53 protein-coding genes and 1 tRNA gene (1 of these 54 only partly in view) are annotated in these 56,919 nt (G+C 66.3%); 25 read left to right on the forward strand and 29 right to left on the reverse strand.

Going from position 1 to position 56,919, the window contains the following annotated elements; genetic code table 11:
• Positions 1-61: 61 nt before the first annotated feature.
• The 3 genes from FPV16_RS03095 to FPV16_RS03105 all read right to left on the reverse strand — a co-directional run bounded on the left by FPV16_RS03095 (position 62) and on the right by FPV16_RS03105 (position 1,775).
• A complete protein-coding gene (locus FPV16_RS03095; protein ID WP_056255675.1) occupies positions 62-340 on the reverse strand; it encodes a YiaA/YiaB family inner membrane protein in 279 nt (92 codons plus the stop codon).
• 198 nt (positions 341-538) lie between these two features.
• Complete coding sequence (locus FPV16_RS03100; protein ID WP_227436017.1) at positions 539-1,219, reverse strand: PspA/IM30 family protein; 681 nt, start codon at positions 1,217-1,219, stop codon at positions 539-541.
• A gap of 97 nt (positions 1,220-1,316) precedes the next feature.
• The gene (locus tag FPV16_RS03105) at positions 1,317-1,775 is read right to left on the reverse strand and encodes a tRNA (cytidine(34)-2'-O)-methyltransferase (RefSeq protein WP_227436223.1); all 459 of its coding nucleotides are present in this window, start codon (positions 1,773-1,775) and stop codon (positions 1,317-1,319) included.
• Between the two features lie 98 nt (positions 1,776-1,873).
• Here FPV16_RS03105 and FPV16_RS03110 point away from each other — a divergent pair, with 98 nt between their 5' ends.
• The 10 genes from FPV16_RS03110 to hisA all read left to right on the forward strand — a co-directional run bounded on the left by FPV16_RS03110 (position 1,874) and on the right by hisA (position 11,985).
• On the forward strand, positions 1,874-3,742 hold the full coding sequence (locus FPV16_RS03110; protein ID WP_227436018.1) for an ABC transporter ATP-binding protein: 1,869 nt from the start codon (positions 1,874-1,876) through the stop codon (positions 3,740-3,742).
• Positions 3,739-5,151 carry an MATE family efflux transporter gene (locus FPV16_RS03115; RefSeq protein WP_227436020.1) on the forward strand — a complete coding sequence of 471 codons (1,413 nt, stop codon included), beginning with the start codon at positions 3,739-3,741 and terminating at the stop codon, positions 5,149-5,151. The genes FPV16_RS03110 and FPV16_RS03115 overlap by 4 nt, the downstream gene beginning before the upstream one ends.
• A gap of 241 nt (positions 5,152-5,392) precedes the next feature.
• The gene (gene petA / locus FPV16_RS03120; protein WP_227436023.1) at positions 5,393-5,953 is read left to right on the forward strand and encodes a ubiquinol-cytochrome c reductase iron-sulfur subunit; all 561 of its coding nucleotides are present in this window, start codon (positions 5,393-5,395) and stop codon (positions 5,951-5,953) included.
• A 97-nt stretch (positions 5,954-6,050) separates the two neighbouring features.
• Positions 6,051-7,334: a cytochrome b gene (locus FPV16_RS03125; protein WP_018042314.1), complete on the forward strand. Its 1,284-nt coding sequence runs from the start codon at positions 6,051-6,053 to the stop codon at positions 7,332-7,334.
• Between the two features lie 19 nt (positions 7,335-7,353).
• A complete protein-coding gene (locus FPV16_RS03130; protein ID WP_227436025.1) occupies positions 7,354-8,253 on the forward strand; it encodes a cytochrome c1 in 900 nt (299 codons plus the stop codon).
• 110 nt (positions 8,254-8,363) lie between these two features.
• Positions 8,364-9,239 (forward strand): S-methyl-5'-thioadenosine phosphorylase, encoded by an 876-nt coding sequence (locus FPV16_RS03135; RefSeq protein ID WP_227436027.1) that lies wholly within the window; start codon positions 8,364-8,366, stop codon positions 9,237-9,239.
• Positions 9,240-9,436: 197 nt separating this feature from the next.
• Positions 9,437-10,024, forward strand: coding sequence for an imidazoleglycerol-phosphate dehydratase HisB (gene hisB, locus FPV16_RS03140; protein WP_227436029.1), 588 nt, complete (start codon positions 9,437-9,439; stop codon positions 10,022-10,024).
• Between the two features lie 33 nt (positions 10,025-10,057).
• On the forward strand, positions 10,058-10,546 hold the full coding sequence (locus FPV16_RS03145) for a DUF2628 domain-containing protein (RefSeq protein ID WP_227436031.1): 489 nt from the start codon (positions 10,058-10,060) through the stop codon (positions 10,544-10,546).
• A complete protein-coding gene (gene hisH / locus FPV16_RS03150; RefSeq protein ID WP_227436032.1) occupies positions 10,546-11,205 on the forward strand; it encodes an imidazole glycerol phosphate synthase subunit HisH in 660 nt (219 codons plus the stop codon). The genes FPV16_RS03145 and hisH overlap by 1 nt, the downstream gene beginning before the upstream one ends.
• 42 nt (positions 11,206-11,247) lie before the next feature.
• Positions 11,248-11,985 carry a 1-(5-phosphoribosyl)-5-[(5-phosphoribosylamino)methylideneamino]imidazole-4-carboxamide isomerase gene (hisA, locus tag FPV16_RS03155; RefSeq protein WP_227436033.1) on the forward strand — a complete coding sequence of 246 codons (738 nt, stop codon included), beginning with the start codon at positions 11,248-11,250 and terminating at the stop codon, positions 11,983-11,985.
• 106 nt (positions 11,986-12,091) lie between these two features.
• Here the strand turns inward: hisA and FPV16_RS03160 are convergent, their stop codons facing one another.
• The gene (locus FPV16_RS03160) at positions 12,092-12,589 is read right to left on the reverse strand and encodes an outer membrane protein assembly factor BamE (protein WP_227436034.1); all 498 of its coding nucleotides are present in this window, start codon (positions 12,587-12,589) and stop codon (positions 12,092-12,094) included.
• A 172-nt stretch (positions 12,590-12,761) separates the two neighbouring features.
• On the opposite strand from FPV16_RS03160, the gene FPV16_RS03165 reads away from it, so the two are divergent.
• From FPV16_RS03165 to FPV16_RS03215, 11 genes are all read left to right on the forward strand, one after another.
• A complete protein-coding gene (locus FPV16_RS03165) occupies positions 12,762-13,316 on the forward strand; it encodes a ubiquinol-cytochrome C chaperone family protein (protein ID WP_227436035.1) in 555 nt (184 codons plus the stop codon).
• Between the two features lies 1 nt (position 13,317).
• Positions 13,318-13,824 carry a YceD family protein gene (locus FPV16_RS03170; RefSeq protein ID WP_227436036.1) on the forward strand — a complete coding sequence of 169 codons (507 nt, stop codon included), beginning with the start codon at positions 13,318-13,320 and terminating at the stop codon, positions 13,822-13,824.
• A gap of 251 nt (positions 13,825-14,075) precedes the next feature.
• Complete coding sequence (plsX, locus tag FPV16_RS03175; RefSeq protein ID WP_227436037.1) at positions 14,076-15,110, forward strand: phosphate acyltransferase PlsX; 1,035 nt, start codon at positions 14,076-14,078, stop codon at positions 15,108-15,110.
• Positions 15,111-15,137: 27 nt separating this feature from the next.
• Positions 15,138-16,115, forward strand: a complete 978-nt coding sequence (locus FPV16_RS03180) for a beta-ketoacyl-ACP synthase III (protein WP_227436038.1) — start codon at positions 15,138-15,140, stop codon at positions 16,113-16,115.
• 128 nt (positions 16,116-16,243) lie between these two features.
• Complete coding sequence (locus FPV16_RS03185; protein WP_018042326.1) at positions 16,244-16,564, forward strand: integration host factor subunit alpha; 321 nt, start codon at positions 16,244-16,246, stop codon at positions 16,562-16,564.
• Between the two features lie 74 nt (positions 16,565-16,638).
• Positions 16,639-17,145 (forward strand): MerR family transcriptional regulator, encoded by a 507-nt coding sequence (locus FPV16_RS03190; protein ID WP_227436039.1) that lies wholly within the window; start codon positions 16,639-16,641, stop codon positions 17,143-17,145.
• Between the two features lie 159 nt (positions 17,146-17,304).
• Positions 17,305-17,754: a 4-aminobutyrate aminotransferase gene (locus FPV16_RS03195; protein ID WP_227436040.1), complete on the forward strand. Its 450-nt coding sequence runs from the start codon at positions 17,305-17,307 to the stop codon at positions 17,752-17,754.
• A gap of 182 nt (positions 17,755-17,936) precedes the next feature.
• The gene (locus FPV16_RS03200; protein ID WP_027172568.1) at positions 17,937-19,889 is read left to right on the forward strand and encodes a PrkA family serine protein kinase; all 1,953 of its coding nucleotides are present in this window, start codon (positions 17,937-17,939) and stop codon (positions 19,887-19,889) included.
• A gap of 122 nt (positions 19,890-20,011) precedes the next feature.
• Positions 20,012-21,313: a YeaH/YhbH family protein gene (locus FPV16_RS03205; RefSeq protein WP_227436042.1), complete on the forward strand. Its 1,302-nt coding sequence runs from the start codon at positions 20,012-20,014 to the stop codon at positions 21,311-21,313.
• Between the two features lie 111 nt (positions 21,314-21,424).
• Complete coding sequence (locus FPV16_RS03210) at positions 21,425-22,999, forward strand: SpoVR family protein (protein WP_227436044.1); 1,575 nt, start codon at positions 21,425-21,427, stop codon at positions 22,997-22,999.
• A 113-nt stretch (positions 23,000-23,112) separates the two neighbouring features.
• Complete coding sequence (locus tag FPV16_RS03215) at positions 23,113-23,367, forward strand: PilZ domain-containing protein (RefSeq protein WP_227436047.1); 255 nt, start codon at positions 23,113-23,115, stop codon at positions 23,365-23,367.
• Positions 23,368-23,489: 122 nt separating this feature from the next.
• Here FPV16_RS03215 and FPV16_RS03220 read toward each other — a convergent pair.
• The 11 genes from FPV16_RS03220 to FPV16_RS03270 form a co-directional block, all read right to left on the reverse strand.
• Positions 23,490-23,566 (reverse strand) — tRNA-Pro (locus FPV16_RS03220).
• 195 nt (positions 23,567-23,761) lie between these two features.
• Positions 23,762-26,971: an efflux RND transporter permease subunit gene (locus tag FPV16_RS03225; protein ID WP_227436049.1), complete on the reverse strand. Its 3,210-nt coding sequence runs from the start codon at positions 26,969-26,971 to the stop codon at positions 23,762-23,764.
• A 142-nt stretch (positions 26,972-27,113) separates the two neighbouring features.
• Positions 27,114-28,262 (reverse strand): efflux RND transporter periplasmic adaptor subunit, encoded by a 1,149-nt coding sequence (locus tag FPV16_RS03230; RefSeq protein WP_227436051.1) that lies wholly within the window; start codon positions 28,260-28,262, stop codon positions 27,114-27,116.
• Positions 28,263-28,404: 142 nt separating this feature from the next.
• Positions 28,405-28,728, reverse strand: coding sequence for a rhodanese-like domain-containing protein (locus tag FPV16_RS03235; RefSeq protein ID WP_227436053.1), 324 nt, complete (start codon positions 28,726-28,728; stop codon positions 28,405-28,407).
• Positions 28,729-29,038: 310 nt separating this feature from the next.
• Positions 29,039-30,115: a class I SAM-dependent methyltransferase gene (locus FPV16_RS03240; RefSeq protein ID WP_227436054.1), complete on the reverse strand. Its 1,077-nt coding sequence runs from the start codon at positions 30,113-30,115 to the stop codon at positions 29,039-29,041.
• On the reverse strand, positions 30,112-30,996 hold the full coding sequence (lgt, locus tag FPV16_RS03245; RefSeq protein ID WP_227436056.1) for a prolipoprotein diacylglyceryl transferase: 885 nt from the start codon (positions 30,994-30,996) through the stop codon (positions 30,112-30,114). The genes FPV16_RS03240 and lgt overlap by 4 nt, the downstream gene beginning before the upstream one ends.
• An 86-nt stretch (positions 30,997-31,082) precedes the next feature.
• The gene (locus FPV16_RS03250; RefSeq protein WP_227436058.1) at positions 31,083-33,233 is read right to left on the reverse strand and encodes a methyl-accepting chemotaxis protein; all 2,151 of its coding nucleotides are present in this window, start codon (positions 33,231-33,233) and stop codon (positions 31,083-31,085) included.
• A 241-nt stretch (positions 33,234-33,474) separates the two neighbouring features.
• Positions 33,475-35,040, reverse strand: coding sequence for a threonine ammonia-lyase, biosynthetic (gene ilvA, locus FPV16_RS03255; protein ID WP_227436060.1), 1,566 nt, complete (start codon positions 35,038-35,040; stop codon positions 33,475-33,477).
• Between the two features lie 145 nt (positions 35,041-35,185).
• Positions 35,186-35,533, reverse strand: coding sequence for a diacylglycerol kinase (locus FPV16_RS03260; RefSeq protein WP_227436063.1), 348 nt, complete (start codon positions 35,531-35,533; stop codon positions 35,186-35,188).
• A gap of 4 nt (positions 35,534-35,537) precedes the next feature.
• The gene (locus FPV16_RS03265; RefSeq protein ID WP_227436065.1) at positions 35,538-36,587 is read right to left on the reverse strand and encodes an AbrB family transcriptional regulator; all 1,050 of its coding nucleotides are present in this window, start codon (positions 36,585-36,587) and stop codon (positions 35,538-35,540) included.
• A gap of 30 nt (positions 36,588-36,617) precedes the next feature.
• Complete coding sequence (locus FPV16_RS03270) at positions 36,618-37,577, reverse strand: LysR substrate-binding domain-containing protein (protein WP_227436067.1); 960 nt, start codon at positions 37,575-37,577, stop codon at positions 36,618-36,620.
• 148 nt (positions 37,578-37,725) lie between these two features.
• On the opposite strand from FPV16_RS03270, the gene FPV16_RS03275 reads away from it, so the two are divergent.
• Positions 37,726-39,315, forward strand: coding sequence for a catalase (locus FPV16_RS03275; RefSeq protein WP_227436069.1), 1,590 nt, complete (start codon positions 37,726-37,728; stop codon positions 39,313-39,315).
• A gap of 69 nt (positions 39,316-39,384) precedes the next feature.
• Here the strand turns inward: FPV16_RS03275 and FPV16_RS03280 are convergent, their stop codons facing one another.
• The 10 genes from FPV16_RS03280 to FPV16_RS03325 all read right to left on the reverse strand — a co-directional run bounded on the left by FPV16_RS03280 (position 39,385) and on the right by FPV16_RS03325 (position 49,546).
• Positions 39,385-40,572, reverse strand: coding sequence for an MFS transporter (locus tag FPV16_RS03280; protein ID WP_227436071.1), 1,188 nt, complete (start codon positions 40,570-40,572; stop codon positions 39,385-39,387).
• A 32-nt stretch (positions 40,573-40,604) separates the two neighbouring features.
• Positions 40,605-42,296, reverse strand: coding sequence for an apolipoprotein N-acyltransferase (gene lnt / locus FPV16_RS03285; RefSeq protein ID WP_227436073.1), 1,692 nt, complete (start codon positions 42,294-42,296; stop codon positions 40,605-40,607).
• A 117-nt stretch (positions 42,297-42,413) separates the two neighbouring features.
• Complete coding sequence (locus FPV16_RS03290) at positions 42,414-43,538, reverse strand: hemolysin family protein (protein WP_227436074.1); 1,125 nt, start codon at positions 43,536-43,538, stop codon at positions 42,414-42,416.
• Between the two features lie 36 nt (positions 43,539-43,574).
• Positions 43,575-44,066, reverse strand: a complete 492-nt coding sequence (ybeY, locus tag FPV16_RS03295) for an rRNA maturation RNase YbeY (RefSeq protein WP_227436075.1) — start codon at positions 44,064-44,066, stop codon at positions 43,575-43,577.
• Positions 44,067-44,071: 5 nt separating this feature from the next.
• Positions 44,072-45,115 (reverse strand): PhoH family protein, encoded by a 1,044-nt coding sequence (locus FPV16_RS03300; protein ID WP_227436224.1) that lies wholly within the window; start codon positions 45,113-45,115, stop codon positions 44,072-44,074.
• Positions 45,116-45,292: 177 nt separating this feature from the next.
• Positions 45,293-46,633: a tRNA (N6-isopentenyl adenosine(37)-C2)-methylthiotransferase MiaB gene (gene miaB / locus FPV16_RS03305; protein WP_227436076.1), complete on the reverse strand. Its 1,341-nt coding sequence runs from the start codon at positions 46,631-46,633 to the stop codon at positions 45,293-45,295.
• 124 nt (positions 46,634-46,757) lie between these two features.
• Positions 46,758-47,630, reverse strand: coding sequence for a lysophospholipid acyltransferase family protein (locus FPV16_RS03310; protein ID WP_227436077.1), 873 nt, complete (start codon positions 47,628-47,630; stop codon positions 46,758-46,760).
• Positions 47,631-47,657: 27 nt separating this feature from the next.
• The gene (locus tag FPV16_RS03315; protein ID WP_227436078.1) at positions 47,658-48,179 is read right to left on the reverse strand and encodes a GNAT family N-acetyltransferase; all 522 of its coding nucleotides are present in this window, start codon (positions 48,177-48,179) and stop codon (positions 47,658-47,660) included.
• A complete protein-coding gene (tsaB, locus tag FPV16_RS03320; protein ID WP_227436079.1) occupies positions 48,176-48,856 on the reverse strand; it encodes a tRNA (adenosine(37)-N6)-threonylcarbamoyltransferase complex dimerization subunit type 1 TsaB in 681 nt (226 codons plus the stop codon). The genes FPV16_RS03315 and tsaB overlap by 4 nt, the downstream gene beginning before the upstream one ends.
• A gap of 123 nt (positions 48,857-48,979) precedes the next feature.
• The gene (locus tag FPV16_RS03325; protein ID WP_227436080.1) at positions 48,980-49,546 is read right to left on the reverse strand and encodes a NifU family protein; all 567 of its coding nucleotides are present in this window, start codon (positions 49,544-49,546) and stop codon (positions 48,980-48,982) included.
• 278 nt (positions 49,547-49,824) lie between these two features.
• Here FPV16_RS03325 and rplS point away from each other — a divergent pair, with 278 nt between their 5' ends.
• The gene (rplS, locus tag FPV16_RS03330; protein ID WP_018042354.1) at positions 49,825-50,280 is read left to right on the forward strand and encodes a 50S ribosomal protein L19; all 456 of its coding nucleotides are present in this window, start codon (positions 49,825-49,827) and stop codon (positions 50,278-50,280) included.
• 179 nt (positions 50,281-50,459) lie between these two features.
• On the opposite strand, the gene FPV16_RS03335 is transcribed toward rplS, so the two are convergent.
• The 3 genes from FPV16_RS03335 to leuD all read right to left on the reverse strand — a co-directional run bounded on the left by FPV16_RS03335 (position 50,460) and on the right by leuD (position 53,088).
• Positions 50,460-50,714 carry a hypothetical protein gene (locus FPV16_RS03335; protein ID WP_227436082.1) on the reverse strand — a complete coding sequence of 85 codons (255 nt, stop codon included), beginning with the start codon at positions 50,712-50,714 and terminating at the stop codon, positions 50,460-50,462.
• A gap of 500 nt (positions 50,715-51,214) precedes the next feature.
• Entirely contained in the window at positions 51,215-52,405 is a 1,191-nt protein-coding gene (locus FPV16_RS03340; protein WP_227436084.1) for a lytic murein transglycosylase, read from the reverse strand.
• A gap of 80 nt (positions 52,406-52,485) precedes the next feature.
• On the reverse strand, positions 52,486-53,088 hold the full coding sequence (gene leuD / locus FPV16_RS03345) for a 3-isopropylmalate dehydratase small subunit (protein ID WP_227436085.1): 603 nt from the start codon (positions 53,086-53,088) through the stop codon (positions 52,486-52,488).
• Between the two features lie 192 nt (positions 53,089-53,280).
• Here leuD and FPV16_RS03350 point away from each other — a divergent pair, with 192 nt between their 5' ends.
• On the forward strand, positions 53,281-53,451 hold the full coding sequence (locus FPV16_RS03350; RefSeq protein ID WP_187273293.1) for a hypothetical protein: 171 nt from the start codon (positions 53,281-53,283) through the stop codon (positions 53,449-53,451).
• Positions 53,452-53,466: 15 nt separating this feature from the next.
• On the opposite strand, the gene ccrA is transcribed toward FPV16_RS03350, so the two are convergent.
• Positions 53,467-54,750 (reverse strand): crotonyl-CoA carboxylase/reductase, encoded by a 1,284-nt coding sequence (gene ccrA / locus FPV16_RS03355; RefSeq protein ID WP_227436088.1) that lies wholly within the window; start codon positions 54,748-54,750, stop codon positions 53,467-53,469.
• A 394-nt stretch (positions 54,751-55,144) separates the two neighbouring features.
• Here ccrA and FPV16_RS03360 point away from each other — a divergent pair, with 394 nt between their 5' ends.
• Positions 55,145-56,919, forward strand: partial view of a protein meaA gene (locus FPV16_RS03360; RefSeq protein ID WP_413629164.1) — the 5' portion only. It continues 289 nt past the right edge of the window; only the first 1,775 of its 2,064 coding nucleotides appear in the window; it begins with the start codon at positions 55,145-55,147; the stop codon falls past the right edge of the window.

Below are 56,919 nucleotides of genomic sequence, written 5' to 3' on the forward strand. Positions count from 1 at the left end.
CGGACATCGTCATGGGGGAGGGATGTCCCATCCCTCCCGTCCATCGTCAATCGAGGCGCGCTCAATCTTTGCCCACCGACATGAGCAGGCGCTCGGTCTTGGCATCCTCGATCCGGTTGACCATGCGGCGGCCCTCATGGACGTCGCGGATGGTCTTGGTGGCGGTGATGCAGGACTGGACCAGCATGATCGTGCCCATAGCAAGGTAGCCCTTGATCCAGATGTCCATGGGCATGAACAGGATGCCGAGCCCGACCATCGCCGCCGAGCCGATGAAGGAGGCGTAGGTGAAGGTGACCCAGGCACCGGAATGCTGAGTGGTCTCGTTGTTGATGGTCATGATCGTGATCCTCGATGTGAGAGAGTTGAGCTGAATGGATTTTCTTCGAGTCATTGAAGATCGGCATGAATGTCGATCGAAGTGACGTCGGTGATTCTAGCGATCGATCCCCACCCCGCCTCATGCTGAGGTGGCGGGTGGGAGAATGATGCTCGCGGCGACTTGGCCTGATGTCGTAGGGCCGCGTCACATGGGCTTTCACGCAGCGCGCGCCTCGACCTTGCGCCGCAGACAGTCGAGTACGGCACCGCCGCTCGGGCGGGTGCTCGAGCCGAAGCCTTCGCGCTCGAGCCGTTCGGCGATGGAGAGACCGGGCTCGGTCTCGGCGAGCGCCGCCTCCGTGTCGGCGGCCTCGGTCTGGAGGGCACGCAATCGGCTCAATGTCGCCTCAGCCTCCTTCAACGTCGCCCGCTCGCTCGGGTTGGCCTGAACGCCGAGTCGTCGGGCCGCCTCCGCGGCGGCGGCGATGCGGCGTCCGCGCTCCAGCTCGCTCTGCCGGCGCGTGGCGTCGGCGACGACGGAGCGGATGCGGGCGACTTCGCGGGCGAATCTCGAGCGCGCCTCGCCGATGGCATCGCGTTCGGCTTCGAGCTCCGCAATGGCCTCCGCCGCCTCGGTGGCCAGCTCTTCGCGTCCCGCCGCCAACGCCGCCAGGGCACGCTCTTCGAGATCCGCCGCGCGGGCCTCCACCTCGGCGAAACGCCGCTCTTCCGCCTTGTCACCGGCGACAGCGGCAGCAAGGGCCTGCCGGCTGCGCTCCAGCGAGACCCGCGTCTCACGGATCTGCTGATCGAGGATGAGCAGGGCGTGGCGATCGATGACCTCTTCCTCGGCCCGGGCGGCCGCGCCGCGGGCGAGGAGCCGAAACAGTTTAAGCATGGTGTGCCTCCGGCGTTTGAACGCTGTTCACACTCATGCTGTCGCCGATATATGCACGCCGTTCAAGTGCTGAACTGCACACCGTTCAAAGCGTGGGTTACGGGATCGAGCCGATCTGCCTGAGTCCCTCGCCGAGGATCATCGCCGCCGCCACGGCGATGTTGAGCGAGCGCATACTCTCACGGATGGGAATGACGATCCTGGCATCGGCCGCCTCGTGGACGGAAGCGGGGACGCCCGCCGATTCCCGGCCCAGCAGGATGCAATCGCCGGGGAGGAAGGCGAAGGCGGTGTAGGGCAGGGCGCCGGCGGTGGTGGCGAGGACGAGCCTTGTCGCGGTCTCGGCCCGCCACTGCGAGAAGGCGGCCCAGGAGCGATGCCTCGTGATCGCCACATGGTCGAGATAATCGAGGCCCGATCGGCGCAGGTGACGGTCCGAAACGTCGAACCCCGCCGGCTCGATGATGTCGACGGCGACGTCGAGGCACGCCGCCATCCGCAGGATCGTCCCCGTATTCTGGGGAATGTCGGGCTGGTAGAGGGCGAGACGGAGCATCGGACCGGGCAGCTGCATTGCGTCTGCGGCATCGCCTCACGGTTGGCGGTCCGTCAAGGCCGACTACCTGAGACAGACCTCCAACACCGGACCAGACCATGTTTCTCGATTGGCTCGAGCGCCGCATCGATCCGTTCGCGTCCTTCGAAGACGGGCGGATGCCGCCGAAGACGGTGACGGGCTTTGCCGCCTTCTACCTAAAGCCGATGCGTGTCGCCCTGGTGCTGCTCTTCCTCGTGGCCATCGCGGCCGGAACGGTGGAAGCGTCGCTCTACCTGCTCATGGGCTGGTTCATCGATCTTCTGAACACGGCCGACCGTGCGACGGTGCTGCAGGAGCACGGCTTCAAGATCGGTCTCGCGGCGATCCTGCTTCTCGTGGTGCGCCCCTTCACGGTCTGGCTGCACGAGGTGATGTCGAACCAGCTTCTCGTGCCGCAGGCGACCAACCAGGTCCGCTGGCGCACGCATCTCTACACCCTCGGCCACTCGCTCTCGTATTTCCAGGCGGATTTCGCCGGCCGGCTCGCCAACCGGGTCGTTCAGGTCGGCCCGGCCGTGCGCGAACTGGCCGTCGTCTTCATCGATACGCTGCTCTACGTGGCGATCTACGCCGTCACGGCGGTGGGCCTGTTCGGCTCCATCTCCCTCTGGATGGCCCTGCCCGTGGTGGTCTGGGTCGCCGCCTATTCAGCGCTGACCTGGTGGTTCGTGCCCCGCGCCCGCGCCCGCTCCCTCGTCACGGCCGATACGCGCTCCCTCCTGATCGGTCGTATCGTCGACAGCTACACCAACATCCTCACCGTGAAGCTCTTTGCCCGCGACCGCGAGGAGCGTGCCGCCGTCCGCGATGCCATCGACGTGCATACGGTCGCCCATCTCCACCAGTTCCGGCTCGTCACGACGACCACGACGCTGCTCGGCCTCCTCAACAGCGCGCTCATCGTCGCCACTGCCACGGCCTGCTTCGTCCTGTGGCGGCGGGGCGGCATGACCACCGGCGAGGCGGCGGCGGGCTTGGCCCTCATCCTCCGCCTAATGGCGATGTCCGGTTGGGTGATGCAGACGGTGCGCGGCATCTTCGAGAATGTCGGTGTGATCCAAGAGAGCATGCAGACGATCTCGCGCCCGCACGGGATCGTCGACCGGCCCGACGCCCGCACCCTCGCCGTCGGCGGCGGCGACATCCGCTTCGACCGGGTCGGGTTCCGCTACGGCGACGGCACGCCTGCCGTGATCGAGGATTTCGACCTGCATATCCGCCCAGGCGAGAAGGTCGGGCTGGTGGGCGTCAGCGGCGCTGGCAAGACGACCCTGACGGCTCTCCTGCTACGCCTGCACGACATCCAGAGCGGGCGAATCCTCATCGACGGTCAGGACATCGCCGGGGTCACGCAGGAATCCCTGCGCGGGGCCATCGCCATGGTCACCCAGGACACCTCGCTCCTGCATCGCTCAATCCGGGACAACATCGCCTACGGCCGGCCGGACGCGTCCATGGAGGAGATCCGGCGGGCGGCGCAGCTGGCCGAAGCCGATGCGTTCATCGCCGGCCTCGTCGACCACAAGGGCCGCACCGGCTACAACGCCCAGGTGGGCGAACGTGGCGTCAAGCTCTCCGGCGGCCAGCGTCAGCGCGTCGCCATCGCCCGCGTCATCCTGAAGAACGCGCCGATCCTGATCCTCGACGAGGCCACCTCGGCCCTGGACAGTCAGGTCGAGGCGGCAATCCAGGACAGTCTCGACACGCTCATGCAGGGCAAGACCGTGCTCGCCATCGCCCATCGGCTCTCCACCATCGCCGCCCTCGACAGGCTGATCGTGATCGATGCCGGCCGCATCGTGGAGGAGGGGACGCATGCGGACCTGATCCGCAGCGGCGGCCTCTATGCGCGCCTCTGGGAGCGTCAGTCGGGCGGCTTCCTCGGCGACGTCTCCCCGACCCGCTACGAGGATGCGGCGGAATGATCGCCCTCGATCTCACGGCCGGGGCAGCTGAGCGGCGGCGGCCCTCGCGCGGTCCGTGGCTCACTGAGCTGCGGGCGACGCTGGTGCTCGCCGCTCCGCTGATCCTCACCAACCTCGCGCAGCACGGCCTCGTCACCGCCGACGTGGTTCTGCTCGGGCAGCTCGGCGCGGAGCCGCTTGCGGCCGGCGCCCTGGCGACGAGCCTCTACTTCATCTTGTTCATTTGCGGGATCGGCCTCGCCTCGGCGGTCTCTCCCCTGATCGCGGGCGCGGTGGGCCGCGGCGATTCCGCCGATCACGACGTGCGCCGCATCGTGGGGGCCGGCCTCTGGGCCGTCACCATCGCGGTCCTCCCGGTGATGCTGGCGCTCTGGCACACCGAGCCCCTTCTGCTGGCCATGGGGCAGCAACAGAAGCTCGCCGAGGATGCCGGGCTCTACATGCGGGCCTTGCAATGGTCGATGTGGCCGGCCCTCGCCTTCATGGCCCTGCGCGCCAGCCTCTCCGCCCTGGAGCGGCCCGGCTGGCCACTGGCCATCAGCCTCGCGGCGCTGCCGGTGAATGTCGGGCTGGCGATCTGGCTCGCCTTCGAGGGGCCGGGGCTGCTCGGCCTCGGTCTAGTCGGCGTCGGGCTTGCCACCACGCTCGCCGCGTTTCTCTCCCTGGCCGCCCTTATCGGCGTGATGATGCTCGCGCCGTCTCTCCGGCGGCGGCGGCTCTTCTTCGGAGTCTGGCGCCCCAATGCCGGGCGCCTCGCGACCATGTTCCGCCTCGGCCTGCCCATGGCGGCGACGGGTCTGGCCGAGGCGAGCCTGTTCGAGGCCGCCGTCCTCGGCATGGGTCTGTTCGGAACGGCGCCGCTTGCGGCCCATGCCGTGACGATCCAGATCGCCGCGATCTGCTTCATGGTGCCCAACGGTATCGGTCAGGCGGCCACGGTAAGAGTCGGGCGCGCCTTCGGGGCGGGAGACCGCACGGCCATGCGCCGGGCCGGCACCATCGCGATCCTCCTCGGCTTCGGCTTCATGAGCGCGTGCGCCCTCGCGCAGGTGACGCTGCCACGTTCACTCATCGGCCTCTTCCTCGACCTCGACGCTCCCGGCAATGCCGAGGTGATTCCCTATGCGATCACCTTCATTGGCTTTGCGGCACTCTTCGCCATGGCGGACGGCATCCAGTCGGTGGCGCTCGGCGCCCTGCGGGGAATGCAGGACACCCGCATTCCCATGGGCATCGCCCTGTTCGGCTACTGGATCGTCGGTATTCCGGCCGGCATCCTTGCGGCCTGGGGTCTCGGCTTCGGCGGTTCGGGGATCTGGATGGGGTTCTGCGCCGGTCTGGCGGTGGTCGCCGTGATGCTGGTGCGGCGCTGGCTGTCCCTCAGTGGCAACGTCATTGTGCGCCCGTGACGAATGCCGTTTGCCGTCACGGGCCTACTCTGGACAAATTCGCATCTGGCGTGCCAGACAACCGTGCCTCAGAAGGCTCGTCTCGGGTGACGCCCGGTCGCATTGCACCGCCCGGTGCAATCGTGTCTGCGTCAGCGCTGCGTGCTTCTTTCGAGCGCCTCTAATTGTCGGCGAACGGAAGCGGCGCGTCCTCGATCTGCGGGCGGCCCGAGCCGGCGCCATCCTGACCGGAGTGTCCATCTTGGCGAACACCCCTCCCACATCAGGTCCCGACGGCTCCCGCCGCGACTTCCTGTTCCTGGCGACCGGTGCGGGCCTCGCCGTGGGTGCCGGTGCGTTGGCCTGGCCCTTCGTAGCGTCGATGGCGCCCGATGCGGAAGTGATCGCCGCCGGTGCCCCCCTCGAAGTGGATCTCACGCCGATCCAGGAGGGCCAGATCGTCAACGTGTTCTGGCGCGGCAAGCTGATCTTCGTACGGAACCGTTCCGAGAAGGAGATCAAGGAATCGGAGGATGTGAAGCTCAGCGAGCTCATGGACCCTCAGCCCGATTCCGCCCGGGTTAAGGAAGGCCACGCCAAGTGGCTCGTGGTCTACGGCAACTGCACCCATCTCGGCTGCGTCCCGATCGGGCATCAGGGCCAGTACGAAGGCTGGTCCTGCCCCTGCCACGGCTCGCTCTACGACACCTCCGGCCGCGTGCGCCGTGGACCGGCGCCGACCAACCTGCCGGTTCCCCCCTACGCGTTCCTGAACGACACCAAGATCCGGATCGGCGAAGACGGCGGCAAGGCCGTCGCCTGATCTCGGGACCATCGCCCACGGGCGGTGAGGGAGGGGGTCCGGCGCGCAACGGCACGCGACGGATCAGAGCGAAACAGACTTCGAAGCGGGTAACCACATGAGCGGTCACGCCACCTACGTCCCCAAGAGTCGGATCGCCAAGTGGTTCGAATCGCGGCTGCCCATCGTCGGGCTGGTCCATTCGTCGTTCATCGCCTTCCCGGTCCCGCGGAACCTCAACTATTTCTGGACCTTCGGCGCCATCCTTATGGCGATGCTGATGTCGCAGATCGTCACCGGCATCTGGCTGGCGATGCATTACGACCCTTCCGCCGGCAACGCCTTCAACTCCGTCGAGCACATCATGCGCGACGTGAATTACGGCTGGCTGCTGCGCTACATGCACGCCAACGGCGCCTCGATGTTCTTCGTCGCGGTCTACGTCCACATCTTCCGCGCGCTCTATTACGGCTCGTACAAGGCCCCGCGCGAGGTGCTCTACATCCTGGGCGTCATCATCTACCTCCTGATGATGGCCACCGCTTTCCTCGGCTACACCCTGCCGTGGGGCCAGATGAGCTTCTGGGGCGCCACCGTCATCACCAACATCCTGGCCGCGATCCCGATCGTCGGCGACACGATCCAGAGCCTACTCTGGGGCGGCTATTCCGTCGGCAACCCGACGATCAACCGCTTCTTCTCGCTGCACTACCTGCTGCCCTTCATGATCCTCGGCGTCGTGGTGCTCCACGTCTGGGCGCTGCACGTCACCGGCCAGAACAACCCCACCGGCATCCCGATCAAGAGCGGCAAGGACGCGGTGCCGTTCACGCCCTACGCGACGATCAAGGACGTGTTCGCCGTCGTCGTGTTCTTCGTGTTCTTCGCCTACTGGATCTTCTACCAGCCGAACTACCTCGGGCACGCGGACAATTACGTCCCCGCCAACGCCTCGGTGACACCCGCCCACATCGTGCCGGAATGGTACTTCCTGCCCTTCTACGCGATCCTGCGCGCGGTGCCGGACAAGCTCGGCGGCGTCATCCTGATGTTCAGCGCCGTCATCATCCTGGCCTTCGCGCCATGGCTCGATACGTCGCGGGTCCGCTCGGCGAACTACCGCCCGATCTACCGTCAGTTCTTCTGGCTGTTCGTGGCCGTCTGCGTGATACTCGGATGGCTTGGCGCCAAGCCGCCGGAAGGCGGCTACGTTCTCGCCTCGCGGATCTGCACTGCCTACTACTTCGCGCATTTCCTCATCGTGATGCCGCTGGTGGGGCTGTTCGAGACACCGAAAGCCATGCCGGGATCGATCCTGGAGAGCGTGACCGGACCGCATCCGCAATATGGCGGTTCGGGCATGCCAGCCGGTGCGGCCGCCGCGCCATCGTCGAAGGGTTGAGGTGCGGATCGTGAACAGCATGAACACCTCGCGCATCCTCGCCGCCACCCTCGTCGCGATCCTTCTCGGCTTGGCTTCGGCCGGCGCCGAGGACGGTCACGCCACGCCGAACCCGCCCCGCGAAAAGTGGAGCTTTGCCGGCGTCTTCGGCAAGTTCGACGAGGCCCAACTCCAGCGCGGCTTCCAGGTCTATCGCGAGGTCTGCTCCAACTGCCACAGCATGAGCCTGGTGAAGTTCCGCAACCTCGCCGAGAAGGGCGGGCCGGGCTTCACGGCGGGTCAGGTCAAGGCCCTTTCGGCCGAGTACAAGATCAAGGACGGCCCCAACGATTCCGGCGACATGTTCGAGCGGCCCGGCCGCCCGGCCGACGCCTTCCCGTCGCCCTTCCCGAACGAGAAGGCCGCCGCCGCTGCCAATGGCGGCAAGGCCCCGCCCGACTTTTCGGTCCTGGCGAAAGCCCGCACTTACGAGCGCGGCTTCCCGTACTTCATCTTCGATGCGATGCCCTTCATCGGCTATTCGGAGCAGGGCGTGGACTACATCCACGCACTCCTGAACGGCTACGAGGACGCTCCGAAGGGAATGGATGTCCCGGCGGGCACGAACTACAACAAGTATTATCCCGGCCATCTCATCGCGATGGCCAAGCCCCTGAGCGACGGCCAAGTGACCTACGCCAAGGGCGCCGACGGCAACCCCGTCGTTCCCGAGACGGCGGAGCAATACTCGCACGACGTGGCGGCGTTCATGTCCTGGGCGGCCGAGCCGCACATGGAGGCACGCAAGGCCCTGGGCTTCCGTGTGATCCTGTTCCTGATCATCCTGTCGGGCCTCCTCTACTATGTGAAGAAGAAGGTCTGGGCGGATGTGGGCGGCGAGGCTCACGGTCTGCAGCCGGAGCTTCACAAGACGAGCTGAGCGCCTTAAAGGCGGATCACGAGGAACGGGCTCGCTGTCGCGGGCCCGTTTTCGTTTCCACCATGACGGCGCGCCCGACGCGCCATCGCGACGACGACAGGAGATTCGGCATGACCGCAGCAGTGCTCGGCGTGATGGGCGGATCCGGTGTCTACGATCTACCGGGCCTCGAAGACGTCCGCGAGGAGGCGATCGGTTCCCCCTGGGGAGAGCCCTCCGACTCGCTGCGGATCGGCCGGATCGGCGCGACCAAGGTCGTGTTCCTGGCCCGCCACGGACGCGGCCACCGGCTCTCTCCCTCCGGCATCAACTACCGCGCCAATATCGACGTGATGAAGCGGGCCGGCGTCACCGACCTCGTCTCGATCTCGGCCTGCGGTTCGTTCAGGAGCGAGCTTCATCCCGGCCTGTTCGTCCTCGTCGACCAGTTCGTCGATCGCACCCACGGCCGGGACTCCTCGTTCTTCGGCAATGGCTGCGTCGCCCATGTGCCCTTCGCCCATCCCGTCGGGCCGGCCCTCCAGGCGCGCATTGCCGCGGCCGCTGCGGCAGAGAACCTGCCGATCCATCGGGGCGGGACCTATGTCTGCATGGAAGGCCCGCAATTCTCGTCCTTTGCCGAATCGCGCACGTACAAGGGCCTCGGCTACGACGTGATCGGCATGACCAACATGCCCGAGGCCAAACTCGCCCGCGAAGCGGAGATCACCTTCGCTACCATCGCCATGGTGACGGATTTCGATTGTTGGCACCCGGGCCATGCCGATGTGGACGTGGCCTCCGTCGTCGCCGTCGCCCGCGCCAATGCGGACAAGGCGGCCCGCCTCGTGTCGCGGATCGCCCGCGATTTCCCGGCGGAGCGGGAGGAGTGTCCCGCCGGCTCGCATCGTGCCCTCGACGGCGCGATCATGACGGCTCCGTCCCACCGCGATCCCGAATTGCTGGCCAAGCTCGATGCGGTGGCAGGCCGGGTCCTCTCCGCCTGACCACGCAGGCATTCGATGGCAAGGCCTTCCCACGGGAAGGCATTTGCCTCTAGAGCGTTGATCCCGATATCTCATCCGGATCGATGATCCGGTGTACGCGTCCGGCATCGAGCCGTGACGTTGCATCGATCGTCCACGCCGATGCTTCAGACGACGGCCCTTCACGTGACGGTCAAACCATGAGCGATCCCTCGACGATGCGTTCCGCGAGCATCAGCCGCCGCACGGCGGAGACCGACGTCAGCGTGTCCATTGGCCTCGATGGGACCGGCAAGGCGGCGATTTCGACGGGAGTCGGATTCTTCGACCATATGCTGGAGCTCTTCGCCCGGCACGGGCTGTTCGACGTGGAGGCCAGGGTCACCGGCGACCTCCATGTGGATCACCACCACACCGTCGAGGATACTGGCATCGCCCTCGGCCAGGCCTTTGCCCAGGCACTGGGCGACAAGCGGGGCATCGCGCGCTACGCCGACATCCACCTGCCCATGGACGAAGCGCTGACACGGGTCTCCATCGACATTTCGGGACGACCGTTCCTTGTCTTCCGCACTGCGTTCAAGGCGGAGAAGATCGGGCAGTTCGACACTGAACTGGTGCGCGAGTGGTTCCAGGCCTTCGCCATGAATGCCGGGATCACCCTGCACGTGGAGACCTTGTACGGCGACAATGCTCACCATATCGCGGAGAGCTGCTTCAAGGGCTTGGCCCGCGCCTTGCGGACAGCCGTTGCGGTCGATCCGCGCGAGGATGGTCGCATCCCCTCGACGAAGGGTTCTCTCTAGGGCTTTCACGGGCGGGAAGAGGCGGACACACGCATGCGCACCTACACGTTCCATCTCCCGTCGGATGCCATCGCGGGCGAGGCCCACGGCCTCGAGACTGCCATCCTCGTCCCCGACGGTTTCTCGCTCCGGGCCTTCGTCTTCGGTCCGCTCTGGTTCTTCTTTCACCGGCTCTGGCTGGCGGGGCTCGGCGTGCTGGCCCTGCTGGTGGCAGCCGGGTTCGCCGGCCGGTTCCTGGGTCTCAGCACCGTCTCGGGCTTCCTCATCACGGTCCTGCTCCTCCTCCTGGTGGGGATGGAGGCGTCCAGCTTGCGCCGCTGGACCTATGCCAGGCGTGGCCGCCCCGCCCGTGACGCCGTCGTCGCCGATTCTGCGGAGGACGCCGAAATCAAGGCGGTGAACCGCTGGCTGGCCGCGCCCGCGGTGATCCGGCCGGGTCCGAGCGCTTATTCGACGGCCACGGTGCGTCCGAGCGAGACCGCCATCGGCATGTTTCCCTTCGCCGAGCCCCGTCGTTCGTGATGTCCGAAACCGTTGCGATCATCGATTATGGGTCGGGCAACCTGCACTCGGCGGCGAAGGCCTTCGAGCGCGCGGGGCGGGAAGCCGGCTTGAGCACGACCCGCATCGTCGTCACCAGCGACCCCGAAGTCGTGGCCTCCGCCGACCGCGTGGTGCTCCCCGGTGTCGGCGCCTATGCCGATTGCCGCAGGGGCCTCGATTCGGTCGACGGCATGGTGGAGGCGATGACGCATGCGGCGCATGAGCGAGGGCGCCCGTTCCTCGGCATCTGCGTCGGGATGCAGCTCCTCGCCAGCAGGGGCCTCGAATACGAGACCACCCCGGGGCTCGGCTGGATCGCTGGCGATGTTCGCCCGATCCGCCCGTCCGACCCCGACCTGAAGATCCCGCATATGGGTTGGAATACCCTCCGACCCGAGCGCCCGCATGCGCTCCTCGACGGCATCCCCACGGGGGAGGATGGGCTGCACGCCTATTTCGTCCACAGCTACGCCCTCGATCCGGTCAACCGGACGGATGTCGTCGCCGAGAGCGAGTATGGCGGCCCGGTCACCGCCCTCGTGGCGCGCGACAACGTCGCCGGGACCCAGTTTCACCCTGAGAAGAGTCAGCATCTCGGTCTGGCACTGCTCGCGAACTTCCTGCGTTGGCGCCCGTAACTGGCCCATCGGCTCATCGACATTTAGAAAGCGACATCCACCGTGATCCTGTTTCCGGCGATCGATCTCAAGGAAGGGCGTTGCGTTCGCCTCGTCCAGGGAGACATGGCGCAAGCCATCGTCTTCAGTGACGATCCTGCCGCGCAGGCGAGCGTGTTCGAGGAGCAGGGCTTCTCCTGGCTTCACGTGGTCGATCTCGACGGCGCTTTTGCCGGCGCGCCGATGAACGCCTCCGCCGTGGATGCCATTCTCGACCGCACGAATCTTCCGGTTCAGCTCGGCGGCGGCATCCGCGAGATGCGCACCGTCGAGGCCTGGATCGAGAAGGGCGTGAGCCGGGTCATCATCGGCACGGCCGCCGTGCGTGATCCGGCCTTCGTGCGCGAGGCGGCGCGCCTCTACCCCGGCAAGATCGCCGTCGGTGTCGATGCCAAGGACGGTCGCGTGGCGGTGGAAGGTTGGGCGAAGACCTCGAGCACGACGGCCGAGGAACTCGGACGTCGGTTCGAGGATGCCGGCGTGGCCGCGATCATCTACACCGACATTGCCCGCGACGGCATCCTCAAGGGGCTCAACATCGAGATGACCCTCGCCCTCGCGCAGGCGGTAACGATACCCGTGATCGCTTCGGGCGGGTTGGCGTCGATCGATGACGTCCATCGTCTGCTGGAACCCGATTGCGCCATGCTGGCCGGCGCCATCACCGGTCGGGCGCTCTATGACGGCCGCATCGACCCGCGCGAGGCCCTCGCCGCCATCGCCCGAAAGACGGCCGCGTAGGCTTTCGTCGTTCCACCGTCGCGATCGACATGAAAAAAGCCGCGCGTCCCATGGGGCGCGCGGCTTTTTCGTTTCCCGCGAATGGCGGCGCTAGAGGCCGCTCTTGTCAGAGGCCGTTCTTGGCGCCGGGCACGATGCTCGTGCCCGAGCCGCTGCCGAACGGCTCGTACTTGGTGAGACCGCGGAACAGCTGGCCGAGGAAGGCGCGATCCGCGCCGCTGGTCGGTGTGGTGCGCTCGATGAAGTCGAACACTTTGCCGTCCTGCAGACCGTAGAGGGCGATGCGCTCCACCTTGAAGGCGGCGTTGAAATAGACGGTGGTGACCTTCTGGTCCTCCACGCGCTCACCGAGGAACAGCACCGTGCGGCGCGAGTTCTGGGTGATGTAATACCAGGTCTTGTTGCCGACGGTGGAGACCGTGGACGGGGAGCCGAGGATCTGGAGGACCTGCTCCGCGCTCATGCCCGGCTTCACCGTGGCGAGGGCGGCCTGATCGATCTGGTATCCGTGGCGGAGGTCTTCACCGATGCAGCCGGAGATTCCCACACCGACGAGGCCGATGACGGCGAGGCGGCTGATCGACGAGACGAAACGGCGCGACATCAGCCACCCTTGATCCGTAGAGACAACACGACGCGTGAGCGTCATAGCCGGCGCCGATCCCCACCTGTACGATCCAGTGGAGCTTGCGCCCTGGCTGCCGGTTGCCGTACCGCGAGGTTATGGTTTTGACAAGGCAAGCTCGGCCACACCCCTCTCGCCTCCGGTGGACGGCATGATCGCGCGATTCTTCAAGCGCGGCTCCGCCCGTGCCAGCGTCGTCGAGGCGCTGCATCTGCGGATCAACGAGGCCTCGCGGGTGCCGGCCCTCTATACCCATCTCGGCGTGCCCGACACCGTGGAGGGCCGTTTCGAGTGCCTGACGCTCCATGTCATCCTGGTCCTGCGGCGGATGAACCAGTTGCCGCAGCCCGCGGCGGACATCGCCCAGGATCTGGTCAACGCGGTCTTCCTGCAGCTCGATTCCTCCCTGCGCGAACTCGGCGTCGGGGATTTTGGCGTGCCCAAGCGCATGAAGAAGCTGGGAGCGGCTTTCTACGGTCGCGCGGCGGGTTATGACGGCGCCCTGGATGCCCGGGACGAGGACGGCCTCAAGGCCGCCCTGGCGCGCAACGTCATCGGCACCGAAACGCCCGAGGCGGGAGCCGGCCTCGCCCGCTACGTGCTGAGAAGCGTCGACCTCCTCGATGGACGCGACCTCGATCAGCTCATATCGCAGGGGCCGGGCTTCCCATCGCCGCTGAACCTCAACCAATCGGGAGACATCTGACATGACGGCAAAGTCGACGGCCGGGCCCCTGTCGCGGCCATTCCGGGTCGACCGCCTGCCCAGGGACAGGGCCGGAATCGTCATCAAGGCGACACCGGAGGAAGAGGCGGCGCTGGCCGCGGATTTCCGCATCCCGGCCGTCCGCGACCTCGTGGGCCGGCTGCAATGGAGCGGGACCTCCGAGCACCTCGTCATCACCGGCACGGTCACGGCCGTCGTCACGCAGATCTGCACGATCAGTCTCGAGCCGTTCGAGGCGGACGTCTCCGAACCCGTCGAGATCGTGTTCAGCGATCGCGAGCCGGAGAAGGATGCCGGCGACGAGGAGGCCGATATCCCCGATCCGATCGTCAACGGCACGATCGACCTCGGACAGGTCACCGCCGAATTTCTGGCGCTCGGTCTCGACCCCTATCCGCGCAAGCCCGGCATCGCCTTCGAGCCGGTCGCCGAGGAGCGGGAATCGCCGCTGGCCATCCTCAAGTCATTGAAGCACGGCGACGTTTGAATCCCGGCCCCGGGCAACGGATTTGCGGGATGACGGAGCCGGGGTCGAAGCAGGAATTCCGGAAAAGCTGAGATTTCGTTTGCCCGCCGGGCTCGAACCGCTATTTTCCGCCGCGCCGAGGAGGGACCCGCCCATGCGGGTCCAGGCCTCTCGTCCATCCCTTCTCGCCGAAGGGCGTCCCGTCGATCCTTCGCTCGGCCCTTCGCCAAGAGGGGTTTGTCCATCCTGAAAGAGGCCTCCGGCCGAACCTCATGTCCCAAAGAGTGTGCATCTCGCTCGACGCCATGGGCGGCGATCACGGTCCCACGACCGTGGTGCCGGGCGCCGCCATCGCGCGCGAGCGCCATCCCGAGATGACGTTCCTGATGTTCGGGGACGAGGCCATCCTCGCCCCGCTGGTGGCGGCCGAGCCGCGTCTGAAGGGCGCCGTGGAGATTCGCCATACCACCGTGGCGATCTCCATGGACGAGAAGCCGAGCCAGGCCGTGCGCTCGGGACGCGGAAAGTCCTCGATGTGGCGGGCGATCCAGGCGGTCAAGGACGGTGAGGCCGACGCGGCCGTCTCGGCCGGCAATACCGGCGCGCTCATGGCCATGTCGAAGATCTGCCTGAAGACCCTGGCCGGCATCGAGCGCCCGGCCATCGCGTGCCTCTGGCCGACCGTGCGCGGCGAGAGCGTCGTCCTCGATGTGGGGGCCACCATCGGCACCGACGCGGAGCATCTGGTGGAGATGGCGCTCATGGGCGCCGCCATGGCCCGGATCGTGTTCGATCTGGATAAGCCGACGGTGGGCCTGCTCAATGTCGGGACCGAGGAGATGAAGGGCAACGAGGCGGTGAAGGAAGCCGCCCGGCGCCTGCGCGAAAGCGATCTGCCGAATCTGACCTATCACGGCTTCGTCGAGGGCAACGACCTCGGCAAGGGCACCGTCGACGTGGTGGTCACCGAGGGCTTCACCGGCAACATCGCCCTGAAGACGGCGGAAGGCACCGCCAAGCAGATTGCCAGCTACCTGCGCGCGGCCATGAGCCGGACCCTTTCGGCCAAGATCGGCTACTTTTTCGCCCGGCAGGCCTTCAAGGCTCTGCGCGACAAGATGAATCCCAGCCGGGCCAATGGCGGCGTGTTCCTCGGCCTCGAGGGTATCGTCATCAAGAGCCATGGCTCGGAAGACGCTCATGGCTTCGCGGCCGCCGTCGATCTCGCGCACGACATGGCGCGGCACGACCTGATGCGGACCATTCGCGACATGCTCGAACTCACGCCCGTTGCCGCCTCCGCATGAGGTGGTCGATGCCGGATCGGATCTGACATGGCGGTTACACGCTCCGTAGTGGTGGGAACGGGCTCGGCCCTGCCGGCACGTCTCGTGACGAACGACGAGTTGACGAAGACCGTCGACACGTCCGACGAGTGGATCGTGCAGCGCACGGGCATCCGGCAGCGCTATCTCGCGGGTGCCGGCGAGACCACGTCGACCTTAGGGATCGCGGCCGCCAAGGCTGCCCTGAACGATGCAGGGCTGGGGCCGGAGGATATCGACCTCGTCCTCTGCGCCACCTCGACGCCGGACCATACGTTCCCATCGGTGGCGACCCAGATCCAGGCGGGGCTGGGCATCCGCTCCGGCTTCGCCTTCGACATCCAGGCTGTCTGCGCGGGCTTCGTTTACGGGGTCTCCACGGCCGACAAATTCATCGCGAGCGGAAGCGTGCGGCGCGCGTTGGTCGTCGGCGCCGAGACTTTCTCGCGCATCCTCGACTGGGAAGACCGCACCACCTGCGTCCTGTTCGGCGACGGTGCAGGGGCGATTGTGCTCGAAGCCCAGGACGGGGAGGGGACGAGCGACGATCGCGGCGTGCTTACCAGCCACCTGCGCTCCGACGGACGGCACCGCGAGAAGCTCTATGTCGATGGCGGGCCCGGCTCCACCGGCACCACCGGTCATTTGCGGATGGAGGGCAAGGAGGTCTTCCGCTTCGCGGTGGGCTCGGTGACGGATGTGATCGCCGACGCTTTCGCGGCCACGGGGACGAGCGCCGACGATCTGACATGGTTCGTGCCGCATCAGGCGAACCGCCGCATCATTGAGGCCTCCGCCGACAAGCTCGGTATCGACCGGAGCAAGGTCGTGCTCACCGTCGATCGGCACGGCAATACCTCGGCGGCATCCATTCCCCTCGCTCTCGATGCGGCCCGCAAGGACGGACGCATCAAGCGCCGCGACCTCGTCATGATCGAGGCCATCGGCGGCGGTTTCACCTGGGGTGCCGCACTGATCCGCTGGTGAGACGAGCCCGGGGCCGAGCACACTGCCCGGGCTGGACCATCAAGTCCGGTTGACCTGCGGCCTAACGCAGATTAGCGTGTCCGATCATAGAGATACGTCAGAAAATACGATTCGTTGGGGAATGACGCATGGCAGGGAAGACGGTCACACGCGCCGATCTGAGCGAGGCCGTCTATCAGCAGGTCGGCTTGTCGCGGACGGAATCCGCAGCCCTGGTCGAAACCGTGCTGTCGGAGATCTGCACCTGCCTCGCCTCGGGTGAAACGGTGAAGCTGTCGTCGTTCGGGTCCTTCGTCGTTCGCGGCAAGGGCCGGCGCGTGGGCCGTAATCCTAAGACCGGCGTCGAAGTGGCCATCGAGCCGCGCCAGGTCATGGTGTTCAAGCCGTCCAACGTGCTCAAGTCCCGGATCAACGGCGTCAACGGTGTCGCGGAACAGGACGACGATTGAGGTTTTCCATGTCGCTGGCAGCCAAGGTTTCTGCCGATAAGGCGCGGGGCGGGGATGGCTCGTTCGAGAGGAGCATGCCCGGCTCTGTGGACAACCGCGACGCGGTGGAGAAACACCCGGGCGCATTTCGCACGATCAGCGAAGTGGCCGACGAGCTCGACGTGCCGCAGCACGTTCTCCGGTTCTGGGAGACGAAATTCGTCCAGGTCAGGCCCGTTAAGCGCGCGGGTGGTCGGCGCTACTACCGGCCGGAAGACGTCGACCTGATCAAAGGCATCCGGCGCCTGCTCCACGAACAGGGCTACACCATTCGTGGGGCTCAGCGCGTCCTGAAGGAGAACGGAATCCGCTTCGTCCAGTCGGTGGGGCGCGGCGAGGCCGAAGTGGCGGCCCCAACCCAACGGGATCTGGAGACCGGGGAATACGAGGCCGATGAAGAGGCCGTTTCCCCCGCGGCGAGTGACGAGGACCCTCTAGACGCCGACCGGCTGGCCCTGCAGGCCGTCCTCGACGATCTCCATGCCTGCCGCGACGCGTTGCGGACCCTCAGCGACCCGTCGGATCTCGTAATCCGCTCCTGACCCGGCTATCCGGGCCTAAGGTGATCGCGCGGATTGGGATTCGAAGGAAACGCTGCGATCCCCTCGACGGCGGGCTCCGCCCTTCCCACATGCAGCGGGCCACGGCGGTCACACACACGTCAGCCCATAAGGTCGCCAGGCATCACCGGAGACCGCCCGATGTACGCCGCCAAATCGAATGCCTTTCTTGCCGCCAGCCTGTTGATCGGCCTCGCCAGCGTCCCGGCCATGGCCCAGGACACGGCGACCCGCACCGAGACCGCGGCCCCAGGAAAGAGCGTCCGCATCCTCATCGCCTCGAACCTGAAAGACGATTGCAAGCCGGGCTCGATGCCGGAGATCCGCATCAGCACCTCACCCAAGAACGGCTCGCTCATCACCAAGACCGGCAGCGTCACGACGCCTGCGAGCCACAAATGTCCCAACAAGAAGACCGCCGCCACGGGCGTCTTCTACCAAAGCAAGGACGGCTTCACCGGCACGGACGAGGTCGTGGTCGAGGTCAAGAAGGCCGACGGAAAGACCAGCACCCAGACCATCACCATCACCGTCGGCGGCTCGGCCCTGAAGGGTGGGGACGATACGAAGAAGGGCGCCACGGACCTATGATCCGTCCCTGAGCCCCTCCGACATCACGGGCCCGGCGGCTGCGATACTCTCCGCCGGGTGCCGTACTGTGGCAAGCTTCCCACGCTCGATTGCTGTCGCGACCGCACTGCGACAAAACTGGGCCTGTCAGTTGCATCCGAGCCGAGACAGGATGAAGCTGTGTCAGTCGTGAAGGGATCGGGATGCCAATGCCATCGACGAACGACCTGTTTCAGAGCTTTGCCCGCGGCTATGAGGCCCGCCGCGATACGGAAATGAGCTTGTCCGAGTTCATGGAGGCGTGCCGGGACGAGCCCCTCATGTATGCCACCGCGGCCGAGCGTATCCTCGACGCGATCGGCAAACCGGAATTCGTGGACACCGCGAAGGACGCCCGTCTCGGCCGGGTGTTCATGAACCGGACGATCCGGGTCTATCCTGCCTTTTCCGAGTTCTACGGCATGGAAGAGACGATCGAGCGGATCGTCTCGTTCTTCCGCCACGCGGCGCAGGGGTTGGAGGAGCGCAAGCAGATCCTCTACCTCCTCGGCCCCGTCGGCGGCGGCAAGTCGTCCCTCGCCGAACGCCTGAAGGCCCTGATGGAGGTCCACCCCATCTACGTCCTGAAGGCCGGCAACGAAGTCTCTCCGGTCTTCGAGAGCCCGCTCGGATTGTTCGACCCCGAGGTGATGGGCGCCGAGATCCAGGAGCGCTACGGCATTCCGCGCCGTCGCCTTACCGGCCTGATGAGCCCCTGGGCCCTGAAGCGCCTCGACGAGTTCAACGGCGACATCTCGCAGTTCAAGGTGATCAAGGTTCGGCCCTCGCGCCTGCGTCAGATCGGCATCGCCAAGACTGAGCCGGGAGACGAGAACAACCAGGACATCTCGTCCCTCGTCGGCAAGGTCGACATCCGCCGTCTCGAGACCCTGTCCCAGGCGGACCCGGATGCCTATTCCTATTCCGGCGGCCTGAACCGGGCGAACCAGGGCGTTCTCGAATTCGTCGAGATGTTCAAGGCGCCGATCAAGATGCTCCACCCCCTGCTCACGGCGACGCAGGAGGGCAATTACGTTGGCACCGAAAATATCGGCGCGATCCCGTTCACCGGCATCATCCTGGCGCACTCGAACGAATCCGAGTGGCAGACCTTCAAGACCAACAAGAACAACGAAGCCTTCATCGACCGTATCTACGTCATCAAGGTGCCCTACTGCCTGCGGGTGACGGAAGAGCAACGGATCTACGAGAAGCTGGTCTCGGGCTCCGAACTGGCGGAGGCCGCCTGCGCACCCGGCACGCTGGAAATGCTGGCCCGGTTCTCGGTGCTCTCCCGCCTGCGCGAGCACGCCAATTCGAACGCCTTCTCGAAGATGCGCGTCTATGACGGCGAGTCCCTGCGCGAGGTCGATCCCCGCGCCCGGTCGATGCAGGAATACAAGGACGCGGCTGGTGTCGACGAGGGGATGGACGGCATCTCCACCCGCTTCGCCTTCAAGGTGATGGCGGCGACGTTCAACCATGACACGACGGAAGTCTCGGCCGACCCCGTCCATCTCATGTACACCCTCGAACAGTCCCTGCGGCGCGAGCAGCTGCCTCCGGAGACTGAGAAGCGCTATCTCGAGTTCATCAAGACCGAACTCGCGCCGCGCTATGCCGAGTTCATCGGGCACGAGATCCAGAAGGCCTATCTCGAATCCTACCACGATTACGGCCAGAACCTGTTCGACCGATACATCGACTACGCCGATGCATGGATCGAGGATCAGGACTTCAAGGATTCCGAGACCGGGCAGCTGCTGAACCGGGAGCTTCTCAACCAGGAACTCACCAAGATCGAGAAGCCGGCGGGCATCGCCAACCCGAAGGATTTCCGCAACGAGGTCGTGAAGTTCGCCCTCCGCTCTCGGGCTCAACATGGCGGGCGCAACCCGTCATGGACGTCCTACGAGAAACTGCGCGAGGTGATCGAGCGGCGGATGTTCAGCCAGGTGGAGGAACTGCTTCCTGTCATCTCCTTTGGTTCCAAGAAAGACGGCGAGACGGAGAAGAAGCACGGTGAGTTCGTCGATCGCATGATCGCACGGGGCTATACCGAGCGGCAGGTTCGCCGTCTGGTGGAATGGTACATGAGGGTGAAGCAGGCGGGTTAGGACGGCGACACGTCCGGTCGCGGGCAAGGGCCGGCGGGCATCGCGGTGCCTGCCGGACACGACCGTCGAACCTGCCAGGGTCTCAGGGGCCAGGGTTTTGAGGGCGAGGACGAAAGCACCGGATGCACATCGTTGACCGTCGGTTGAATCCCGGAGGCAAGAGCCTTCCAAATCGCCAGCGCTTCCTGCGCCGGGTCAAGGACATGGCCCAGCGCGCCGTGCGCGAATCCGCCCGCGAGAAGGACATCAAGGACCTCGGCAAGGACGGGCGCGTCACGGTTCCCGGAGACGGCGTGCGCGAGCCCCGCTTCAGCCGCCAATCCGGAACCGGCCTGCAGGATTACATCCTGCCCGGGAACAAGACCTATGTGGAAGGCGACCGTATCGAGCGCCCGCCGGGCGGTGGCGGGGGCAAGGGCTCGGGCCAGGGCGGGGAAGGCTCCGAGAACAGCGAGGATGCGTTCAATTTCGTGCTGACGCGCGACGAGTTCCTCGAACTGTTCCTCGAAGACCTCGAACTGCCGGATCTGGCCAAGCGTCGCCTCTCGATCGTCGAGACCGAAGGCTTGCGGCGCGCCGGCTACACCGTGTCGGGTTCGCCCGCCAACCTCGCGCTCACCCGCACCCTGCGCAATTCCATGTCGCGGCGCATCGCGCTCAAGCGCCCGAAGCCGGAGGAGATCGCAGAGCTCGAGGGTCGCATCGCCGAGGCCGATATCGGCGACCCCCGGCTCCCCGACATGAGGCTCGCCCTGGAGGCCCTGCGCGAACGCACCAAGCGGATCCCCTATGTCGATCCGATCGACCTGCGCTACCGCCGATTCGAGCCCTATCCGCGCCCCATCGCCCAGGCGGTGATGTTCTGCCTCATGGACGTGTCGGGCTCGATGACCGAGCATATGAAGGATCTCGCCAAGCGCTTCTACATCCTGCTCCACATCTTCCTGACGCGGCGCTACCGGCACGTGGAGATCGTCTTCATCCGCCACACCGACAAGGCGACGGAGGTGGACGAAGAGACGTTCTTCGGCTCGCGCGAGACCGGCGGCACCCTTGTCTCGTCGGCGCTGGTGGAGATGAAGCGCGTCATCACCGAGCGCTACGACCCCAACGATTGGAACATCTACGCGGCCCAGGCCTCGGATGGCGACAACGTGTCGAGCGACGGCCCGACCTCCACCGAATTGCTGCGCGCCCATATCCTGCCCGCCTGCCAGCATTTCGCTTATCTCGAAGTCGGCGACGAGAACGGCCCCCGCGCTGGCTTCGTCGAGCACCGCACCACCCTGTGGCGCACCTACGAGGCTCTCGCCAAATCCGGCGGCGCCATCGCCATGCGCAAGGTCAACCATCGGCGCGACATCTACCCGGTCTTCCGCGAATTGTTCGGGCGCAAGGACGCGCGCGCCGAAGCGGAGGCGTGACGCTCGAGGCGCCGGCTTTGCGACGAGCCGGTGCGGGTAGGATGAGCTGCCCCCTTCCTCACCGCACGGGGAAGGGGAGGAGAGCCGGAACGCTCGGAGAGAAGGACGACGATGGTCACGAACCTCCATTTCCCCGCATCGCCGACGATGTCTGGCGGTCAGACGCCTCTGTTTTCCGGCAACGACTGGGATTTCGACACGATCCGCCGCATCCACGACGCCTGCGAGAAGATCGCTGGCGAGGAACTCGGCCTGTCCTGGTATCCGAACCAGATCGAGATCATCACGGCGGAGCAGATGCTCGACGCCTATGCCTCCATCGGCATGCCGCTGTTCTATAAGCATTGGTCGTTCGGCAAGCACTTCGCCCAGCACGAGGCCGGCTATCGCCGCGGCATGATGGGCCTCGCCTACGAGATCGTCATCAACTCGGACCCGTGCATCTCCTACATCATGGAGGAGAACACGGCGACGATGCAGACCCTGGTGATCGCGCACGCCGCTTTCGGTCACAACCATTTCTTCAAGAACAACTACCTGTTCAAGCAATGGACCGATACCGAGGGTATCCTCGATTACCTCGATTTCGCCAAGGGGTTCATCACCCGCTGCGAGGAGCGCTACGGTCATCATGCGGTGGAGCAGGTGCTCGACGCCGCCCACGCCCTGATGAGCCAGGGCGTCCACCGCTATCCGCGCAAGAAGCGGCCGGATCTCGCCTCGGAGCAGCGGCGCGAGCGTGAGCGGGCCGAGCACGGCGAGCAGATCTACAACGACCTGTGGCGCACCCTGCCGCAGAAGAGCGCGGGGCTCCGGCCCGACGCCGCCCTGGAGCGGCGCAAGGCGCTGCTTGAATTGCCCCAGGAGAACCTGCTCTATTTCCTCGAGAAGGCGGCCCCGCGCCTGCGCCCGTGGCAGCGCGAGATCCTGCGGATCGTGCGGCTCGTGGCGCAGTATTTCTATCCCCAGCGCCAGACCAAGGTGATGAACGAAGGCTGCGCCACCTATTGCCACTACCGCATCATGAACTCCCTCTCTGAGAAGGGTCTGATCGGCGAGGCGGCCTATCTGGAATTCCTGCAGTCCCACACCAACGTCGTTCGCCAGCCGAACTACAACGAGCGCGGCTATGGCGGGCACAATCCCTATGCCATCGGCTTTGCCATGATGCAGGACATCGCCCGCATCGTGGAGCAGCCGACGGAAGAGGATCGCGAGTGGTTCCCGGAGATCGCCGGCACGGGCGACGCCATGGCGACCCTGCGCGACATCTGGGCGAATTACCGCGACGAGAGCTTCCTCGCGCAATTCCTCAGCCCCAAGCTCATGCGCGACATGCGGCTGTTCCACGTGGTCGACAACCCATCCGAATCGGAGTTGCGGGTCGAGGCAATCCATGACGAGCGCGGCTACCGCAAGCTGCGCCGCTCCTTCGCGAGGCAGTACGACGTCGCTTGGCTCGATCCCGATATCGAGGTCATCGACGTGGATCTGGAGGGCGACCGCCGCCTCATCGTCCATCATAAGGCGCTGAACCGGATCACGCTCCAGGCGGACGATGCCCGTCGCGTCCTGCAACATCTGGCAGATCTCTGGGGTTACGACGCGGTACTCAGGGAGATCGATCCGGCCACGGATGCCGTCCTGGTCGAACATCATGCGGCAGCACGGCCGATCTTCTTCTGACGCCGCCGCGACGCTGAATTGAACCCTGATCCGTCGCATTTGATGGATCGGGCTCTTGGTTCTTTCGCAGACCCCTGACCATCCTCGGGACCAAGCAAGCAACGAGGTTGGTGATGAATGAACGTCGGATCGATGAGCGGCGGCGTAGGGACGAGGCCGGCCTCATCGCCATAGACGAGCACACGACGCTTCCGTGCATCGTCTACGACATCTCCGCCTCCGGCGTCCGGCTCACCCTTCCGGAGACCGCCATGGTCCCCGACACCTTCATCCTGCATTCGGCCTGTATCGAGGGAATCGAAGTGTGCCGCGTGGTCTGGCGTGGCGACGAGACCATCGGCGCGACCTTCAACCGGGCGCCGGTCTGACCACCATCACCCTAAACACCATCACTTTGGGGAAAAACGAAAAAGGCCGGGGACAGCGCGCCCCGGCCTTTACCGTCAGAGCGGAGGACATCGGCTGTCTTGCCAATATCACCGCGTTTTAATGGTCGGAGTAGCAGGACTTGAACCTGCGACCCCCTGTCCCCCAGACAGGTGCGCTACCGGGCTGCGCTATACTCCGTCAAGAACCGCTCTGAGCTCGTCGATCGCCTAGAATTGCGCTCCGGCTACTGGCCTTGGGACCAATGCGCTGACCGGATCGCGCTACGCTTCGACGCCCCGTGAAGGGCTGAGGGGTCTTAGCTTCACGGTCCCCCGTGCGCAACCCCTTTTCCGTGGCTCCGGCGCGTCCATCGCGCGCCGGAGCCTGTCGTCGTCACGCGTGCGATGGCGTCGCGTGGGGATCGTGCTTGTCAGGGGTGGTGTCGTGCGGATCCTTGCCGCGCTTCTTGGCGAACCAGATCAGGACGTTGCGGATCGCCACGTAGAAGACCGGGGTGAGGAACAGGCCGAAGAAGGTCGCGCCGATCATGCCGAAGCAGACTGCGGTGCCGAGCGCTTGGCGCATCTCGGCGCCGGGGCCGGTGGCGATCACGAGGGGCACCGTGCCGAGGATGAAGGCGAAGGCCGTCATCAGGATCGGGCGCAGGCGCAGGCGGCAGGCCTCCACCGCGGCGGCGACCGGCCCCTTCTTCTCCGTCTCCTCAAGCTGGTGGGCGAATTCCACGATCAGGATCGCGTTCTTGGCCGCCAGACCGATGAGCACGATCAGTCCGATCTGGGTCAGGATGTTGTTGTCCTGCCCCCTGAACTGGACCGCACCCAGGGCCGAGAGCACGCCCGTCGGAACGACGAGGATGATCGCCAGCGGCAGCGCCCAGGATTCGTACTGCGCCGCCAGCACCAGGAAGACGAGGAGCACGCCGAGACCGAAGACGTAGATCGCGGTGTTACCCGTCGCCTTCTGCTGGAAGGCGATCTCGGTCCAGTCGTAGGCGTAGCCCTCCGGCAGGGACTGGGCGATCTTCTCCATCGCCGCGAGCGCTTGGCCGGTCGACACGCCGGGCTTGGCATCGCCCTGGATCGGCACCGAGTAGAACAGGTTGAACCGCTGCACGATCTGCGGCCCGCTGATCTCGCGGATCGAGGCCAGTGTCCCCATCGGCACCAGGGCGCCGGTGGAGGAACGGACCTTGAGCCGTTCGATGTCGCCCTTCTCCAGGCGGAAGGCCGCATCCGCCTGCGCGCGCACCTGGTAGATGCGGCCGAACGTGTTGAAGTCGTTGACGTAGGCGCCGCCGAGATTGGTCTGCAGGGTGGCGAAGACCGAAGCCAGCGGTACGTTCAGCATCCGCGCCATCGTGCGATCGATGTCGATGAAGAGCTGGGGTGTGTCGTTGCCGAAGGTGGTGAACACCCGCTGGACGTCGCTGCTCTGGTTCGCCTGACCGAGGATCTCGTTCGTGGCGGCCAGCAGGGGACCGATGGCCGAGTTCTGGCGGCTCTCGATCTGCATCTTGAAGCCACCGCCGGTGCCGAGGCCGCGGACCGGGGGCGGCGGAATGAACAGGACCCGGGCTTCCTGGATCGAGGCGGTGGCCTTGAACACGTCGCCGGTGATGGCGGCCGCCGTTCTGCCGGTCGTGGCGCGCTCCTTTGCCCCCTTCAGGACCAGGAACATCACGGCGCCGTTGGTGGTGTTGGTGAAGGTCGCCCCGTCGAAGCCCGAGATGATGACGGCATCGGCGACGCCGTCGACCTTCAGGGCCATGTCGGCGGCCCGCCGCACCACGGCGGTGGTGCGTTCCAGCGCCGAGCCCGCGGGCAGCTGGACGACGCCGATGAGGTAGCCCTGGTCCTGTTGCGGAATGAAGCCCGTCGGTGTCGTCGTAGCCACATGCAGCGTGCCGGCGATGATCGCGGCGTAGACCACCATCATGCCGAGCAGGCCGATCATGCGGCCGGTCAGGAATTGAACCGTGGCGGCGTAGCCATGCGACAGCTTGTCGAAGCCCCGGTTGAATAGGTCGGCGAGCCAGGCGACGAACCGGGTCAGGAAGAATTTCGGCTTAGCGTGTTCGTGGTGGGGCTTGAGCAGCAGCTTGCAGAGCGCCGGTGACAGCGTCAGCGAGTTGAACATCGAGATGATGGTCGAGGCTGCGATGGTGAGCGCGAACTGCTTGTAGAACTGCCCCGAAATGCCGGGGATGAAGGCGGTGGGGATGAACACCGCGGACAGGACAAGGGCAATGGCGAGCACCGCGCCGCCCACCTCGTCCATGGTCTTGTGCGCGGCGTCTCCCGGCGAAAGCCCCTCGGCCATGTTCCGCTCGACATTCTCCACCACGACGATTGCGTCGTCGACGACGATGCCGATGGCGAGAACCAGCCCGAACAGGGTGAGGTTGTTGATGGAGAAGCCGAAGGCCTGCATGGCCGCGAAGGTGCCGATCAGCGAGACCGGGATCGCGATCACCGGGATCAGCGCCGTGCGCCAGCTCTGCAGGAAGACGATGACCACGATGACCACGAGGGCTACGGCCTCGAACAAGGTCTTGTAGACCTCATGGACCGATTCCTCGATGAATTCCGTCGGGTTGTAGGCGATCCGGTACTGGACCCCCGGCGGGAAATTCTTCTTGATCGTCTCCATCGTCGCCCGCACCTGCGATGCGGCTTCGAGGGCGTTGGTCCCCGGACGCTGGAACACGCCGACGCCAACGGCCGGGGTGGAGTTCAGGAAGGACTGGGTGGTGTAGTCCTTCTGGCCCATCTCGGTTCGAGCGATGTCCTTCACGCGCACGAGGCGGCCGTCGCTGGCCTTGACGATGACCTCGGTGAACTCCTCCGGAGTCTGAAAGCGCCCCTGGGACTGGACGACGAGCTGGAAGGCGTTGTCCTTCGGCGCTGGCGGGGCGCCAAGGGCGCCCGAGGCGACCTGGACGTTCTGCTCCTGGAGGGACGAGATGACGTCGGTGGTCGAGAGGCCGTAGGCGGAGAGCTTGTTCGGGTCGAGCCATATGCGCAGGGCGTACTCGCTGCCGCCGAACACCGTGATGTCACCGACGCCGTCGAGGCGCAGCAACTCGTCGCGAATGCGCAGGTAGATGTAATTCGAGAGGTAGTTCTGGTCGTAGGTGTTGTCCGGTGACAGCAGGTGCACGACCATCATCAGATCGGGCGAGGACTTGCGGACGGTGACGCCGAGGTTGCGCACGTCGGGCGGCAGGCGCGGTTGCGCCACCGAGAGACGGTTCTGCACCAGCACGTTGGCGATATCGAGGTTGGTGCCGACCTTGAACGTGACGGTCAGCTGCATGTTGCCGTCATTGGTGGACAGCGACGTCATGTAGAGCATGTTGTCGACGCCGTTCACCTCCTGCTCGATGGGCGTCGCGATCGTCGCCGCCACCGTCTCGGCATTGGCGCCCGGATAGGAGGCGCGCACGACGACGGTCGGCGGTACGATCTCAGGATATTGAGCGACGGGCAGCGACTCGTACGAGACGTAGCCAAGGATCAGGAAGATGATCGACGTGACCGACGCGAAAATCGGCCGATCGACGAAGAAGTGGGCAAAGCGCATCGGTCAAACCTCTCGCCGCACAGGAGCTCTCGAGCCACCTCCGCGGGAATGTTTCTTCGTTCGCCGTCACGAACCCGCCGGATGTCACGCCCCTGAAACGGAAGGCGGGAACCGGCGGGTCCGGTCTAGAATGGGTTGCGCGTCAGGTGCGGCTCGGCGGCAGGGTGCTCGCCTCCGCCGCCACCTTGGCACCGGGGCGGACGCGCGACAGGCCGTTGACGACCACGTTCTCGTCGCCCTTCAGGCCTTCGCGGATCACGCGGTATCCGTCGACCTTCGGCCCGAGCTTCACGTCGCGGGTGCTCACCGAACCGTCGTCGGCGACGATGTAGACGATGCGCTTGTCCTGGTTCGCGGAGATGGCCTCGTCGGGGAGGAGGATGCCCTGGAAGGGCTTCGTCGCCGGCAGCGAGACGATGCCGAACAGACCCGGCTTGATGAAACCATCCGGGTTCTCGACGGTGGCGCGCAGCAGCACCGTACCCGTGGCGTTGTCGACCCGGTTGTCCACGAAGTCGAGGGTACCCTTGCGGGTCGGCTTCACCTCGTTGGTCAGGGCGATCAGAATCGGAACGCCCTTGCCCTTCTGGGTCTGGCCCATGCCGATACCGAGGCTGCCCTGGTACTTCAGGAAGGAGCGCTCATCCACGGTGAAGCCGAAATAGATCGGATCCAGGGAGACGATCGTCGTCAGCTGGGTCTGGTCGGTGATGACGATGTTGCCCTCGGTGACGAGGCGCTGGCTGATTCGGCCCGAGATCGGGGCCCGGACCTCTGTGAAATCGTAATTGAGTTGCGCCTGGCGCAACTGCGCATCGGCGCTGTCGACATTGGCCTGAGCCGTCTGCGACGCCTGCCGGCGCTGATCCGTCACCTGCTCGGAGATATTGCCGGAACGGCTCAGGGTCTGAGCGCGTTCGAGGTCGGTCTGGGAGAAGGTCAATCCGGCCTGGGCGGAGGTGAGGGCGGCCTTGGCCTGATCGAGGGCGGCCTTATAGGGGCGACGGTCGATGACGAAGAGCAGGTCGCCCTTCTTGACTGTGGCGCCGTCCACGAAATTAACCTTCTCGAGATAGCCGGTGACCCGCGCCCGCACGTCGACGATCTCCACGGGATCGAACCGGCCCGTATACATATCGGTCTCGACGATCTCGCGAACCACCGGCTTGGCCGTGGTCACCTTCGGCGGCGGACCACCGGGCGCCTGGGCTGAAACCGGCGGGGCGAAGGCCAGAAATACGGCGGACAGGAGGATCGCGGACGACCATCCGGAGAGCGGACGCTTGATCATGTTGCTTTTCCCTGCGCCCTGCGAGCTAAAGGCACCGTTCCCGTGATGTCGTGCGCTGCCGCACATGGCCCGTGGAGCGATGGGATTGTGACGTCGAATAGTCGCCAGACCGCCGTTCGGCCGGACTTATGACACCGAATGTTCAGGACTCGACGGTTTCCCCGGCAAGATACCAGTCCTTGAACCCGCCGACATAATGCTCCTCGACCGGTATCCCGGCGGATTGAGCGGCGGCGAGGGCGTGCACCGAACGGACACCGGCCGCGCAGGAGAAGACCGGGCGGCGCCCGTCCTTTGCGATCAGCGCCGACAAGGCGTGTGTGTCGAAGGTCGACAGGGGGTGGGCCACGGAACCCGGAATGTGGCCGGCCGCATACTCGTGCGGCTCCCGCACGTCGATGAGCAGGATCGAGCGATCGTCGAGCCCCCGCTTGATCGTCTCCCGGTCGAGATCGACAACCTTCATGCGCCTAGCCCTCGCTTGGTCGCCACACGGTGACCTGTGGCGAATGTTCTTATGCGTCAGGCGTCATCCCGGCAAATCCCTGTCGGCCGAAGCCCCGACGTGGCCATCCGGGTGCAGGACCGACAACCGTTGTCGCGGCATCAAGCCAAGGAGGTTTCGCAGGAGCCCTTGTCTGTCCTGAGTCCACGAACCTGCACCGCATCCAAGGGCCGAGGATAAAAAACAACAGATAATATAAAAATATTAAAGCAAAAACTATATATACATTTGGTTGAACAGATAAGCTTTATATTTAGTATTAATATAGCATCTAAGCTGAGGAAAAACCGCTGAGAACAGCTAGTCTTGGATCAGCGATCCCAATGGCCTGGAACAGGCTGCCCATGCCTCTCTTTCCCGATGCTGTCAGGCGATGGAAGGCGGCGTCGACCGCTTCGGCCTGAGCATCGCTCGCCGCGGCTTTCAGGCGATCCGCGCGCTGTCGCAGGCCCAGGTTCAGGAGGAACGCCCCCTGGTCCAGGGGCCCATCGATGCGGGCTCCCTCACCGGCGGCGGCCCGACCGAGGGCGGCGAAATCGACATGGGTTGTCAGGTCCGCTTCGCCGGGGGCCAGCAGGGGATCGGTGAAGCGATGGGCCGAAACCGCCTGGAGCGTATCGCCGAAACCGGGTCGCGCATGGCCGTAATCGATGGCCAGGAGCGCGCCGCCCTGAGCGACGATCCGCCGGCTCAGGGTCCGGACGATGTCGAGGGCCGCGCCCGGAACGGTCATCAACACGCCGACCGGTGCCTGGGCCGCGATCTCCCGGTCGGGCTCCGCCGCGAGGCCGAAGGCCAGGCGGCCGCCATCCGGAGAGAGACCGACGAGGCGTTCGCACCAGCCACGCTCCGTCCTCTGGAACTGGCGAACGGGAAGGGCGTCGATGAACTCGTTGGCGATGACGATCATCGGCCCGTCGGGCAGAGTCTCGATCCCATCGTGCCACGTCGGCGACGCGGCTCCGAGGCGGGACATCTGCGCGGCCCGAAGAACGGGGCTTGTCTCGACGAGGTGGATGGCGGGCGTCCAATCCGGCGCCGCCCGGTGAAGGGCCCGCAGGGCATCGGCCATAAGCGTGCCGCGACCGGGCCCGAGCTCCGCCAGGACGAGATGGCTCGGTCCACCCATGGAGGCCCATGTCAGGGCGATCCAGATGCCGATCAACTCACCGAACATCTGGCTGATCTCGGGCGCGGTGACGAAATCGCCGCGGGTGCCGAGGGGATCGCGGGTGCGGTAATAGCCGTGGACCGGATGTCCGAGGCAGAGCGCCATGTAACGGGCGAGGCTCATCGGCCCGGCCTCCACGATCTCGTCGCGGATCTCGGCGAAAAGCGGCGTGGTCACGCTGCGTCGGCCCGGACGGTCTCCGCCTGTTCATGGCGCGGCCGTGTCACACCGCGGGCAGCGAGGACGATATAGGTGATGCCGATCAGGGCCATCGGCACGCAGAGCAGCATTCCCATGGTGATGCCGCCATAGCGCCAGTCCCCGGTACCGAAGAGGTATCCAAGCTGCCGGTCGGGTTCACGAAAAAACTCGCAGAACGTGCGGGCGAGGGCGTAGCCGAGGACGAAGACTCCCCCGAGCAGGCCCGGCTTGCGAAAGCCGAAGCGACGGACGGCGATGGCCATCACCACGAAGAGCAGAGCCCCCTCCGTGGCCGCCTCGTAGAGCTGGCTCGGATGCCGCGCCAGCGGGCCGCCCGAGGGGAACACCACCGCGTAGGCGAAATCCGGCGCGATCCGGCCCCAGAGTTCGCCGTTCACGAAATTGGCGATGCGGCCGAAGAACAGGCCGATGGGAACGACGACGGCGGCGAGATCGAGAAGGGTATAGGGCGACAGTTTTCGCGAACGGGCGAACAGCACCATCGCCAGCACCGCGCCGAGAAAGCCGCCGTGGAACGACATGCCACCGTTGCGGATCGCCAGGATCTCGAGGGGATCGTCGAGATAGAGCGGCAGGTTGTAGAACAGGACGTAGCCGATGCGGCCGCCGAGCACGACGCCGAGGGCGACCCAGACGATGAGGTCGTCGATGTCGTTGAGGCTCGGCCGCCGCACGACACCCCAGAACCTGTCCGCCGCCACCAGCCGGCGGGCATAGAACCATCCGCCGACGAGTCCGACGATGTAGGACAGGGCGTACCACTTGATGGTGATCGGGCCGATCGCCACCGCCACCGGATCGATGGCGGGGAAGGGCAGGGCGAGCAACGGCGGCATCGGCTGGCCTCCAGGATGGGGGCCGGCTTTGGACGTGCCGGGCCTCCCGCGTCAACCCTCGGTCGACGCGGGAGGCCCATGACGGGTCAGGCGGCGCGCACCGTCGCGAGGAATTGACCGACTTCCGCACGCAGGCTGTCGGACTGTGTCGACAGGTCTTCCGAAGCCAGCAGGACCCGGCCGGCGGAGGTGCCGGCCTCGGCCGCCGAGCGGGCGACCTCCTCGATATCCGTGGTCATGGCGCCGGTACCGGCCGAAGCCTGCCCCATGTTGCGGACGATCTCCTGAGTCGTGAGGCTCTGCTCTTCCACCGCCGCGGCGATGCTGCTGGTGACCATGCTCATACTCTCGATCCGCGAGACGATGCCCTGGATCGCCCCCGACGCCCCATTGGTCGCGCCCTGGATCGCCTCCACCTGCTGGTGGATTTCGGCCGTGGCGCGGGAGGTCTGCTCGGCGAGGTTCTTCACCTCGGCCGCCACGACGGCGAACCCGCGTCCGGCTTCGCCCGCACGCGCGGCCTCGATGGTGGCGTTGAGGGCCAGCAGATTGGTCTGCGATGCGATCTGCTGGACCATGCCGACCACGTCGCCGATGCGCGTCGCGGCAACCGACAGCGTGCGCATCGTCTCCGCGGTGCGGCTCGCCTCCTCGACGGCGGAGCGGGACATGTCGGCGGCCTGCTCGACCTGACGGCCGATCTCCTGCACCGTGGCGCCGAGCTCCTCGGCGGCCGCAGCGACCGCGTTGACGTTACCAGCGGTCTGGTGGGCGGTGGCGGCGACGGAGGTCGAACGGCTGACCGTGCCGTCCACCGTCATGGTCATGCTGTTCGATGCGTCATGCAGGCTCGCGGAGGCGGACGACACGCCATCGACGATGCGGCCGACGGAGCGCTCGAAATTGTCGGCGAGTTCGTTGAGCAGGGCGCGGCGCTCGATCTCCGCGCGCATGCGGGAGGCTTCGGTGGTGCGAAGCTGCTGGGCCGCGTCTTCCAGAGAAATGTCGCGGATGGTGACGACGGCGCGGGCGATCTCGCCGATCTCGTCCGCACGACGGCTGCCGGGGACCTCGTCGAGGGTCTCGCGACGGGCCAGGGCCTGGAGGGCACGGGCGAGGGCGCCGAGGGGCCGGACGATGCTGCGGGCGAAGAGCAGGCCGAGAACGGCGGTGGCGGCGAGGACCGCGAGGGCAGACATGAGCAGCGACCGCGTCAGGCTATCTACGGAATGGAGCGCCTCGCTCTGGGCCTGCTCGGCGACGATGGTCCAGGGGGACCCCAGCATCGAGATCGAGGCGGTGGCGGCCAGGCGAGCCTTGTCGCCGCTGCCATAGACGAAGGGCTTGCCGGACTTGAGGCTCTCGGCGTCCAGGCCCGCCGTCGCGACGGGCATGCCCGCCTTCGCGGAGGGGGTCAGGGGTGGATTGCCGCGCAGCAGGCCATCGGAACCGACGGCCATCACCTGTCCCGTGGCGCCCAGGCCGTTCCGCTCGGACAGCGAGGCGTCGAACAGGGCGGGCGTCACGCGCAGAACGAGGAAGCCGATCCGCGAGGCGGCTTGCCCGGTTCCCATGGCGACGTTGGCGCGGCGGTAAATGCCGCGGCCGAGGAAGGCGGAGGGACCGGTATCCGTGGGATAGGCCGCGAAATCCTCGGTCAGCACCGCATCCGGCTCAGCGGTCTTGAGGCGCTCGATGAGCCTAGCGAGACCGGACTTCTGCAGGTCCGGCTCCGACAGGCCATGGGCGAAATCCGCGCCCTTCGTGGTGGTGTAGGCGATGCGCCCGTCCTCATCGATGAAGAGAAGGTCGGCATAGCCTGAGCGCTCCACGAGCTTGCGGGCGACTTCCTGCACCTTGGCGTGGCGACGGCCATACATGGTACCGGTGCCCTCGACGGCCATGCGTTCCTGCGCGGTCGTCGGGCTGGTGAAGGCCTGCACGAGGCCGGCGTAGTCGGCCTTCGTCGGATCGAGGGCCTCAACCAGATCGCCGACATTGCTCGAGATCTGGTTGTTGCCGGCGGTCGCAATAAGATCCCCGCGGGCGCGGTCGGCAATCAGTTCCAGCCCGGTCTTTCGGGCCGTGGCAGCGAATTCGAGTCTTTCCTGCACAGCGGAGGTCAACCCGGACCTAGCTGAATACCAGCTCAGGCTCCCCATGAGGGCCGTACTGACCATCGCCAAGCCCACAATGATGACAGGTAGGCGGACATTGAGACTGGTGGTGATCGACATAAAGCTGTGTGCCCTTGGGAAATCAGGGCTCTGAATATCGGGTGACAAATTGAGAAAGTGTTCCTTAAGGCCCGGACTGCGTAATTTTCACGGGCGAGAGATGCTGTTTCGGCATGGCCTGAGCTTCCATGAATGGGGCCTCATGCAAACGGCATTCAAAATATCTCATCCGGTGCCTCAATGCGTTTCACGCATTGAGGCTTGTCCGCGCGACAGCCCTGCAGCCGCCGTCCGCCGAATCTCAGTAGCTCGAAGTACGATCGGAGATCTGGAGCTCCGATCGAGTAACCTCTCCCGTCGCCAGGAACAGGCGGTACGCAAGATTGTCCGTCTCGTCGACATACGGGTATCCGAGAGCGCCGAGGGCGGTGTCGAAACGTTGGCGCTCTTCGGCGGGGACGCTGATTCCGGCGAGCACCCGGCCATAATCGGCGCCGTGGTTCCGGTAGTGGAACAGGGTAATGTTGAACCCGTCCGCCAGACCGTCGAGGAATCGCAGAAGGGCACCCGGACGCTCCGGGAACTGGAACCGGTAGATGCGCTCGTCGGTGAGTCCGGTCGAACGGCCGCCGACCATGTAGCGGACATGCACCTTGGCCATCTCGTTGTCGCTGAGATCGACCACGCTGTAGCCGTCGGCCCGCAGGCCGGCGATGAGGTCGCGCTTCTCCGGGATTCCGCCGGGCAGGTTGATGCCCACGAAGATCTGCGCCTCGGCCGAGGGCGCGTAGCGGTAATTGAACTCGGTGATCGCGCGCGGGCCGAGATGGCGGATGAAGGCGCGATAGGCGCCCGCCTGCTCGGGGATCGTGACGCCGAGGAGCGCCTCGCGCTGCTCGCCGATCTCGGCGCGCTCGGCGATGTGGCGCAGGCGGTCGAAGTTGAGGTTGGCACCTGACGAGATCGCCACCAGCGTCCCCGCCGAACTGCCCTCGCGCGCCGCGTAGACCTTCGCACCGGCGAGAGCCAGCGCGCCGGAGGGCTCGGAAACCGCGCGGGTATCGTCGAAAATGTCCTTGACCGCCGCGCACATGGCGTCGGTATCCACGGTGATGACTCCGTCGAGATGCTCGCGGCAGAGGCGGAAGGTCTCCTCGCCGGCCTGACGCACGGCAACGCCGTCGGCGAAGAGGCCGACCGTCGCCAGGGTCACGCGCTCGTCGGCGGCAAGAGCCGCCGCCATGCAGGCGGCATCATCCGGCTCGACGCCGATGACCTTGGTCTCGGGCCGCAGGTACTTCACAAAGGTGGCGATGCCGGCTGCGAGACCGCCGCCGCCGATCGGCACGAAGATCGCCTCGATCGGCCCGGAATGCTGGGTCAGGATCTCCATGCCGATGGTGCCCTGTCCGGCGATCACATCGGGATCGTCGAACGGGTGAAGGAAGGTCAGCCCCTGCTCGGTCTCGAGCTCGCGGGCACGGCCCAGCGCCTCGTCGAACGTATCGCCGAAGAGTACGACCTCGGCCCCGCGCGCGCGGCAGGCATCGACCTTGATAGCCGGCGTGGTGCGCGGCATCACGATGACGGCGCGCACGGTGAGCCGGGCCGCGGCGAGAGCAACGCCCTGAGCGTGGTTTCCCGCCGAGGCGCAGACGACCCCGCGCGCCAGTACCTCGGACGAGAGGCCCGACATCTTGTTGTAGGCGCCGCGCAGCTTGAACGAGAAGACCGGCTGCAGATCCTCGCGCTTGAGCAGGACCGGGCGCCCCAGGCGCGCGGACATGCGCGGCATGGGATCGAGCGGGCTCTCGATGGCGACATCGTAGACGCGGGCGGTGAGGATCTTGCGGATGTAGTCGGTCAAGGAGACGCGTGCTCCGTCGGAGGTTCGGAATCGGTATCGGATGAGGTTCGGGATACGCCCGTGGAGAGGAAGAAGCGAGGGACGATCCCCCGGCCCGGTGGGACAAGGCGCCGCCCGTGGCGGAGTTGGCGAAGAACGAACGGCGTCAGAAGAACCTGTCGATGACGGCCGCCATCCAGACCAGGGCGGCGAGGGCTTGCGCCATGAAGGCCCCGGCGGAGGCCAGGTCCTTGACGATGCCGATCCTGGCGTGATGAGCGGGGTGGAGATGGTCGCAGAGCTTCTCGATCGCGGTATTCAGGAACTCCGCCGCCAGCACCACGAGCAGGCTCGCCAGGAGCGCCACGCGGATCCAGAGCGTGGTGCCCATCACCAACGCGGCAGGCACGCCGAGCACAAGCAGGACGAGTTCCAGACGCAGGGCCCGCTCGGTCCGGGCACCGAAGACGAGGCCGCGCCAGGAATTGAGGAAGGCGAGATAGAGCGCGCGCATGGGGTCAGCGGTCCGCGGGAGCGCCGCGGGCGATCCATTTCGCGAGAAGAGGGCCGGTGAGCAGCACCACGAACAGGCGCAGGGTCTGGACGGCGAGGACGAAGGACACGTCGGCCTTGGAGCCGACGGCGATGATCGCCACGGAATCGAGCCCGCCCGGACTGGTGGCGAGGAACGCCGTGAGGAAGTCCACCGGCAGCAGAAAGGTGAGGCCGTAGGCCCAGCCGCCGCACAGGGCGATGACGGCGAAGGTGGCGACGAGGATGCCCGGCAGGGCGGCGAATGTCTCGCGCAAGGTCTGCGCCGTAAAGCGCAGGCCGACATACCAGCCGATACAGGCATAGGCGAGATCGAGGAGCGGTTCGGGCAGGGTCATCGAGACGAGGCCCATGGCATGGAGCACGGCGCCCAGGATCATAGGCCCGACGAGGGCGCTCGCCGGCAGGCGCAGGAGGCGGGCGAGCCCGAAACCGATGCCGGCCACCGCCAGCGTGGCGAGAACGGGAAGGATGCCGGCCTCGGCCAGGGACGCGGCCTTCGCGGTGCTCGACGTATCGGTGAGGATGCGGGCGACCACGGAGGCCGAGAGGACCACGGCGGCGACGCGGACATATTGCATGAAGGCGACGAGGCGCGGGTCGGCGCCGTATTCCTCGGCCATGGCGGTCATGGCGGCGGCTCCGCCGGGGGAGGAGCCCCAGGCGGCGGTGCTGCCGGGAAGGATCCGCAGGCGGGTCAACGCCCAGCCGACGATGGCGCCGGCCATCACGGTGACGAGGACCACGGCGAGAATCAGCAATCCGTCATCGAGGAGCGTCCCGACGATATCGGCAGTCACGGATTTGGCGACGAGGCAGCCGATGATGGACTGTGCCGCCTGGAAGCCGGGCCGCGCCAGCGACAGGCTCGCCCCGCCCACCCCGAAAGCGATGGCCACGAGCATCGGCCCGAGGAGGAGCGCCGCCGGAAACCGGGCCAGCGTGAGGCTGTAGGCAATGGCGGCCGAGGCGGCGACAAGCGCCGTCCAAAGGCCGAGAGAACGCGGGCTGAGCACGGGAAACCGATGGTGGGGAGGCGCCCGCCCTTACAGCGGATCGGCGACGCTGTCACGGTTCGCCCCGGCATCGTCGCGAAACGCCGCGGTCCCGGCGGGCGCCTGAGCCCGGAAGAAACTCGCCAGATGCGACAGGCCGGCGGCGCGCGGATCGCTGGACCGCCAGGCGAGCGCGATGGTCCGGCCCGGTCCATCCACATCGAAGCTGCGCGTCACGGTGAGACCGCTGGCATCGGCCCCGGCCGGCACGGCGAGGGCGGGGAGGAGGGTGTAGCCGGCACCGGCCGCGACCATCGAGCGCAGCGTCTCGAGCGAGGTGGCGTGGCGCCCGGCCGCCGAGCCGGCGCCACACGCGGCAACGGCCTGATCGCGCAGGCAATTCCCCTCGTCGAGGAGAAGCAGGTCCGGCCCGGCGATGTCGGTTGCCCGCAAGGCCCCGCCCTGGGCGAGGGCATGGTCGGCGGGGCAGGCCAGCAGGAACGGCTCGATGAACAGGGGCGAGACGGTCAGCCCGGAGGTCGGGACCGGCAGGGAGATCAGTGCCGCATCGATCCGGCCATCGCGAAGTCCTTCCAAAATCTCCGCGGTCCTGGCCTCGCTCAGCGCCAGGGACAGGACGGGAAATTCCTGCCTCAACGTCCGAAGCACGAGGGGAAACAGGTAGGGGCCGAGGGTCTGGATCGCCGCGAGGACGAGGCGGCCGGTGAGCGGCGCGCCGCGCCCTTCGCTTGCCAGGGCCAGCAGGCGCTGCGCCTCGGCCAGCACGGTGCGCGCCTGCCGGACGATGCTCTGCCCCGCCGGTGTCAGCATGACCCGTCGGTTGCCACGCTCGAACAGGACGAGGCCCAGGGCTTCCTCGAGCTTGCGCACCTGCACGCTCAGCGTGGGCTGGCTGACGTTGCAGCGTTCGGCCGCCCGGCCGAAGTGGCTCTCGTCGGCCACGGCCACGGCATATTCCAGATCCCGGAGGGACAGACCCGACACGTTCATAGGCTCTATCTATCGCAGCCTTTGCGACGATGCATTAGCCAAACGATCGAGCGCGGTTCATAAGGGTGTCTCAGAACGATTCCAGGATGGCGCGGCGACGCCGCACGCCCGATCCGGATCGTCCCGACATTTCAGGAGAGAGTTCCGCATGAGCGATCAACGCCCGATACTGACCACCCGCCAGGGCCATCCGGTCCGTGACAACCAGAGTACGCGCACGGTCGGCGAGCGGGGACCTGCGACCCTTGAGAACTATCAGTTCATCGAGAAGATCACTCATTTCGACCGCGAGCGCATTCCGGAGCGCGTTGTCCATGCCCGCGGCGCCGGCGCACACGGCTATTTCGAAGCCTACGGCAAGATCGGCAACGAGCCGGCTTCCAAGTACACCCGCGCTCGCGTGTTGAACGAGACCGGCGTGAAGACGCCGATGTTCGTGCGCTTCTCCACCGTGGCCGGTGCCAAGGAGAGCCCGGAGACTGAGCGCGACCCGCGCGGCTTCGCGGTGAAGTTCAAGACCGTCGACGGAAACTGGGATCTCGTCGGCAACAACCTCAAGGTCTTCTTCATCCGCGACGCGATCAAGTTCCCCGATATGATCCACGCGTTCAAGCCGGATCCGGTGACGAACCGCCAGGAGGCATGGCGCTTCTTCGACTTCGTGGCCCAGCACCCCGAAGCGATCCACATGGTGACGCATCTGAAGTCGCCCTGGGGCATCCCCGCGAATTACCGCGAGATGGAGGGCTCGGGCGTCAACACCTACAAGCTCGTCAACGACCAGGGCGAAGCGGTGCTGTGCAAGTTTCATTGGGAGCCGAAGCAGGGCATCCGCAACCTGACCTCGGCCCAGGCCTCTGAGATCCAGGCCAAGGATGTCGGACACGCTACCCGCGACCTCTACGACAACATCTCCAAGGGCAACTTCCCCGAGTGGGAATTCTGCGTGCAGATCATGCCGGACGGGCCGAACGACCACCTGTCGTTCGATCCCCTCGACGATACCAAGCTGTGGCCGGTCGAGGACTTCCCGCTGCTGCCGGTGGGCCGGATGGTGCTGGACCGCGTGCCGGACAACTTCTTCGCGGAAGTCGAGCAGTCGGCCTTCGGCACCGGCGTGCTCGTGGACGGCATCGACTTCTCGGACGACAAGATGCTTCAGGGCCGCACGCTGTCCTATTCGGACACCCAGCGCTACCGCGTCGGCGCGAACTACCTGCAGCTGCCGATCAACGCGCCCCAGCCCGGCGTGAAGGTCTATTCGAACCAGCGCGACGGCCAGATGACCTACGGCGTCGACGGCACCGGCCGGAACCGCCACATCAACTACGAGCCCTCCACCCTAGGCGAAGGCCTCGCTGAGGCTCCGAAGCCGGCCAAGGACTACCATCAGCCGGTGCAGGGCCAGCTCGGCCGCTTCCAGACCTCGCGCACGGAGGACGATTACACCCAGGCCGGCGTTCGGTACCGTTCGTTCCAGGATTGGGAGCGTGACGACCTGATCGCCAATCTCGTGGGCGACATGAAGCAGTGCCCTGAGCCCATCCAGTTACGGATGGTCTGGCATTTCTGGCATGCCGACGAGGATTACGGTCGTCGCGTCGCCGAGGGTGCGGGCATCGATCTGGAGAAGGCTAAGGCCCTTCCGCCGCTTCCGGGCCGCGCGGCTCCGGGCAAGCGTCTCCAGGCCGAGACCTACACCGATGGCAGCCACGCTCACCGCGTCGCCGCCGAATAAGCTCCGATCGTTCGGACTGAACCGTGACCTCCCCGCGATCCTCGTGATCGCGGGGATTTTTTTATAGAGTCATTCCGCGGCGGGAGGGGCTCCGACCTTCCGGTCGCGGCCCGCGCCGAGGGCGAAGATTCCGGACGCCAGGGCGATGGCGCAGAACAGACCGGCCGAGACGCGCCAGCCGCCGAACAGGTCGTGCGCCAAGCCGAATCCCAGCGGACCGAGGGCGGCTATGGAATAGCCCACCGCCTGGGACATGGCCGAGAGGTCGGCCGCGCCGACCACGTCGCGGGCGCGCAGCACCACGATGGTGAGGGCGAGGCCGAACAGGCCGCCTATCCCCAGTCCGAGCCCGATGCCGAACGGGAGAACGAAGGCGACAGGGCCATCGACGAGGGCGAGGAAACTCGCTGCCGAGAGGACGAGAAGGGCGATCGCGATACCGCGCTGGTCCCGGAGCCGCGCCGCGAGGGCCGGGACGAGGAGGGCGCTCGGCGCCTGCCCAATGCTCATGACCGAGGTGACGAACCCGGCCTCCACCGCCGAGAGGCCACGGCTCTGGAGCAAGACCGGGAGCCAGCCGAACGTGATGTAGGCGAGGGACGATTGCAGGCCCATGAATCCGGTGACCTGCCAGGCGAGGGAATCGCGCCAGAGCGGGCGGCGTCGGGCGGCGGGCGGCCCCTTCTCCCGGTGGGGCACGAAGACGATCCAGGCGAGGGCCGCCGCCACGGCGGGCACGGCCCAGACCGCCATCGCCCGCGTCCAGCCTCCGAAGGCATTGGCCAGGGGCACCGCCGATCCGGCGCCCGTCGCCGCGCCGAGGCAGAGGACCATGGTGTAGAGGCCGGTCATCAACCCGGCCTGCCCGGAGAAGTCCCGCTTCACCAGCCCGGGCAACAGGACACCAGCGAGGCCAATCCCGACGGCCGCGATACAGGCCCCGGCAAATAGGGGCGGAAGCCCTCCGAGACCGCGCAGGGCCGAGCCGAGGGCGATGACCAGGATCGCGACCAACACACCACGCTCCGCCCCCGTCCGCCGGACCATAATCGGGCCGAGCACGCAGGCGAGGCCGAGGCACAGGACCGGCAGGGTCGTCAGGAATGCCGCTCCGGCGGCGGTCAAGCCGGTCTCGGCGCGGATGGCGTCGAGCAGGGGGCCGACGGAGGTGAGGGCGGGGCGCATGTTGAACGCGACCAGCATCATCCCGAGCCCGACGAGGACGGGACGGGCGGTTCGGAATGTCGGTTCGGTCACGCGATGCGGGGCTTTCACGAGTTGCGACGCCTTCAAGGGTCGCGACGTTTGGCCAGGAGAGCGAAGAGGCCGACGCCGGCAAGCATCCCAGCAAAGGGCAGGTCACGCAGGACGGCATAGCGGGTGCGGCCTGGCAACCGGACGGGAAGGTCCGCGTCGAGGATTCCTTCGACACCCACGGGTAGGCTGGCGGTAATGCGGCCATAGGGATCGACCACCGCCGAGATGCCGGTGTTGGCGTCGCGCACTAACGGCAATCCCTCCTCGACGGCCCGCAACCTGGCCTGGGCGAAGTGCTGGCGCGGACCCGGCGTATCGCCGAACCAGGCATCGTTAGTAAGGTTCAGGATCAGCCCCGGCACGGGCGCCGGACCGTCAGGGGCATGTCCGGGCAGGATCTCGCCGGGAAAGATCGCCTCGTAGCAGATCGTGGCGACGACGGGGGGAAGCCCCGTCACGTCGAGGAGACGCTGGCCGGAGCGGGCGCCGGGCGTGAACCCGCCGGGGATCGACACGAACTGGCGCAGGCCCACTGCTCTCAAGGCGGCGTCGAGGGGTCCTGGCAGATACTCGCCGAAGGGTACGAGATGAACCTTGTCGTAGATGTCGCCGAGCTTCTGACCGGACGAGATCGTCAGGATCGAATTGAAGAAGCGCGGGCGCTCGTTGGGCAACGGCTCTTCGGCACGCGCCGCGCCGGTAATGAGCTGCCGCCCGGGCGGAAAGGCGGCGGCGATTCGTGTTAGGGAATCCGGGTCGCGCTGGATCAGGAAGGGAAACGCCGATTCCGGCCAGATCACATGCGTGACGTCGGCGATGCCGGTCCGGTCCGGGGCGGCGGCGCGATCACTAAGGCCGATATACCAGTCGATGATGTCCGCACGGTTCTCGGGCCGGAACTTGGCGTCCTGGTTGAGGTTCGGCTGGACCAAGCGCAGGCGCACCCCCGGCACGGTGGCGGTGGGGGTCGCGGGCAGGCGCGCGGCGCCGAACAGGGCCATCACCGCCAGTCCGGCACAGGCGACCAGGGCCGGCCCGTAGCGCCCGCGCGCCGTTTCCCCCGTGGCGAGGGTTGCGGGCGCGCCTGTGATCAGGACAGCCAGAAGCGTGAGGCCATAAAGCCCGATCGCGGATGCGGATTGCATCAGCCACAGGTTCTGGCCGAGGGCCATGCCGAGCGTGTTCCAGGGAAACCCGGTGAAGAGGTGGCCGCGCAGCCATTCGCACGCGGAGAGGCCGACGGCGAGGGCAGCGATACGCGCCGGTCCATGCGACCAGAGCAGCCGCGCGAGCGCGAAACCCGCCGCGTAGAACAGCGCCAGCACGGCGGGCAGGCCGATCACGCCAAGGGGCAACGCCCATAGGAACTCGTCCGCCTCCACCAGGAAAGCGGAGCCGAGCCACCACAGGCCGGCGGTGAGATAGCCGAAGCCCCAGGCCCAGCCGATGACGGCGCAGGCGAGGATCGCGCCGCGATTTCCCCGCCGCCCCGTCGCCGCGCCGTCGATCAGCCAGACGGCGAGGCTCAGCGACAGGACGAGAGCAGGCAGGGCGCCGAAAGGCGGCATCGCCAACGCGCCGACGGCACCGGATGCGATGGCGACGAGGATGCGGCGCCAGCCGGAGGTGAGCATGATCCATTGCGCGAGGTACGCGAGCGGTCCCGTCGCGCTTCCGCGCACGGGCGCCTGGCGCGACCCGGCACCGTCGAAGGCGTAGCTCATCTTCGGGTCATCCCGGCTGGAGCATCAGCCCGAGACGTGACCGTCACGTTTCGGGAAAAGCTGATGTGAGACGAAAGCCTGGCGCAGGATCCGGAGCGCTCGATCCGGAACGAGGCGCTACGAGGCTTCGGCGATCGGACCGCTGCTCGGCGGCGGCAGGGCCAGGGGTATGAGCGGAGCGATCTTCATCGGGCCGCGATGCAGCCGCAACCGCTTCACCCGGCGCGGATCGGCGTCGAGCACCTCGAATTCGAGGTCGCCCGGCCCGGTGATGAGTTCGCCGCGCGAGGGTACGCGCCCGGCCAGCGTGACGATGAGGCCACCGATCGTGTCGATCTCCTCGGCCATCTCGCCCACCGCCGCGACGAGATCGACGCCGCTCACCTCGGATACCTCGGCGAGTCCGGCGCGGGCATCGGCGATGAACACGTCGGCATCGCCCTCGACGCGCTGAACTAGGTGACCTTCGGCCACGTCATGCTCGTCCTCGATATCGCCGACCACCATCTCGATGAGGTCTTCGATGGAGATGAGCCCGTCGGTCCCGCCATATTCGTCGATGACGAGGGCCATGTGCGTGCGCGTCGCCTGCATCCGCACTAGGAGATCGATGGCGGGCATGGATGGCGGCACGAACAGGACGGGACGCTGGATCCGGGTCGAAGCCAGGGTCGCCGAGAGATCGACATTGCCGAGGTTGAGCGCCTTCAACGCGCGGGTGCCCCGGCGCGGGCGCGGGGGCACGACGGCGACGACATCGCCCGATGTGTCGGGGAGGGCGCTGACGACGGCGGCGCTCGGACGACGGATGGTCGCCTCGGCCCTGGCGGCGATGTGATCGACGAAGTCGCGGATGTGGACCATGCCGCGCGGATCGTCGAGGGTTTCACCATAAACCGGGAGCCGCGAATGACCGGCGGTGCGGAAGAGCTTGAGCAGATCGCCGAGGCTCGTCTCCATGGAGACGGCGACGATGTCCGCACGCGGAATCATCACGTCGTCCACCCGCACCTTGTGCAGCCCGAGGACGTTCTTGAGCATGGCCCGCTCGAGGGGGGAGAACACGTTCTCGCCCGAATCGGGTTCGGCCAGCGCATCCTCGATGTCGTCGCGCAACGAATCGCGCGGCCGGAGATGGAAGGCGTGCAGCAGGCGGTCGTACCAGGGCTCGCGCGCCTGCGCCTCACCGTCACCGCTACTGGGCGCAGCCTGAGCCGCGCCGCGACTTCGATCGTTCGTCATGTCTCTCTGATCTGGGATTGCGGGCGAAATCGCCCCTTACTCGGCATAAGGGTCGGGAATACCGAGGCCGTGCAGGGCTTCGGTCTCCAGGGCCTCCATGGCGTTCGCGTCCGCGTCGCCGGTCTCATGGTCCTGGCCGAGGAGATGAAGAGTGCCATGGATCAGAAGGTGCGCGAGGTGGTCTTGAAGCGGTTTTCCCTGCTTGGCACTCTCGCGCAGCATCGTGTCATACGCAAGAACGACATCGCCGAGGGGCACCGCGACACCGGCATGGGCGGGTTGCGGCGGGGCGGGGAAGGACAGGACGTTGGTGGGCTTGTCTTTGCCGCGCCAGGTGCGGTTCAGGTCCTGGACCACGGCGTCGGTGGTGAGCAGCACGCTCACCTCCACCGGATGATCCGGGGCGTCGGGGGCGATGGCGAGTCCCGCCTCGACCGCACGGACGACGAAGGCTTCGAGGTCGGACACCACGGTTTGCCAGCGCGGGTCCTCCACGGCGACGTCGATCTCCGATTCGATCACGGGCATCGGCGTCAGGCCAGGGGACGGCGGCGGGACATGGGCGAGCGATCCGCATCGCCCTCGCCATGGGCGGCGGTTTCATAGGCGGTGACGATGCGGCGAACGAGGTCGTGACGCACGACGTCGACGTCGCGGAAGGTCACCCGGCCGATCCCCTCGACGCCGTCGAGGATGTTCACGGCTTCCACCAAACCGGATTTCTGGCCGGGCGGCAGATCCACCTGACTCGGATCGCCGGTGATGATCATCCGCGAGTTCTCGCCCAGACGCGTGAGGAACATCTTCATCTGCATCGAGGTGGTGTTCTGTGCCTCGTCGAGGAGGACGACCGCGTTCGTCAGGGTCCGCCCGCGCATGAAGGCCAGCGGCGCGATCTCGATGACGCCGGTCTGCAGGCTGCGGTCCACGTGCCGCGCCTCCATGAAGTCGTAGAGCGCATCGTAGATCGGGCGCAGGTAGGGATCGACCTTCTCGCGCATGTCGCCGGGCAAGAAGCCGAGGCGCTCGCCGGCCTCGACGGCCGGGCGCGACAGGATCAGCTTCTCCACATGGCCCTGTTCCAGCAGGGACACCGCGTAGCCCACCGCGAGCCAGGTCTTGCCGGTGCCGGCGGGGCCTTCGGCGAAGACGAGTTCGTGGTTGCGCAGGAGCTTGATGTAGGTGTCCTGGGCCGCGTTCCTGGCCCGGACGGCGCCGCGCTTGCGCGTGGCGATCTGGTCGAAATGCGGACGGTCCGGCTCGGCGCTCACTTCGGCCGAGGGGAAGAGGTTGCCCTGAAGCGTCGTCTCCTGGATCGCGCCGTCCACATCGCCGAGGGTGAGGGCGGTGCCGCTCGCCTTCACGCGGGCATAGAGCCGCTCGAACACCTTGCGCGCCTTCTCCGCAGCATCCGGTGGACCCTTCACAACCAAGTGGTTGCCCAGAGCCGTGGCGGTGACGGCGAGACGCCGCTCGATATGGGCAACATTCTGGTCGTATTGGCCGAAGACGAGGCTCGCGAGCCGGTTGTCGTCGAAGGTCAGGGAGACGTCCACCGTCTCCATGATCTCGCCCATCCGCGCCGCCGGCCCACGCCCGCGCAAGGGCGCCCCCCGTCCAGTCAAACCGTCAGATGCCGGCACGCCGAGGCTCCTTGCTGTGAGTATCGCTAGCGTCGCGAGCGAATTGGGACCGGCAGGACGCAGCCGGCCGATCGCCCGGGATGGGGATGCAGTTCCGTGGCATGCGCGCCCTCAAGCGGCCGCCGCCTCGTCGGTGACGGCTTCGCCGAACAGGCTGTTCGAGCCGGCGCGGACCACGCGCACGGGCAGGACGGTACCGATGGTGGCGGCCGGGGCATCGAACTGGACGGGCAGGAGATGCGGCGTCTTGCCGGCGACCTGTCCCGGATGGCGGCCGGCCTTCTCCACCAACACCTCGACCACATGGCCTACGGCGGATGCGTTGAAGGCGTGGCGCTGGGCATCGAGCAACGCCTGGAGGGCTGCGAGGCGCTCGGACTTCACGGCCTCGGGCACGGCGTCCTCCCGTTCGGCGGCCGGCGTACCGGGGCGCGGGCTGTACTTGAACGAATAGGCCGACGCGAAGCCGATCTCGGCCACGAGTCGCATCGTCTCCTCGAACTCCACATCGGTCTCGCCGGGAAACCCGACGATGAAATCAGAGGACAGGGCGATGTCCGGCCGGACCCGGCGAACGCGCTCGATGAGCCGGCGATACTCGTCGCTCGTATGCTTGCGGTTCATCGCCTGAAGCACGCGGGTGGAGCCCGACTGAACCGGCAGGTGCAGATAGGGCATCAAGGCGGCGATCTCCCCATGCGCCCGGATCAGGTCGTCGGCCATGTCGTTGGGGTGGCTGGTGGTATAGCGCAGGCGCAGGAGGCCGGGAATCGCCTCAAGAGTGCGCATCAGCGCGGGAAGCGTCACCGGAACGCCATCGGCACCGGCCCCGTGATAGGCGTTGACGTTCTGCCCGATCAGCGTGAGCTCGCGGGCTCCGCCCCGAACGAGTTTGCGCGCTTCGTCCAGGATCGCGTCCACGGAGCGCGAGACTTCGGCGCCGCGGGTATAGGGGACAACGCAGAAGGCGCAGAACTTGTCGCAGCCTTCCTGCACGGTCAGGAACGAAGAGACCGCGGCCGTCCGCCGGACGGGCAGGTGGTCGAACTTGTCCTCGACGGGAAACTCCGTGTCGACCACGCGCGCCGATGCGGAACGGGTGAGGAGATCGGGCAGGCGATGATAATTCTGCGGGCCGACGACCACGTCGACCGAGGGCGCCCGCGCCAGGATCTCCTTGCCTTCGGCCTGTGCGACGCAGCCGGCCACCACGATCCGGGTGTCGAGGCCAGCCTCGGCCCGGGCCGTTTTCAGAACGCGCAGGCGCCCGAGTTCGGAATAGACCTTGTCGGCGGCCTTCTCGCGGATGTGACAGGTGTTGAGGACGACGACATCCGCCTCCTCGACGCTCTCCGTGGCGGCATAGCCCTGGCTCGCGAGCAGGTCCGACATGCGGCCCGCATCGTAGGCGTTCATCTGACAGCCGTAGGATTTGACGAAGGCTTTCTTCAACGCGGTCGTTCCAGCACCGTATAAACCCCGGACATCGCCTGGACGTCCCCTGTTGTGGGCGGTGCTAGCACGTTTCACCCGGCCCGTCGCTTCCTTGCGACACTACGCACGTGGCCGAGGGGGCTCAGGCCGCGATGTCGGAGGTGGTGAGCGTTGCGGCGACGGGCTCTGCGGCGCGAGGCTCCGCTGCCCCGCTCTCCCATCGGCCCGTTACGGAAGCCTGCATCGCCCTGCGCACCGAGGCTTCGGCCATGGCGGTGGCGCGCTTGCGGTCGGTGCCGGCCTCGAAAGCGATGGGATCACCCCAGACCACGTGCACGTCGATCGGCCCCTCCCGGAGGAAGACCGCGAGATGCGGCGCGAGCTCCATGTCGCCGTACCAGGCAATGCCCGGCCGCTCGGACCGGACCACGGGCAGGCCGTTGCGGCGCGGATAGGTGAGGGCCAGGGGCTGGAGCCGCACCCTGTCGCGGGTGCCACCCTCGGCATCGATAGCGGCACGGGCCGCCCCCACGAGGGAGGAGCGGAACGGCAGCAGCCGTGTTCCGTCCCCCGTCGTGCCTTCGGCGAAGAGGACGATGAGGTCGCCGTCGGTCAACCGACTCGCCACCGTGGCGTTGACACTGGCGGTGGCGGCACGGCGCGCCCGGTCGATGAAGACGGTGCGCTGAAGCCGGGCCAGGGTTCCCACCACGGGCCAGCCGGAAATCTCCGATTTCGCCACGAAGGACAGCGGCCGCAGGGATCCGAGCACGACGATATCGAGCCACGAGATGTGGTTGGACAGGACGAGGGCCGGCTCTCCCAAGGCGGGGGGTGTACCGCTCTGGGTCACCCTCACCGAGAAGAGAGCCAGGAACACTCGGTGGAAATAGGTCGGCGTATGGGCGGCAATGCGCCCCCGCCCGAATCTCAGGCTGAGGAGATGCGGACCGACCAGCACCCCGAAGGAGAGGACGCAGATCAGGAGCCGGAAGACGGTGCCGAGACGTGTCATCGTCCGCCGCCGGTCACGAATCGCGGCTCACGACAGGGAGGCCGTCATGGTGAAGGCGGTGGCGCGGCTGCCATCCGGGCGGGCATAATACCCGGTCCGCTCGCCGACCTGCTTGAACCCGTGCCGGGCATAGAGCTTCAGGGCGGCGGCGTTGCCCTCGTCGACTTCGAGATGGACGTTGCGCACCCCGCTCAGCGCGAGATGTCCGAGATGCTCGCGTACGAGCTTGTGGCTCAGGCCGCCACCACGCACGGCAGGCGCCAGGACGACGGTGAGAATCTCGGCCTCGTCGGCGACGCGGCGCGAGAGGATAAAGCCCTGGATCGCACCGGCGCGCCACAAGGCGTGGGCCTCGGTGGAGCGCTCGCACAGCATCCGCTCGAATTCATGGGAGTCCCACGGCCGCGCGAAGGCGGTGGCATGGAGGCGGGCGAGAGCGGCGGCGGCGGAGGAATCGCGCAGGGGCGCGACATAGGGCTCGCCGCCCCAGGCGTCCCACCAGGCCAGCCACCAATCGAGAGCCCAGAGCGGAGAGACGGGACGAATCATCGACGGGCCAGCCTCGCGTGATCCTGGGGAGTGGCGTCCGGTCCGCGCAGATAGAGGGGGCGCGCCAGGGCTTGAGCGGGGTCGGCCAGCATGCCGAGGGAGGCGATCCAGGCGATCTGCGGCGGCCCGGCATCGCTGACCGTCACGGCGATGCCGCGGGATCTGAGCAGGCTCGCCAAAGCGGGCGCTCCGGACCCGACGAGGGTGACGGTGTCGCGGCCAACGTGATCGGCCGCTTCCTCCAGGCGCAGCAAGCTCGGAGGTACGACGATGCCTTCGGCCATGTTCATGGCCTGAAAATACACCGAGCCGTGCCGGGCATCGATCGCGGCTGCGATCAGGCCCTGGCCGTTCGTGGCGAGGAGCGGCGCCAGGAGCGCGGACAGGGTAGTGACGCCGACGACGGAGATCTGTGACGCGAGGCCAACGGCCCGGGCGGCCGACAGGCCGACGCGCAGACCGGTATAGCTCCCGGGACCGACGGTGACGGCGACCCGGTCGAGGCTCTCGAACCCGCCCTCCACCCGCGCCATCACGCGTTCGAGCATGGGAAGCAGCGCTTCGGCATGGCCACGGGCCAGCGTCATGGATTCTTCGGCGAGGAGATCGTCGGAGAGATCCGTCGCGATGCAGACGGAGCAGGCGTCGAGCGCCGTGTCGATAGCCAGGATACGCAACGTCACTCCAGATCGGGATGCCCGTCGGGCGCGCGAGTTTACGACGGAAAAAGCCGCCCCGTCAGTGCGGGGCGGCCTCGAAAGAGACGAAGGACGCAGGGTGTTGCGCGCTTGCGACGGCGGTCAGACCGCCTGGACCTCACGCACCTCGGGGAGGAAGTGCTTGAACAGGTTCTGCACCCCGTGCCGGAGGGTGGCCGTAGAGGACGGGCAGCCGGAACAGGCCCCCTTCATTTCGAGGTAAACCACGCCCTCCTTGAAGCCGCGGAACGTGATGTCGCCGCCATCGCTGGCCACGGCCGGACGCACGCGGGTCTCGAGGAGATCCTTGATGGTAACGACGGTGTCGTGGTCCGCCTCGTCGTAGAACTCTTCCGCATCGTCGCCGCCGAGGACGACGCCTTCGGCCAGGACCGGGGCGCCCGACTGGAAATGCTCCATGATCGCACCGAGGATCGCGGGCTTCACCTGCGGCCAGCCATGCTCGTTCTCGATCTTCGTGACCGAGATGAAGTCGTGGCCGAAATACACGCCCGCGACGCCGGGCACGTCGAACAGGCGCTGCGCCAGGGGAGAGCGCGCGGCGGCGTTGGCATCGCGCGCCTCGAAGGTCGATTCGGGCAGGACCACGCGGCCGGGCAGGAACTTCAGGGTGGCGGGGTTCGGGGTGGCTTCGGTCTGGATGAACATGGCTTTGATGTATCCTCGTCCGCTGCGCCGGTTCAAGGCCGGCCGGGAAGGGCGGCGGGAATGGCCCGCGCCTCCGTATTCATGTGGACCGCGCGCGGAGTTTTCTCAACCTGCGTGCGCCCGGAGGCAAGCCCGACGACATGCTTTGGCTGCGTGGGGATGTCGACAAGCGTCGATGCTTCCTGTATGGCCCGCGGCAACTCAAAACAGGATGCCGAAATCCTGACGCACGCATTCCCCTCCTGGGATCGCGGGCGCGCACCGGCAGGAACTTGACCATGAACATCATCCAGCAGCTCGAGCAGGAGCAGATCGCTGCGCTCGGCAAGACCATTCCCGACTTCCAGCCCGGCGACACGGTGACCGTGAACGTCAAGGTGAAGGAAGGCGAGCGTACCCGCGTGCAGGCCTATGAAGGCGTGTGCATCGCGCGCTCCGGTGGCGGCCTCAACGAGAGCTTCACCGTCCGCAAGATTTCCTACGGCGAGGGCGTCGAGCGCGTCTTCCCGGTCTACTCGCCGATGATCGATTCGATCGCCGTCGTGCGTCGCGGCAAGGTCCGTCGCGCCAAGCTGTACTACTTGCGCGACCGTCGCGGTAAGTCGGCCCGTATCGTCGAGCGCGCCGACCGCCCCGCCGAGAAGGCCGCCAAGGCCGATGCCTCGAAGGCCAACAAGGACGCCCGCAAGGCCGAGAAGGCCGCAAAGTCCGCTGCCAAGACCGCTGCAGAGTGACTGCTGCCGAGTAAGCTGTCCGGCACGACTCTTTAGAATTACGAGAGGCCGGGCATTGCCCGGCCTTTTTCGTTGGCGGATAGACGCCGCATCGGCGTCTATCCCAAAGCACGCTTGCATCCCAAAGCAGGCTTGCATGCCGAGACATGCTCGACCCGCCCCATCGTTGGTCGCAAAATCTACGAGGACGGATTGGCCGGCACGAGAATCATTTCCATCCGCCCGCCACGGGGGAAGGGGATCATTTTCATCTCCTGCTGCGGCGCGGGGCTCAACATCCGCGACGGGTCATAGCGCTGGTCGATCGCATGAGTGGCGTCGATATCCTGATGCCGCTGTTGAACGCCGGGCTTTCCCGACGTCTGTGCCACCGCCGCCGAGGAGGCTGTCGCGAGAACGAGCACGGCCGCTAGTGCTATATTTTTGTACAACATGATTTTCCTTAGTGCATGTTTCAGCTACATAAGGATCAACGGGTGGCCAACAATGCCTAATCCTAAGTCAATCAGCCTAGTCTATGAACAGGGTGCGGTGTCACACGGGCCAAGAGGACATGCCCGACATTGCGTTCGGAGGGGTGGATTAACCGCCCGATGCGATCCGAACGCAACCCTTTTGGAGCAAAACGAAGCAGACCGTCGGTAAAATATTAGTACATAGCCTGACAAATCGAAATTCTACTTCGGGTATCGACCACGACAAGTATCAATAAAGATCGGCATCATCTTACAAATACGAACATGCCGCTTGTGTCCGAGCGATGAGAGGACGTCTTCGTAAACATCCGCTCGAGCTGGAGCCCCTCCCCGTCATAGCCTGAGGCGGCGATCGGCGCCGTCTCGGAGGTGGGGTCGGCTTCATCAGTGCCCCGTAACGGGCGCATCGAAGGTCGGGGCTGCCGATCGAACGAGGACGCCCGGCCCCCTTCACACCCCTATCCCCTCCGCAGGGCTTCAAGCACCTTGCCGCCCGGCCGCCCGGTCTGAGGCATGCCGAGCTTGCGCTCGATGGCCTTGATCGCGTCGCGGGTCTTGGCGCCGACCTTGCCGTCCGGCTCGCCGACATCATAGCCCTGAGCCGCCAGTCGGGTCTGAAGGTCACGGCGCTCGACGCGCGACAGGGGCGGATCGTCTGTCGGCCATTCCGCCTGGACGCCTGAGCGGCCGCGCAGGCGGTCGGACAGCACCGCGATAGCGAGACCATAGGATTCGGCGGCGTTGTAGGAATAGAGCGCGTCGAAATTCCGGGTCACCAGGAAGGCCGGACCGTTGATGCCGGCCGGGAGCAGGATGCCGGCAGGGCCGTCGCCGGAGAGCGGACGCCCATCGATCCGGGTGACGCCCATGGAGGCCCAATGCGCCACGGCGTGCTTGTTCTTGCGGCCGGCGGCCCCGGCATTGAAGCCCTTCGGCACCCGAACCTCGTAGCCCCAGGGCTGGCCGTTCGACCATTTGGCCACGCGCAGGAAGTTGGCGGTGGAGGCCACCGCGTCGGGCACCGAATCCACGAGATCGCGGCGCCCGTCGCCATCGCCGTCGACAGCGAGGCGCTGGTAGGTGGTGGGCATGAACTGGGTCTGACCGAAGGCGCCGGCCCATGATCCCGTGAGGCGGGACGGATCGATATCGCCGCGCTCGATGATCTTCAGGGTCGCCATCATCTCACCCTTGAAGAAACCGGCGCGGCGGTGGTTCGAGCAGATCAGGGTGGCGAAGGACTGCACCAGCGGCATCTTGCCGAGATTCTTGCCGAAATTCGATTCCACACCCCAGACGGCGGCGATGGTGTAGCGGTCGACGCCGTAACGCGCCTCGGCATTGGCGAGGGCCTGGGCGTGCTGCTTCATCGCCGCCTTGCCGTCATCCACGCGCTCCTCGTCGACGAGGGCGGCCATGTAGTCCCAGATCGGCGTCTTAAACTCGGGCTGCGCCTGGGACAGTTCGATGACCTTGTCGTCGAAGGCGATGCCGTCGGTCGCCGCGCGGAAGGTCTGGGCCGAGATCCCCTGCGAGGCCGCCTCGGCCTGAAGCGAGGCGAGGCAGGAGCGGAAATCGGCCTTGGCCGGAACGGACGCTACCGCACTCGCAAGGCAGAGGAGGGCGGTCAGCTTCGCGCGCGACGTCATGGGCGGTCTCCCGGCGGGTTTCGGCGTTTCCCCACCTTTAAGCCGCGCGCATGGTAAACGAACCGTGATGATGTCGGCCCTCAGGCAAATCCGCGCGCGGCGAGCTTCTCCTCGTAGGCGTCGATCTTGGGCGCGCGCATGAGGGTCAGGCCGATCTCGTCGAGCCCGTTGAGCAGGCTTTCCTTGCGCCCGGCATCGATGTCGAAATGCAGGGTGCCGCCATCCGGCCCCTTGATGGTCTGGCTCTCCAGATCGATCGTCAGGGTGGCGTTGGCGCCGCGCTCGGCATCGTCGAACAGCTTCTCCAGATCTTCCGGAGAGACGATGATGGCGAGGATGCCGTTCTTGGCGCAGTTGTTGAAAAAGATGTCGGCGAAGCTCGTGGAGATGATGCAGCGGATACCGAAATCGGCGAGCGCCCACGGCGCGTGCTCGCGCGAGGAGCCACAGCCGAAATTGTCGCCGGCCACCAGCACCTTGGCGTTGCGATAGGCCGACTGGTTGAGGACGAAATCCGGGTTCTCGGTACCGTCATCGTTGTAGCGCATTTCGGAGAATAGGCCCTTGCCGAGGCCGGTGCGCTTGATCGTCTTGAGATACTGCTTCGGGATGATCCGGTCGGTATCGACGTTGGTGATGCGCATTGGCGCCGCAACGCCGGTGAGGGTGGTGAACTTTTCCATGATGCTTCGCCGTTCGTGAACTGGCCCGTCGCCCGCGCGTATCCGCTTCTCCGGAGAGGCGGGGCGATTACCGGACAATGCTATGTCCGCACCTTACCAGTCGCATCGGCATGCCGAAAGCAGGTGATGCCATCTCGTAGCCGTCACGCAACTTAGCTATGCTTGTCGTCAACGGACAACCGGGATGACGCGATGAACGAGACCGCCAACCAGTTCAAGAAGGCGCCCAAGCGCAAAAAGGAAAAGGCCCGGAGCGTGTCCGTGTCACCGGAAATGCGCCAGGCCTATGCCGATCTGATCAAGGAGCGCGAAGAGCGCGAGGCCTATGCCCAGCACCTGCCCGCCGAGGGCGGCAAGCGCTGAGCACGGTCCTCGGCCTCAGCGCTTCAGGGGACCGGCTTCGATCACGTCTTCCAGCGTGCGGAGCCCGGCGCGGGGGGCGTTGACGAGGCAGGCCATGTTGCCGGGCGGGTGCTGGTTCTTCCACATCTTGGTGTGCGCCTGGGGGATCTTGTCCCACGGGAACACCTCGCTCATGCACGGGTCGATGCGCTGGTCGAGCACGAACTGGTTCGCGGCCGAGGCCTGCTTCAGGTGGGCGAAGTGCGAGCCCTGGATGCGTTTCTGACGCATCCAGACGTAGCGGGCATCGAAGGTGATGTTGAAACCGGTGGTGCCAGCGCAGAACACCACCATGCCGCCGCGCTTCACCACCAGCGCCGAGACCGGGAAGGTCGCCTCGCCGGGATGCTCGAAGACGATGTCGACGTCGTTGCCCTTGCCGGTGATGTCCCAGATCGCCTTGCCGAACTTGCGCGCTTCCTTGGTCCAGGCGTGAAATTCCGGTGAGTTCACCTTCGGCAGCTGGCCCCAGCAATCGAAGTCCTTACGGTTGATGACGCCCTTGGCACCGAGGCTCATCACGTAGTCGCGCTTCGACTCGTCCGAGATCACCGCGATGGCGTTCGCACCGGAGGCCGCGCAAAGCTGGACGCCGAACACGCCGAGACCACCCGAGGCACCCCAGATCAGCACGTTCTGGCCAGGCTTCACCGTGTGGGGAGCGTGGCCGAACAGCATGCGGTAGGCGGTGGCGAGGGTCAGCGTGTAGCAGGCGCCTTCCTCCCAGGTCAGGTGCTGCGGCCGCTTCATCAGCTGGCGCGACTGCACCCGGCAGAATTGCGCGAACGAGCCGTCCGGAGTCTCGTAGCCCCAGATCCGCTGCGAGGGCGAGAACATCGGATCGCCGCCGTTGCACTCCTCGTCGTCGCCGTCGTCGCGGTTACAATGGACGATGACCTCGTCGCCGACCTTCCAGCGCTTCACCTTGGCACCCACGGCCCAGACGATGCCCGAGGCATCCGAGCCGGCGATGTGGTAGTCGGCCTTGTGCACGTCGAAGGGGGAGATCGGCTCGCCCAGGCCGGCCCACACGCCGTTGTAGTTGATGCCGGCGGCCATGACGTAGACCAGCACTTCGTCGTCGCCGATCTCCCAGGTCGGCACCACCTCGACCTGCATCGAGTCCTCCGGCGGCCCGTGACGCTCGCGCCGGATCGTCCAGGCATACATCTTCGCCGGAACATGGCCGAGGGGCGGGATCTCGCCCAACTCGTAGAGGTCCTTGCCCTCGGTCGTATTCAAGGCCGCACTCGCCGACATCTTGGCTCTCCCAATTCTTCTTCTGAGCGACCCTATATCGACGAACCTGAACTGCTCCAAGGCCCCCTAAATGGCCATGACCCGTCACCGTGCCCCTGCGCGGGAGCTGGCAGCCCAGCTGGTTTGTGTATTCATTATTAGATTACTTCGATAACCTGTTCATTGCGGCATATTACGTATCAAAATCAATGATTTACAACGAATTCACCTCTGCTGCGTCGCGTGGCATCCTTTAATTCGCTTGATCCTGGCGTCTAGAATTTTTCGAAACATTCTGAGCCATCAGCCGAGAAGTCGGACCTTCGGCCAGATGACGTACGCTCGAGGCTTGGATAGGGTGCCGCACAATAAGCGCGAGATGGCGCGGCCTTTGGAATCGAGTGGAGTCAGTGGAATGAGCGCGAGTGCGACCGTCGCCGAGGTCAAGCGCGACAAGCCCTGGATCATCCGGACCTATGCCGGCCATTCCAACGCCAAGGAATCGAACGCCCTCTATCGGGGCAACCTCGCCAAGGGTCAGACCGGCCTGTCGGTAGCCTTCGATCTGCCGACCCAGACCGGCTACGACCCCGACCACGAGTTGGCGCGCGGCGAGGTCGGCAAGGTCGGCGTGTCGATTGCGCATCTCGGCGACATGCGGGCGCTGTTCGACCAGATTCCGCTCTCGCAGATGAACACCTCGATGACGATCAACGCCACGGCGCCGTGGCTGCTGTCGCTCTATCTCGCGGTGGCCGAGGAGCAGGGCGTGCCCTTCGCCGGGCTCCAAGGCACGACGCAGAACGACATCATCAAGGAGTACCTGTCGCGCGGCACCTACGTGTTCCCGCCGGCGCCGTCGCTTCGCCTGACCAAGGACGTGATCCTGTTCACGACCAAGGAAGTGCCGAAGTGGAACCCGATGAACGTGTGTTCCTACCACCTGCAGGAGGCCGGCGCGACGCCGGTCCAGGAGCTCTCCTACGCGCTGGCCATCGCCATCGCGGTGCTCGACACCGTGCGGGACGATCCCGATTTCGACGAGGCGAGCTTCGCCGACGTGTTCAGCCGGATCTCGTTCTTCGTAAATGCCGGCATGCGGTTCGTCACCGAGATCTGCAAGATGCGGGCGTTCTCGGAACTCTGGGACGAGATCGCCCAGGAGCGCTACGGCATCACCGACCCGAAGAAGCGCATTTTTCGCTATGGCGTCCAGGTCAACAGCCTCGGCCTGACCGAGCAGCAACCGGAGAATAACGTCCACCGCATCCTGATCGAGATGCTGGCCGTCACCCTGTCGAAGCGGGCGCGCGCCCGCGCGGTCCAGCTTCCGGCCTGGAACGAGGCCCTGGGCCTGCCGCGCCCCTGGGACCAGCAATGGTCCATGCGCATGCAGCAGATCCTCGCCTTCGAGACCGACCTTCTCGAATACGACGACATCTTCGACGGCTCGAAAGTCATCGACGCCAAGGTCGAGTCCCTCAAGGAAGAGACCCGCGCGGCGCTCAAGGAGATCGGCGGCATTGGTGGCGCGGTGGCGGCGGTCGAGACCGGGGCGCTGAAGCGTGCCCTCGTGGAATCCAACGCCAAGCGCATCTCGGCCATTGAGGCCGGCGATCAGGTCGTCGTCGGCGTCAACAAGTTCCAGGCCGGCGAGCCGTCGCCGCTCACGGCCGGGGAGGGCGCCATCTTCACGGTTTCCGAAACGGTGGAAATGGAAGCCGAACAGCGCATCCGGGACTGGCGTGCGAAGCGCGACGGCAAGGCCGTGGAGAAGGCCCTCGACGAACTCGAAGCCGCAGCGCGCTCGGGCGCCAACATCATGCCGGTCTCGATCGCTGCGGCGAAGGCCGGCGTCACCACCGGCGAATGGGGCACGCGCCTGCGCCAAGTCTTCGGCGAATACCGCGCGCCCACCGGCGTCAGCCTCGAGACGATCTCCTCGGGTGCGGCCGAGGATGCCAAGCTTCTCATCGCCGATCTCGGCGAGCGCCTGGGCGAGACGCCCAAGCTCGTCGTCGGCAAGCCCGGTCTCGACGGTCATTCGAACGGCGCCGAGCAGATCGCGCTCCGCGCCCGCGACGTCGGTTTCGACGTGACCTATGACGGCATCCGCCAGACCCCGGCCGAGATCGTGGCGAAGGCCAAGGAAACCGGCGCCCACGTGGTCGGCCTGTCGATTCTGTCCGG

This window comes from Methylobacterium sp. W2 (genome assembly GCF_020662345.1).
GTDB lineage: Bacteria > Pseudomonadota > Alphaproteobacteria > Rhizobiales > Beijerinckiaceae > Methylobacterium.

Excerpts from the sequence above, each read along its gene's own strand:
- FPV16_RS03165 (WP_227436035.1), top strand. The coding sequence starts at position 12,762 with ATGATCGCGCGATTCTTCAAGCGCGGCTCCGCCCGTGCCAGCGTCGTC.
- FPV16_RS03260 (WP_227436063.1), bottom strand. The coding sequence starts at position 35,533 with ATGCGCGCGCTCTATCTCGCCTTCCTCAATTCCTGGCGCGGCCTCGTC.
- plsX (WP_227436037.1), top strand. The coding sequence starts at position 14,076 with ATGTCCCAAAGAGTGTGCATCTCGCTCGACGCCATGGGCGGCGATCAC.
- FPV16_RS03145 (WP_227436031.1), top strand. The coding sequence starts at position 10,058 with ATGCGCACCTACACGTTCCATCTCCCGTCGGATGCCATCGCGGGCGAG.
- FPV16_RS03235 (WP_227436053.1), bottom strand. The coding sequence starts at position 28,728 with ATGAAGGTTGTCGATCTCGACCGGGAGACGATCAAGCGGGGGCTCGAC.
- FPV16_RS03325 (WP_227436080.1), bottom strand. The coding sequence starts at position 49,546 with ATGTTCATCCAGACCGAAGCCACCCCGAACCCCGCCACCCTGAAGTTC.
- FPV16_RS03125 (WP_018042314.1), top strand. The coding sequence starts at position 6,051 with ATGAGCGGTCACGCCACCTACGTCCCCAAGAGTCGGATCGCCAAGTGG.
- FPV16_RS03095 (WP_056255675.1), bottom strand. The coding sequence starts at position 340 with ATGACCATCAACAACGAGACCACTCAGCATTCCGGTGCCTGGGTCACC.
- FPV16_RS03105 (WP_227436223.1), bottom strand. The coding sequence starts at position 1,775 with ATGCTCCGTCTCGCCCTCTACCAGCCCGACATTCCCCAGAATACGGGG.
- FPV16_RS03315 (WP_227436078.1), bottom strand. The coding sequence starts at position 48,179 with ATGATTCGTCCCGTCTCTCCGCTCTGGGCTCTCGATTGGTGGCTGGCC.
- FPV16_RS03350 (WP_187273293.1), top strand. The coding sequence starts at position 53,281 with ATGAACGAGACCGCCAACCAGTTCAAGAAGGCGCCCAAGCGCAAAAAG.
- FPV16_RS03115 (WP_227436020.1), top strand. The coding sequence starts at position 3,739 with ATGATCGCCCTCGATCTCACGGCCGGGGCAGCTGAGCGGCGGCGGCCC.
- FPV16_RS03100 (WP_227436017.1), bottom strand. The coding sequence starts at position 1,219 with ATGCTTAAACTGTTTCGGCTCCTCGCCCGCGGCGCGGCCGCCCGGGCC.
- FPV16_RS03225 (WP_227436049.1), bottom strand. The coding sequence starts at position 26,971 with ATGCGCTTTGCCCACTTCTTCGTCGATCGGCCGATTTTCGCGTCGGTC.
- FPV16_RS03290 (WP_227436074.1), bottom strand. The coding sequence starts at position 43,538 with ATGACGAACGATCGAAGTCGCGGCGCGGCTCAGGCTGCGCCCAGTAGC.
- FPV16_RS03170 (WP_227436036.1), top strand. The coding sequence starts at position 13,318 with ATGACGGCAAAGTCGACGGCCGGGCCCCTGTCGCGGCCATTCCGGGTC.
- lgt (WP_227436056.1), bottom strand. The coding sequence starts at position 30,996 with ATGCCGCCGTTGCTCGCCCTGCCCTTCCCCGCCATCGATCCGGTGGCG.
- FPV16_RS03270 (WP_227436067.1), bottom strand. The coding sequence starts at position 37,577 with ATGAACGTGTCGGGTCTGTCCCTCCGGGATCTGGAATATGCCGTGGCC.
- FPV16_RS03135 (WP_227436027.1), top strand. The coding sequence starts at position 8,364 with ATGACCGCAGCAGTGCTCGGCGTGATGGGCGGATCCGGTGTCTACGAT.
- FPV16_RS03340 (WP_227436084.1), bottom strand. The coding sequence starts at position 52,405 with ATGACGTCGCGCGCGAAGCTGACCGCCCTCCTCTGCCTTGCGAGTGCG.
- FPV16_RS03275 (WP_227436069.1), top strand. The coding sequence starts at position 37,726 with ATGAGCGATCAACGCCCGATACTGACCACCCGCCAGGGCCATCCGGTC.
- hisH (WP_227436032.1), top strand. The coding sequence starts at position 10,546 with ATGTCCGAAACCGTTGCGATCATCGATTATGGGTCGGGCAACCTGCAC.
- FPV16_RS03250 (WP_227436058.1), bottom strand. The coding sequence starts at position 33,233 with ATGTCGATCACCACCAGTCTCAATGTCCGCCTACCTGTCATCATTGTG.
- FPV16_RS03110 (WP_227436018.1), top strand. The coding sequence starts at position 1,874 with ATGTTTCTCGATTGGCTCGAGCGCCGCATCGATCCGTTCGCGTCCTTC.
- FPV16_RS03230 (WP_227436051.1), bottom strand. The coding sequence starts at position 28,262 with ATGATCAAGCGTCCGCTCTCCGGATGGTCGTCCGCGATCCTCCTGTCC.
- leuD (WP_227436085.1), bottom strand. The coding sequence starts at position 53,088 with ATGGAAAAGTTCACCACCCTCACCGGCGTTGCGGCGCCAATGCGCATC.
- ccrA (WP_227436088.1), bottom strand. The coding sequence starts at position 54,750 with ATGTCGGCGAGTGCGGCCTTGAATACGACCGAGGGCAAGGACCTCTAC.
- FPV16_RS03200 (WP_027172568.1), top strand. The coding sequence starts at position 17,937 with ATGCCAATGCCATCGACGAACGACCTGTTTCAGAGCTTTGCCCGCGGC.
- lnt (WP_227436073.1), bottom strand. The coding sequence starts at position 42,296 with ATGAGCTACGCCTTCGACGGTGCCGGGTCGCGCCAGGCGCCCGTGCGC.
- ybeY (WP_227436075.1), bottom strand. The coding sequence starts at position 44,066 with ATGCCCGTGATCGAATCGGAGATCGACGTCGCCGTGGAGGACCCGCGC.
- FPV16_RS03130 (WP_227436025.1), top strand. The coding sequence starts at position 7,354 with ATGAACACCTCGCGCATCCTCGCCGCCACCCTCGTCGCGATCCTTCTC.
- rplS (WP_018042354.1), top strand. The coding sequence starts at position 49,825 with ATGAACATCATCCAGCAGCTCGAGCAGGAGCAGATCGCTGCGCTCGGC.
- FPV16_RS03190 (WP_227436039.1), top strand. The coding sequence starts at position 16,639 with ATGCCCGGCTCTGTGGACAACCGCGACGCGGTGGAGAAACACCCGGGC.
- FPV16_RS03215 (WP_227436047.1), top strand. The coding sequence starts at position 23,113 with ATGAATGAACGTCGGATCGATGAGCGGCGGCGTAGGGACGAGGCCGGC.
- FPV16_RS03160 (WP_227436034.1), bottom strand. The coding sequence starts at position 12,589 with ATGTCGCGCCGTTTCGTCTCGTCGATCAGCCGCCTCGCCGTCATCGGC.
- FPV16_RS03210 (WP_227436044.1), top strand. The coding sequence starts at position 21,425 with ATGGTCACGAACCTCCATTTCCCCGCATCGCCGACGATGTCTGGCGGT.
- FPV16_RS03205 (WP_227436042.1), top strand. The coding sequence starts at position 20,012 with ATGCACATCGTTGACCGTCGGTTGAATCCCGGAGGCAAGAGCCTTCCA.
- FPV16_RS03335 (WP_227436082.1), bottom strand. The coding sequence starts at position 50,714 with ATGTTGTACAAAAATATAGCACTAGCGGCCGTGCTCGTTCTCGCGACA.
- FPV16_RS03300 (WP_227436224.1), bottom strand. The coding sequence starts at position 45,115 with ATGGGCGAGATCATGGAGACGGTGGACGTCTCCCTGACCTTCGACGAC.
- hisB (WP_227436029.1), top strand. The coding sequence starts at position 9,437 with ATGCGTTCCGCGAGCATCAGCCGCCGCACGGCGGAGACCGACGTCAGC.
- FPV16_RS03185 (WP_018042326.1), top strand. The coding sequence starts at position 16,244 with ATGGCAGGGAAGACGGTCACACGCGCCGATCTGAGCGAGGCCGTCTAT.
- FPV16_RS03180 (WP_227436038.1), top strand. The coding sequence starts at position 15,138 with ATGGCGGTTACACGCTCCGTAGTGGTGGGAACGGGCTCGGCCCTGCCG.
- FPV16_RS03310 (WP_227436077.1), bottom strand. The coding sequence starts at position 47,630 with ATGACACGTCTCGGCACCGTCTTCCGGCTCCTGATCTGCGTCCTCTCC.
- FPV16_RS03195 (WP_227436040.1), top strand. The coding sequence starts at position 17,305 with ATGTACGCCGCCAAATCGAATGCCTTTCTTGCCGCCAGCCTGTTGATC.